47 protein-coding genes and 1 pseudogene (1 of these 48 running past the window's edge) are annotated in these 42,826 nt (G+C 38.2%); 5 read left to right on the top strand and 43 right to left on the bottom strand.

All coding sequences use genetic code 11. The features are described 5' to 3' along the window. Window positions 1-165: pseudogene (locus tag BTR25_RS27035) on the top strand (IS5/IS1182 family transposase); the annotation flags it as partial. A gap of 259 nt (window positions 166-424) precedes the next feature. Here BTR25_RS27035 and BTR25_RS04260 read toward each other — a convergent pair. Further along, window positions 425-1,150 carry a glycerophosphodiester phosphodiesterase gene (locus BTR25_RS04260; protein ID WP_075686445.1) on the bottom strand — a complete coding sequence of 242 codons (726 nt, stop codon included), beginning with the start codon at window positions 1,148-1,150 and terminating at the stop codon, window positions 425-427. Between the two features lie 37 nt (window positions 1,151-1,187). On the opposite strand from BTR25_RS04260, the gene BTR25_RS04255 reads away from it, so the two are divergent. Continuing rightward, window positions 1,188-1,328 (top strand): YycC family protein, encoded by a 141-nt coding sequence (locus tag BTR25_RS04255; protein WP_075686443.1) that lies wholly within the window; start codon window positions 1,188-1,190, stop codon window positions 1,326-1,328. A 49-nt stretch (window positions 1,329-1,377) separates the two neighbouring features. Here the strand turns inward: BTR25_RS04255 and spo0A are convergent, their stop codons facing one another. The 22 genes from spo0A to spoIIIAA all read right to left on the bottom strand — a co-directional run bounded on the left by spo0A (window position 1,378) and on the right by spoIIIAA (window position 20,810). Continuing rightward, the gene (gene spo0A, locus BTR25_RS04250) at window positions 1,378-2,172 is read right to left on the bottom strand and encodes a sporulation transcription factor Spo0A (RefSeq protein WP_075686441.1); all 795 of its coding nucleotides are present in this window, start codon (window positions 2,170-2,172) and stop codon (window positions 1,378-1,380) included. Between the two features lie 297 nt (window positions 2,173-2,469). Then, window positions 2,470-3,759 (bottom strand): SpoIVB peptidase, encoded by a 1,290-nt coding sequence (gene spoIVB, locus BTR25_RS04245; protein ID WP_075686439.1) that lies wholly within the window; start codon window positions 3,757-3,759, stop codon window positions 2,470-2,472. A gap of 150 nt (window positions 3,760-3,909) precedes the next feature. Further along, entirely contained in the window at window positions 3,910-5,610 is a 1,701-nt protein-coding gene (gene recN / locus BTR25_RS04240) for a DNA repair protein RecN (RefSeq protein WP_075686437.1), read from the bottom strand. Between the two features lie 22 nt (window positions 5,611-5,632). After that, window positions 5,633-6,082, bottom strand: a complete 450-nt coding sequence (gene ahrC / locus BTR25_RS04235; protein ID WP_075686435.1) for a transcriptional regulator AhrC/ArgR — start codon at window positions 6,080-6,082, stop codon at window positions 5,633-5,635. A 142-nt stretch (window positions 6,083-6,224) separates the two neighbouring features. Further along, window positions 6,225-7,064 carry a TlyA family RNA methyltransferase gene (locus tag BTR25_RS04230; RefSeq protein ID WP_075686433.1) on the bottom strand — a complete coding sequence of 280 codons (840 nt, stop codon included), beginning with the start codon at window positions 7,062-7,064 and terminating at the stop codon, window positions 6,225-6,227. A gap of 3 nt (window positions 7,065-7,067) precedes the next feature. Continuing rightward, window positions 7,068-8,960, bottom strand: coding sequence for a 1-deoxy-D-xylulose-5-phosphate synthase (gene dxs / locus BTR25_RS04225; protein ID WP_075686431.1), 1,893 nt, complete (start codon window positions 8,958-8,960; stop codon window positions 7,068-7,070). A 181-nt stretch (window positions 8,961-9,141) separates the two neighbouring features. Then, window positions 9,142-10,029, bottom strand: a complete 888-nt coding sequence (locus tag BTR25_RS04220; RefSeq protein WP_075686429.1) for a polyprenyl synthetase family protein — start codon at window positions 10,027-10,029, stop codon at window positions 9,142-9,144. A gap of 3 nt (window positions 10,030-10,032) precedes the next feature. Then, complete coding sequence (locus tag BTR25_RS04215; protein ID WP_075686427.1) at window positions 10,033-10,266, bottom strand: exodeoxyribonuclease VII small subunit; 234 nt, start codon at window positions 10,264-10,266, stop codon at window positions 10,033-10,035. Then, the gene (gene xseA, locus BTR25_RS04210; protein WP_075686425.1) at window positions 10,256-11,614 is read right to left on the bottom strand and encodes an exodeoxyribonuclease VII large subunit; all 1,359 of its coding nucleotides are present in this window, start codon (window positions 11,612-11,614) and stop codon (window positions 10,256-10,258) included. Before xseA ends, BTR25_RS04215 begins: the two co-directional genes overlap by 11 nt. A gap of 68 nt (window positions 11,615-11,682) precedes the next feature. Further along, window positions 11,683-12,537, bottom strand: a complete 855-nt coding sequence (folD, locus tag BTR25_RS04205; RefSeq protein WP_075686423.1) for a bifunctional methylenetetrahydrofolate dehydrogenase/methenyltetrahydrofolate cyclohydrolase FolD — start codon at window positions 12,535-12,537, stop codon at window positions 11,683-11,685. A 41-nt stretch (window positions 12,538-12,578) separates the two neighbouring features. Beyond that, entirely contained in the window at window positions 12,579-12,977 is a 399-nt protein-coding gene (gene nusB / locus BTR25_RS04200) for a transcription antitermination factor NusB (protein WP_075686421.1), read from the bottom strand. Between the two features lie 180 nt (window positions 12,978-13,157). Next, on the bottom strand, window positions 13,158-13,565 hold the full coding sequence (locus BTR25_RS04195; RefSeq protein ID WP_075686419.1) for an Asp23/Gls24 family envelope stress response protein: 408 nt from the start codon (window positions 13,563-13,565) through the stop codon (window positions 13,158-13,160). Between the two features lie 20 nt (window positions 13,566-13,585). Further along, on the bottom strand, window positions 13,586-14,941 hold the full coding sequence (gene accC, locus BTR25_RS04190; protein ID WP_075686417.1) for an acetyl-CoA carboxylase biotin carboxylase subunit: 1,356 nt from the start codon (window positions 14,939-14,941) through the stop codon (window positions 13,586-13,588). A gap of 14 nt (window positions 14,942-14,955) precedes the next feature. Further along, on the bottom strand, window positions 14,956-15,459 hold the full coding sequence (gene accB / locus BTR25_RS04185; RefSeq protein ID WP_075686415.1) for an acetyl-CoA carboxylase biotin carboxyl carrier protein: 504 nt from the start codon (window positions 15,457-15,459) through the stop codon (window positions 14,956-14,958). Between the two features lie 202 nt (window positions 15,460-15,661). Then, window positions 15,662-16,213, bottom strand: a complete 552-nt coding sequence (locus BTR25_RS04180; RefSeq protein WP_075686413.1) for a SpoIIIAH-like family protein — start codon at window positions 16,211-16,213, stop codon at window positions 15,662-15,664. A 14-nt stretch (window positions 16,214-16,227) separates the two neighbouring features. Further along, the gene (gene spoIIIAG, locus BTR25_RS04175) at window positions 16,228-16,878 is read right to left on the bottom strand and encodes a stage III sporulation protein AG (RefSeq protein ID WP_075686411.1); all 651 of its coding nucleotides are present in this window, start codon (window positions 16,876-16,878) and stop codon (window positions 16,228-16,230) included. Then, window positions 16,871-17,500: a stage III sporulation protein AF gene (gene spoIIIAF / locus BTR25_RS04170; protein ID WP_075686409.1), complete on the bottom strand. Its 630-nt coding sequence runs from the start codon at window positions 17,498-17,500 to the stop codon at window positions 16,871-16,873. Before spoIIIAF ends, spoIIIAG begins: the two co-directional genes overlap by 8 nt. Before the next feature lie 11 nt (window positions 17,501-17,511). After that, entirely contained in the window at window positions 17,512-18,711 is a 1,200-nt protein-coding gene (gene spoIIIAE / locus BTR25_RS04165) for a stage III sporulation protein AE (RefSeq protein ID WP_075686407.1), read from the bottom strand. 37 nt (window positions 18,712-18,748) lie between these two features. After that, entirely contained in the window at window positions 18,749-19,138 is a 390-nt protein-coding gene (gene spoIIIAD, locus BTR25_RS04160) for a stage III sporulation protein AD (RefSeq protein ID WP_175596697.1), read from the bottom strand. 17 nt (window positions 19,139-19,155) lie between these two features. Next, complete coding sequence (gene spoIIIAC, locus BTR25_RS04155; RefSeq protein WP_007084610.1) at window positions 19,156-19,359, bottom strand: stage III sporulation protein AC; 204 nt, start codon at window positions 19,357-19,359, stop codon at window positions 19,156-19,158. 11 nt (window positions 19,360-19,370) lie between these two features. Further along, window positions 19,371-19,886 carry a stage III sporulation protein SpoIIIAB gene (gene spoIIIAB, locus BTR25_RS04150; RefSeq protein ID WP_075686403.1) on the bottom strand — a complete coding sequence of 172 codons (516 nt, stop codon included), beginning with the start codon at window positions 19,884-19,886 and terminating at the stop codon, window positions 19,371-19,373. After that, window positions 19,887-20,810, bottom strand: coding sequence for a stage III sporulation protein AA (spoIIIAA, locus tag BTR25_RS04145; protein ID WP_075686401.1), 924 nt, complete (start codon window positions 20,808-20,810; stop codon window positions 19,887-19,889). Window positions 20,811-21,030: 220 nt separating this feature from the next. On the opposite strand from spoIIIAA, the gene BTR25_RS04140 reads away from it, so the two are divergent. After that, complete coding sequence (locus tag BTR25_RS04140) at window positions 21,031-21,702, top strand: SIMPL domain-containing protein (protein WP_075686399.1); 672 nt, start codon at window positions 21,031-21,033, stop codon at window positions 21,700-21,702. Between the two features lie 46 nt (window positions 21,703-21,748). Here BTR25_RS04140 and BTR25_RS04135 read toward each other — a convergent pair whose 3' ends face one another. From BTR25_RS04135 to BTR25_RS04060, 15 genes are all read right to left on the bottom strand, one after another. Next, a complete protein-coding gene (locus BTR25_RS04135; protein ID WP_075686397.1) occupies window positions 21,749-22,258 on the bottom strand; it encodes a TlpA family protein disulfide reductase in 510 nt (169 codons plus the stop codon). A gap of 68 nt (window positions 22,259-22,326) precedes the next feature. Further along, a complete protein-coding gene (locus tag BTR25_RS04130; protein ID WP_075686395.1) occupies window positions 22,327-22,452 on the bottom strand; it encodes a CcmD family protein in 126 nt (41 codons plus the stop codon). Window positions 22,453-22,464: 12 nt separating this feature from the next. Then, window positions 22,465-23,226, bottom strand: a complete 762-nt coding sequence (locus tag BTR25_RS04125) for a cytochrome c biogenesis protein (RefSeq protein ID WP_083652231.1) — start codon at window positions 23,224-23,226, stop codon at window positions 22,465-22,467. Between the two features lie 3 nt (window positions 23,227-23,229). Next, entirely contained in the window at window positions 23,230-23,907 is a 678-nt protein-coding gene (locus BTR25_RS04120; protein ID WP_075686393.1) for a heme exporter protein CcmB, read from the bottom strand. Next, window positions 23,904-24,608, bottom strand: a complete 705-nt coding sequence (locus tag BTR25_RS04115) for an ABC transporter ATP-binding protein (protein ID WP_075686392.1) — start codon at window positions 24,606-24,608, stop codon at window positions 23,904-23,906. Before BTR25_RS04115 ends, BTR25_RS04120 begins: the two co-directional genes overlap by 4 nt. Window positions 24,609-24,631: 23 nt before the next feature. Continuing rightward, window positions 24,632-25,627 carry a hypothetical protein gene (locus BTR25_RS04110; protein WP_075686390.1) on the bottom strand — a complete coding sequence of 332 codons (996 nt, stop codon included), beginning with the start codon at window positions 25,625-25,627 and terminating at the stop codon, window positions 24,632-24,634. Then, the gene (locus tag BTR25_RS04105; RefSeq protein WP_075686388.1) at window positions 25,624-26,001 is read right to left on the bottom strand and encodes a hypothetical protein; all 378 of its coding nucleotides are present in this window, start codon (window positions 25,999-26,001) and stop codon (window positions 25,624-25,626) included. Before BTR25_RS04105 ends, BTR25_RS04110 begins: the two co-directional genes overlap by 4 nt. A gap of 39 nt (window positions 26,002-26,040) precedes the next feature. After that, complete coding sequence (locus BTR25_RS04100; protein ID WP_075686387.1) at window positions 26,041-28,023, bottom strand: heme lyase CcmF/NrfE family subunit; 1,983 nt, start codon at window positions 28,021-28,023, stop codon at window positions 26,041-26,043. A gap of 15 nt (window positions 28,024-28,038) precedes the next feature. Beyond that, a complete protein-coding gene (locus tag BTR25_RS04095) occupies window positions 28,039-28,503 on the bottom strand; it encodes a cytochrome c maturation protein CcmE (protein WP_075686385.1) in 465 nt (154 codons plus the stop codon). A gap of 14 nt (window positions 28,504-28,517) precedes the next feature. After that, a complete protein-coding gene (locus tag BTR25_RS04090; protein WP_075686383.1) occupies window positions 28,518-29,573 on the bottom strand; it encodes a hypothetical protein in 1,056 nt (351 codons plus the stop codon). A 237-nt stretch (window positions 29,574-29,810) separates the two neighbouring features. After that, the gene (locus BTR25_RS04085) at window positions 29,811-30,464 is read right to left on the bottom strand and encodes a c-type cytochrome (RefSeq protein ID WP_075686381.1); all 654 of its coding nucleotides are present in this window, start codon (window positions 30,462-30,464) and stop codon (window positions 29,811-29,813) included. Window positions 30,465-30,473: 9 nt separating this feature from the next. Then, window positions 30,474-30,923 carry a PCYCGC motif-containing (lipo)protein gene (locus tag BTR25_RS28595; RefSeq protein WP_368482963.1) on the bottom strand — a complete coding sequence of 150 codons (450 nt, stop codon included), beginning with the start codon at window positions 30,921-30,923 and terminating at the stop codon, window positions 30,474-30,476. 172 nt (window positions 30,924-31,095) lie between these two features. Continuing rightward, a complete protein-coding gene (efp, locus tag BTR25_RS04070) occupies window positions 31,096-31,653 on the bottom strand; it encodes an elongation factor P (protein ID WP_075686377.1) in 558 nt (185 codons plus the stop codon). A gap of 19 nt (window positions 31,654-31,672) precedes the next feature. Further along, a complete protein-coding gene (locus BTR25_RS04065; protein WP_075686375.1) occupies window positions 31,673-32,734 on the bottom strand; it encodes a M24 family metallopeptidase in 1,062 nt (353 codons plus the stop codon). A gap of 110 nt (window positions 32,735-32,844) precedes the next feature. Further along, a complete protein-coding gene (locus BTR25_RS04060) occupies window positions 32,845-33,339 on the bottom strand; it encodes a YqhR family membrane protein (protein ID WP_075686373.1) in 495 nt (164 codons plus the stop codon). 278 nt (window positions 33,340-33,617) lie between these two features. On the opposite strand from BTR25_RS04060, the gene BTR25_RS04055 reads away from it, so the two are divergent. Next, entirely contained in the window at window positions 33,618-34,013 is a 396-nt protein-coding gene (locus tag BTR25_RS04055; protein ID WP_254842621.1) for an SA1362 family protein, read from the top strand. Window positions 34,014-34,034: 21 nt separating this feature from the next. On the opposite strand, the gene BTR25_RS04050 is transcribed toward BTR25_RS04055, so the two are convergent. Both BTR25_RS04050 and splB read right to left on the bottom strand, forming a co-directional pair. Further along, the gene (locus BTR25_RS04050) at window positions 34,035-34,919 is read right to left on the bottom strand and encodes a patatin-like phospholipase family protein (RefSeq protein ID WP_075686369.1); all 885 of its coding nucleotides are present in this window, start codon (window positions 34,917-34,919) and stop codon (window positions 34,035-34,037) included. Between the two features lie 81 nt (window positions 34,920-35,000). Beyond that, window positions 35,001-36,026: a spore photoproduct lyase gene (splB, locus tag BTR25_RS04045; protein ID WP_075686367.1), complete on the bottom strand. Its 1,026-nt coding sequence runs from the start codon at window positions 36,024-36,026 to the stop codon at window positions 35,001-35,003. 228 nt (window positions 36,027-36,254) lie between these two features. Here splB and BTR25_RS04040 point away from each other — a divergent pair, with 228 nt between their 5' ends. Next, a complete protein-coding gene (locus BTR25_RS04040; RefSeq protein WP_075686365.1) occupies window positions 36,255-38,051 on the top strand; it encodes an urease accessory protein UreH domain-containing protein in 1,797 nt (598 codons plus the stop codon). Between the two features lie 92 nt (window positions 38,052-38,143). On the opposite strand, the gene BTR25_RS04035 is transcribed toward BTR25_RS04040, so the two are convergent. The 3 genes from BTR25_RS04035 to BTR25_RS04025 form a co-directional block, all read right to left on the bottom strand. Further along, a complete protein-coding gene (locus BTR25_RS04035) occupies window positions 38,144-40,600 on the bottom strand; it encodes a heavy metal translocating P-type ATPase (protein ID WP_075686363.1) in 2,457 nt (818 codons plus the stop codon). Window positions 40,601-40,668: 68 nt separating this feature from the next. Further along, a complete protein-coding gene (locus BTR25_RS04030) occupies window positions 40,669-41,382 on the bottom strand; it encodes a hypothetical protein (protein ID WP_075686361.1) in 714 nt (237 codons plus the stop codon). A 99-nt stretch (window positions 41,383-41,481) separates the two neighbouring features. After that, window positions 41,482-42,826, bottom strand: partial view of a sensor histidine kinase gene (locus BTR25_RS04025; protein WP_075686359.1) — the 3' portion only. It continues 38 nt past the right edge of the window; only the last 1,345 of its 1,383 coding nucleotides appear in the window; its start codon lies off the right edge, out of view; its stop codon occupies window positions 41,482-41,484.

Raw genomic sequence — 42,826 nt, 5'->3', positions numbered from 1 at the left:
AAAAACCGCTATAAAATTGAAGCAAAAAATAGTGAACTCAAGCATGGGCACGGTTTTGAAACAGCCAAATCCTCGGGTTTATTTGGTATGGAAATTCAAGGAGCCACAACCATATTCGCTGTCAATCTCAAACGGATAATAAAACTTCTTAATGAAAAAGAATAGGAAATAGGCAGAGGTATAAGCAACTTTCCTTCGAATTTCGGTAGGAAGTTGCTTTTTTTGTCTTTTTTCATCCATAATGTCTTTTCCTTATTTATAAAATATAAAAAACGGAAGTTCTTCAGTGCCCTCCGCGAAGCGTCGAGGAGGCTCGACTTCCTCCCCGCGGAAAGCAAGCACCTGTAGCAGAAGGGAACGGTCATTGTATATCAGCAAAACAACTTTCTATATGAAAGAGCCAAAAATTAAGAAAGAGACCCAGTTAGGTCTCTCTATATTGTTTCTTTATTCTTAATGCTTTAACAGGGTCGTCTGTTATAATTGCTGTACAGTTAATTTTAAATAGCCGATGCATATCTGCTTCTTTATTTACAGTATAGGGCCTTACTGCAATTCCATTTTCCATTGTACTTTTAATAATCTCATCAGAAATAAGACTATATTTAGGGTGGATTCCTTTTGCACGAATCGATTGAGCGTAGATCCAAGGCATATAAATGGTCTCATAGAACAATGGTGCAGTCTCAATTTCCGGAGCCATTCGGTAACTATAAACAATGCTATAATGATTAAACGAGGAGATGATAATACGGTCTGTTAAACCATATTGACGAGTAAGATCGATCACTTTCTCTTCCATCCCTTTATATGGAATAAGAGTATTTTTAAGTTCAATATTACAGACCATATTATTCGTCTGCATCCATTCAAGAACCTCAATTAAAGAGGGGATAGGTTCTTTTTTCACTCCCTTTTTATTAGCATTAAATTTTCTAATTTCTTTAAAAAGGAGATTTTTCACAAACCCATTTCCGTCTGTAGTCCTATTAACTTTCTCATCATGAATGACAACAACTTCACCATCTTTGGTCAATTGAACATCTAATTCCAACCCGTCGGCACCAGCCTTCTCTGCCTCAATAAAAGCAGTCATCGTATTTTCAGCAAAATTAGCAGAATAACCACGATGAGCAAAAATTTGTGTCATATTTTCACTTCCTAATTACTATATGGAGGAACCTTTAATGAGACCATTACATTTATCACCTGAAACAGCGATTAAATTAGCCGAAAAGTTAAACGTTCCGATTGAACAGTTAATGCACATGCCTCAGCATATTCTTATTCAAAAACTAATGGAACTTGAAAAGGAAAAAAATAATTAAAATAAGAAAAGCCTCAAAATCTTTGAGGCTTTTTTTAATCCTTAGACGTTCAAGAAGCTTTATGCTCTAAACGTAATTTATCAGCTACCATTGCAATAAATTCTGAATTAGTTGGCTTTGCCTTTGTCATGCTGACCGTATAGCCAAATAAGGATGAAATCGAGTCAATATTGCCTCTGCTCCAGGCAACTTCGATTGCATGCCGAATTGCTCTTTCAACTCTGCTTGCCGTTGTATTATATTTCTTTGCAATATCAGGATACAAAACTTTCGTAATAGAGCCTAAAAGTTCTATATCATTAAAAACCATTGAAATTGCTTCGCGTAAATATAAATAGCCTTTAATATGGGCTGGTACACCAATTTCGTGGATAATACTCGTAATACTTGCATCAAGGTTTTTAGGCTTTTGTTCTGTGTGAGAACGATAGTTGGTTGATGATGACAATTTACGACTGAGCTGACTCGTTTTGCCGCTTACCTGGCGAATGTGACTACCGAGATTCTCCATATCAAACGGTTTTAAAATAAAATAAGATGCTCCAAGTTCAACAGCCTTTTTAGTCACATCTTCTTGGCCGAAAGCTGTAAGCATAATGACATTAGGAAGTGTTCCTTTTTTTAATTCTCTTATACGCTCTAGTACCGCTAAGCCATCAAGATGCGGCATAATAATGTCTAATACTAAGACATCCGGATCTACATTTGCTAACATCTCTAAACAATCTTGGCCATTATGTGCGATTCCCGCTATTTCCATATCATCCTGTGATGAAACATAATCCTCTAAAAGTCCTACCAGTTCCCTATTGTCGTCAACTACACAAACTTTAATCTTATTCAATTTCTGTATCCTCCTCAGAATCCAATTAATATCTCTATTCATCACTAATCGTTATTCTCTCTTAATTCTATTCTAAATTAGAAATTCGACAATGCAACAAAAATTCCTCTGATTTTTTTAATATTTCTTAAAATAGTGAGAAAATCTTATCTTTTCTTTGTTTTTCTCTATCTTTCGACTAAATTCGATTTATTATATGGCCGATACTGTCTTTTGTCGAAAAATCTTTATGTATGATAAAAATAAAATAGGCAATTTCGCCTATTTTATTTTTATCCGTACATTTGAATTGTTAAATCAACTTGCTTTTTCTTTTTCCTTTTCATATATGTTAATTCCTGCTTCACTTAACATCCATTCTATATGAACTCCATAGCCCGATGTAGGATCATTGACAAATACATGTGTAACAGCGCCAATTAGCTTCCCGTCCTGTATAATTGGGCTACCGCTCATTCCTTGAACAATTCCTCCGGTTTTTTCAAGAAGCTTGGGATCTACAACTTTAATGACCATCCCTTTTGTTGCCGGAAATTTTTGCGGAATTGTACTAACAATTTCGATATCAAATTCCTCGACCTTATCATCATTGACCACTGTCAAAATTTTTGCTGGCCCTTCCTTCACCTGATGGGATAACGAAATCGGCAGTGGCTTATCATTAATTCCATTCTTTAATTCTTTATTTAAAACCCCAAATATGCCAAAGGGACTATTTTTCTGTATATTGCCGACAACTTCCCTGTCTGAAGAAAAACGAGCAAGCTTTTCTCCAGGATCTCCATTACTACCTTTTTCGATGGAAGTTACGGTAGAACGTACAATCTGCCCATCTTCGACTACAATTGGCTTTTTCGTGTCCATGTCTGAAATGACGTGCCCTAGGGCACCATATTTTTTAGATTGAGGATGAACGAAAGTCATGGTTCCAATACCTGCTGCTGAATCTCTTATATAGAGACCTAATTTATAGGTATCTTCGCTCTTATCTTTTAATGGAGTAAGCTTAGTTGTAATTTTTCCAGTTTCCCGGCTAATAACCATGTTTAATGGTTCATTATTCTGTCCTGCTGTTTGAACAAAAGGAGAAACATCTGTCATTTTTTCAATTTTTTTACCATTAATCTCTGTTATGATATCTCCAACCTTAATTCCTGCTAATTCGCCTGGAGACTTTTTTCCGTCATCAGTATTCACTAAATGATGACCAACTACTAAGACACCTACCGTATTTAATTTCACTCCTATTGACTGACCACCTGGTGTTACACGAAAATCCTTTAAAACATGTACATCGACCTTTTTAACAGGGATACCAGCAAATTCTAATAGCATTTCATTCTTGCCATATTCATTTGCTTTTACTGAGACCATGTTTTCATCTTGCTCAAGTGTGATATTCTTATTGTGAGTAGCTAAAGTGGCTGATACCGGTGCAGCCTTTTGAAATTGAAAATCTTGTCCTTCAAAAACCGTAATGGTTTTTGGTATGTGAAGGTACTGCTTAAGTGGCTGATAAAATAAAACGCCGATTAATGAAACAAGGAGAATTCCACCAATGATTTTTCTAAATATGTCTAATTTCAAAACTTTCACTCTCCTCGCTTCTATTTCACTGTAGAAATGGCTACATCTTTAATTTTGCCTCGTTCACGTGCATTTATAACTTAAGACAACATAAAAAAGCTACCCTAATTGGATAGCTTTGCATTTTTTTTCTCAAAATATAAGGTATAGCTACCTTACACTCCCGCTTTTCTTATTTTCAGAAGCTAAAAATAATAATTCCTCTGCGTGTTTTTTAGTGATATCTGTAATTTCAGTTCCTGAAATCATCCTGCCAATTTCCTTCACTTTTTCGTCTTTACTTAATGGAGTCAAGGCTGTTTTGGTTCTCCCGCCTTTTGTTACCTTGGAAATAAACAAATGTGTGTCGGCCATTGCAGCAACCTGCGGCAGATGCGAAATACATAAAACCTGTGAATCAACTGCGACCCTATAAATTTTTTCTGCAATTGCTTGTGCTACTCTTCCACTAACTCCCGTATCTACTTCATCAAAAATGATGGAAGTAACACCTTGGTGCTTTGAAAAGATGCTTTTCAAAGCTAACATAATACGTGACAGTTCACCCCCAGAGGCGATTTTCGATAACGGTTTTAACGGCTCTCCAGGGTTAGTGCTCATATAAAATTCAACATGGTCAACCCCTGATTTGGTGAAATGAGGTAAAATAGATTCAAACCTAATTTCAAAAATTGTTTTTGCCATATATAATTCTTTAAGTTCATTATGTATTAAGGAAGTAAGCTTTTTCGCCCATTTTTTCCGCAGTTCTGTTAATTGCTTAGCCTCTAAAAGCAAATCCTGTTTCACAGAAGCTAGCTCTTTTTCCAATTGGGTAATATGTGTTTCTTTATTGAGTAATGTTTCAATTTCTTCTTCGATTTTCGCTGCATATTCAACGATCTCTTCAATTGTCTTTCCATATTTGCGCTTTAATTGATTGATCTCATTCAAACGTTCTTCAATCTCATTCAATCGCTGAGGGTCAAATTCTAACAGGTCTAGCTCATTTCTCAAAGATCGAGCAGCGTCTTCTAATTGATAAAAACTAGTCATGATTAATTCGTAAACCTCTTTATAGGAGGTGTCAATGGTAGCCGCATCTTCTAAGTGCCCCATCACCATCCCAATCCAATCAAGACCTTTTTGATCACCATTTAGAGCATTATAACCTGCTTGAATTGCTCCATAAATGCGCTCATAATTTGATAGCCTTCGTTTTTCTTCAAGCAACGCTTCATCTTCATTAAGCTTTAAGTTTGCCTTTTGGATTTCGTCAAATTGAAATTGAATTAAATCTAATCGATGCGCTGTTTGCTGTTCATTCTCACTTAATGACTTTAATCTTTGATATGTCGTATCATATTGGCGGAAAACATTCTGATATTCTGTAAAAGATGGCAATATTTCATCGATGCCAAACTGATCTAGGAGGTTTAAATGTCTAGTTTCGTCCATTAAATCTTGATGCTCATGCTGACCATGAATATCAACCAATGTTGAACCAATTTCGCGCAAAGTAGCAATTGTAACAAGTTTGCCATTTACCCGGCAGACACTTTTTCCAGTTCGAGATATATCTCTTCGGAGTACAACCATCCCATCTTCAATTTCAATTCCAAATTCCATTACTTTTGAGTAACAAGGGTTTTTTATGTCATCGAGCTGGAATAATCCCTCAATTTCTGCCTTTTCCTCTCCGTGACGAACAAATTCGGCTGATCCTCTTCCACCAACTAATAGATGGATCGCATCAATGATAATAGACTTACCCGCACCAGTTTCCCCCGTCAAGACTGTTAAGCCCTTGTTAAAAGAAACCGTTAGTGCTTCAATGATCGCGAAATTTTTTATTGATAATTCGGATAACAAGGTTCATTCCCCCATTTAACATTTAAAGCATATCTAGAAAGCGATTAGTAATGATTTCGGTATCTTCTGGTGTCCTGCAGATGATTAGGATGGTATCGTCACCACAGATGGTTCCTAGAATTTCATCCCAATCAAGGTTATCCAGAAGTGCTCCAATAGCCATTGCATTACCAGGTAAGCACTTCATCACCAGTAAGTGACCAGCTGAATCGATACGTACAAACGCATCCATCATTGCTCTTTTCAGTTTTTGTAAAGGATTAAACCGCTGGTCTGCCGGGAGGCTGTACTTATATCTGCCGTCTAATAATGGAACCTTAACAAGATGAAGTTCTTTAATATCTCTTGAAACAGTTGCCTGGGTAACATTGAAACCGGCATTTTTCAGTTCATCAACAAGCTCATCTTGTGTTTCAATATCATTCGATGTAATAATTTCTCTAATTTTTATATGACGCTGTCCCTTATTCATGAAAAAACACCTCTTTTAGATTCGCCATTATATTTTTAACCAATTTGTCGCTTCTACACTTATGTTAGCGGATTTTGCTGAAGATGTACATTGTTCTTTAGATATGTTGAATAAATATTAAAAAAGAAGAATAAGCTTTAGCCTATCCTTCTACGCTTTGTTTTGATTTGAACTCCCCGTGAGCAGCAGCGACGATGTCAGAAGGTTCTACTGGCAAGAGGTTAACACCACTTTCCAGTTCAGCTTTCCACTTCAAATGGAGGAGGAATTCTATATTTCCATCTCCGCCAGTAATTGGTGAATACGACAGATTAATTGCATGAAAACCCTGTTCGACGGAAAAATCGACAATCTTATTTATTACTTGCAAGTGAACTTTCGGTTCCCTTACAATCCCTTTTTTACCAACCTGTTCTCTTCCAGCCTCAAATTGCGGCTTAACAAGAGCAACAATATCACTATCAGGAACAAGTAAGGTTTTTAACACAGGTAAAATTAGTTTTAAAGAAATAAACGACACATCAATAGAGGAAAAATCAGGCATCCCTAATTCAAAATCCACAGGTGTTACGTAGCGAAAATTGGTTCTTTCCATTACAACAACACGTTCATCCTGACGGAGCTTCCATGCTAGCTGATTATAGCCAACGTCCACTGCATAGGACATCTTCGCACCATTTTGCAAGGCACAATCTGTAAATCCTCCTGTAGAGGCTCCAATATCAAGTAAAATCTTATCCCTAGCGGTCAAATCAAAAACTTTTAAGGCCTTTTCTAATTTAAGTCCACCGCGGCTTACATAAGGTATCAAATTTCCTTTAACCGTCAAAGGAATATCAATCTTTACTTTTTCACCAGGTTTATCTAATCGCTCTTCATTAGTATAGACAAGGCCTGCCATGATTGACCTCTTGGCTTTTTCTCGTGTTTCAGCTAAGCCTCTTTCTACTAACAAAACATCTAATCGTTCTTTATTTTTCATTTGTCATGCCCTTTGTTGTTTTTTCCGTGCAAGAATGGTCATCCTTTTGACTACCTCTGCCGTCGTCATCCCTATCTCCTCGAGGAGGGAAGCTACATCACCATGCTCAATAAATTGGTCTGGTATACCCATTCGATCAATGGCTTGATGATAATAGCCGCGGTCATGGGCATACTCTAGAACAGAACTCCCAAAACCACCCTGCAATACAGCTTCCTCAATCGTAAGAGTTGGTGTATTAGATGAAAATAATTTATCAAGCATCTTTTCGTCTAAAGGCTTAATGAATCTGGCATTTATTACCTTTACAAAAATACCTTGTTTTTCTAAGATGGTTGCTGCTTCCATCGCCATTGGAATGGTTGTTCCAAAGGTTAGAATAGCTCCGTCTTCCCCTTCTTTTAAGATCTCCCAAGTGCCAATCGGTATGTTTTTATATTGTGTATCCATCGGTACCCCAATACCATTACCACGTGGAAATCTCATAGCAATTGGACCATTATCGTAATTAATAGCCGTATAGACCATATGCTGCCCTTCGTTTTCGTCTTTTGGCATCATTAGTACTAGGTTCGGAACATGTCTTAAAAAAGCAATATCAAATACACCCTGATGGGTTTCACCATCAGCACCGACCAATCCAGCGCGATCTATTCCAATAAAGACATTTAAATTTTGGCGGCAAATGTCATGCACGACCTGGTCATATGCTCGCTGTAAGAAGGTAGAATAGATGGCTAGAAACGGCTTCATGTCCTGAGCGGCTAAACCAGCTGCAACCGTGGCGGCATGTTGTTCAGCAATCCCTACATCATACATCCTGTCAGGAAATTCACTGGCAAACCCTTCTAGCTTAGATCCCACTGGCATAGCCGGGGTAATCGCAACAATCCGCTCATCCTTACGTGCAAGATCTCGGACCGTTTCACTAACCAAACTGCTCCAGGCAGGAGGGGATTGGTTAGGTTTTACAAAGGCACCCGTATCCATTTTATAAGGCCCTGTACCATGCCATGCTCCCAGCTTATCACTTTCTGCAGGATGATATCCCTTCCCCTTCTTTGTAATAACATGAAGAAGAACAGGTCCCTCAGTTTTTTTAGCATAACTAAAATGTTCAAACAATTCTTCAAAATCATGTCCATTTACTGGACCTAAGTAGGTAAATCCTAATTCCTCGAAAAACATTCCAGATACAAAAAGGTATTTGAGGCTGTCTTTAATTCGTTCAGCTGTGGCTGCAAGTTTTCCTCCAACTGCAGGCACCTTCTTTAAAAGAACCTCTAATTCATCCTTCACCCATTGGTATTTTCCAGCAGTTCTCAATTGGCCAAGGATGGTATGAAGAGCACCAACATTTGGAGCAATTGACATTTCATTATCATTCAAAATAACAATCATGTTCTTCTTTTCATGACCGATATGGTTCAAGGCTTCTAATGCCATCCCACCTGTTAGGGCACCATCGCCGATTACAGGTAAAACATAAGATTTTTCACCTTTTAAATCCCTCGCTATTGCCATACCCATCGCAGCGGACAAAGAGGTCGAGCTATGCCCAGTTTCCCAAACATCGTGCTCACTTTCTACCCTTTTAGGAAAACCACATAATCCTTTATATTGTCTTAACGTATCAAATTCACAGGCTCTTCCGGTTAAGATCTTATGAACATAAGATTGATGTCCTACATCCCAAATGATTTTATCCGTCGGGCTGTCGAAACATTTATGTAATGCTAATGTTAGCTCGACAACACCCAGATTGGGACCAATATGTCCTCCTGTAACGGAAAGCTTTTCGATCAAAAATCGGCGGATTTCGTGGCTTAGAGTTTCAAGTTCTTGATTAGACATTCCTTTTAAAAAGGAAGGGTCTTTTATTGATAACAGATCCATTTTCGGACCACTCACTTTCATACTTTTTCTTACGATATCCTTTTGGATACTGCTTTATCTTACCTTCTTACCGTCCATTAAAAAAGAGCCGCTAACACAAAAGTGATAACGGCATTGGCAACGTTTCTTCATTGCAGACAATTATAACATAGTTACATTATTGTCTCAAATACCTCTTCAATTAGTGGTCTCTCGATGCAACTAGGTTTAAAATCTCAATAAGAAGATTTGTTTTCAAATCTGTTTTAAAGAGCGATTCCTTTGCCAGTTTAATTTCATCCTCTAAAGCCTTCTTTGCTCCTTTCATTGTTAGTAATTGTGGGTACGTACTCTTTTGATTTTCCGTATCACTCCCGACAGGTTTACCAATCAATTCCGGATTCCCTTCCAAATCAAGTATATCGTCCTGAATTTGAAAAGCGAGGCCAAGATGATGGGCAAATTCAGCTAAATGATCCAACTGGGTTTCGTTAGCATCAGCAATAAGGGCCCCTGCTATGACACTAAACTTTAGCAGCTTTCCTGTTTTATGAATATGGATATATTCAAGTTCTTTAAGAGATAAGGATTTTCCTTCTCCCTCCATATCGGCAACCTGACCGCCAACCATCCCTTCAGCTCCGGCTGCTTTGGCCATTTCGAGGATTAATTTCAACTTTATATCATTAGAAAGGTCTGGAATTTTTCCAATAACCTCAAAACTGTAGGTCAGTAAAGCATCGCCAGCTAAAATAGCTATTGCTTCCCCAAAGATTTTATGATTAGTTGGCTTCCCTCGTCTGAGATCGTCGTCATCCATACTAGGCAGATCATCATGAATCAGGGAATAGGTATGAATCATTTCAATAGCAGATGCGGCTAGCAATCCTGTAATAGGGTTGACACGGAATGCATCTATTGTTGCAAAGGTCAATAGTGGACGGATTCTTTTCCCCCCCGCTTTGAGGGAATAATGCATCGCCTCTTTAATGATGGGGGGGGCATTAAGCAAGTCAATCTGAGTTTGAAGTTCTAATTCTAGCAGGTGTCTGTATGGTTGTGAAAAAACTTCTAGTAATTTTGTCTCCAAACCCTAATCCCCCTCTGCGATTGAGAAATTCTCTTTACGTCCATCCTCCGTGATAATTTGTGTCAATTGTTCCTCAACACTCTTTAATTTATCATGGCAAAATTTTGATAATTCCATCCCCTCTTTATAGAAAGCAATGGCCTTCTCTAAGGGAACATCTCCCTCTTCGAGCTTATCTACGATTTGTTCAAGCTTATTCATCGCTTCTTCAAAGGATATTTTTTGTTCATTTGTCACGGCTTTCGCTCTCCTTTATCTTCTGTACATTACAATAAAGGTTTCCATCGGTTAATTGTATTTGTATAGAATCATTTTCTCTTACCTGCTTGATACTCTTTATAAGCTCATGATTATCTTTGTATATAAGACTATATCCACGATCCATTATTTTTAATGGACTTAACGCTTGTAGAGTTGAAATCATCCGGTCAAACTCAGTCTGTTTTTTAGAAAAAATCTGCATGATTGCTCGATTAATATCCTTTTGTGTGCGTTCAAGTCTATTTTGTGAATCACGAATGGCAACACTTGGGTGATTGCGGAATAGTCGTTTTGAGATCGTTTCATGCTCTGCTTTTTTAACCTCTGTTAGCCTTGCTGCACCTCGAACTAGCTGCTCAGTTAATTTATCTACTTGCTCCAACTTCTGTTCATACAGTCTTTGTGGATAGCGGAAGGCATATGACTTATCAATACGGTCGAGCCGCTGTTTCTCAAAGCGAAATCTTCCATTCATAGCCTGAAGCAATCTCGTTTTCCTCTGTAATACACGTTCCAACAATTCTTCAATATGTGGAACTGCCAGTTCTGCTGCCCCAGTGGGGGTTGGGGCGCGAAGATCAGCAACAAAATCTGCAATGGTAAAATCTGTCTCATGTCCGACTGCAGAAATAATGGGGACCTTTGAGTTATAAATAGCTTGTGCTACTATCTCTTCATTGAAGGCCCACAATTCCTCAATTGAACCGCCGCCGCGCCCCACAATTAAAACATCGATCCCCTTCATTTCATTCGCCTGTTCAATCGCTTTCGCAATGGAGCGAGAAGCATTTTCGCCTTGAACCAGTGCCGGAAAAATAAGAATCGTCAACATTGGATAGCGCCGCCTGATGGTTGTAATTATATCTCTAATTGCGGCACCTGTTGGAGAAGTAATGACTCCAACCGTTTGTGGGTAAGAAGGAATGGTTTTTTTATGCTCTAAAGCAAAATAACCTTCGGCTTCAAGACGCTTTTTTAATTGTTCATAGGCTAAAAACAACTCACCTATACCATCGGGCTGCATTTGGTTGATATACATTTGATACTGGCCGCTTGGTTCATACACGGTGATATCACCTTTAACAATTACCTTCATTCCGTTTTCAGGTGAAAATTTCATAAACCTTGATTGGCTAGAAAACATAACCGCGAGAATGCGTGCCTTATCGTCCTTTAGGGTAAAATACATATGACCGCTGGAATGTTGCTTAAAATTTGAAATTTCGCCCCTCACATGAACATCATGCAGGTGAGGGTCGGCATCAAACTTTCTTTTTATGTATTTCGTTAGTGCACTAACAGACAGATACTTTTTATCCTGCATTTTATACTCCTTTTTTTATATTTTTCCTTAAGAAAAATTCTGATCTTCTTCTAGAGGAGGAACAGGTTTTAAAGGAGCAAGGTGTTTTTTGCAGATTTCAAAGTATTATACATCAACATCGTAATCGTCATTGGGCCCACTCCCTTTGGAACAGGGGTAATGAAGCCAGCTTTTTCACTTACATCCTCAAAGTCGACATCCCCGCATAGCTTACCAGCCTCGTTACGATTCATGCCAACATCTATAACTACTGCACCTTCTTTAACATGTTCGGCTTTTATAAAATTTGCAATACCGACAGCTGAAACAAGGATATCAGCCTGGGTTGTATGTGCCTGTAAATTGTCAGTTCTTGAGTGACAATAGGTCACGGTTGCATGGTTATTAAGGAATAACTGTCCTGCTGGTTTTCCAACAATATTACTTCTTCCTACGACAACCACGTGTTTGCCCGCCACTGATATACCGGTTTCTTCAAGTAAAACCATAATTCCAAACGGTGTACATGGTAGAAAAGCATCTTGACCAGTCATCATTCTTCCGATGTTGATAGGGTGAAAACCGTCTACATCCTTTAATGGGGAAATCGCCTCAATCACCCTTTTTTCGTTAATATGATTTGGTATTGGTAGCTGAACCAAGATACCATGGATTTGATCGTTGCCATTTAGTTCCTCTATTTTAAAAAGCAGCTCATCTTGTGAAACTGTTTCAGGAAGTTCAATCAAAACCGAATGCATACCAAGTTCATGGCAAGCCTTTTCTTTATTTGTTACATATGTTCGTGATGCATGGTTATTTCCGACCAGAATAACTGCTAGTCCCGGGATAACCCCTTTACCTTTTAGTTTCTCGACTTCTTTAGCTATTTCTACTCTCTTTTTCTCTGCAATTTCTTTACCGTTAATAATCTTCGCACTCATTTTCGTTCATTTCCCCCTTGTTAGAGCAGACTCTGGCCCAATTATTCGTTAAGAAGTTTATGTTTCACTTTTGATAGTAATCCATTAATAAATCGGCTAGATTGGTCATCTCCATAGATTTTTGCTATTTCAATTGCCTCATCTAAAACAACATTTTCTGGAACTTCGTTTTTTGCAAACTTTAACTCATAAATGGCAATTCTTARTAAATTTCTATCAACTGTAGCTAGACGGTCAATCGTCCACTTTTCTAAATGTTCTTTTATAAGTGGATCAATCTCTTCTTTGTGTTCAACAACACCTAAAACCAATTTTACTAAATAATCATCACCTGACTCACCTTCCAAAACGTGCTCGATTGCAGAAGCTGGCTCTGTATTACTCACGTCGATTTGAAATAGAGCTTGTAATGCTTTTTCCCTTGCTGTTCTTCTTTTCATTATACCGTTAACTCCTTTAGAGATAGTGATTAATTTTTGTCAAAATTCATACATCCATGATCGTGTAGTCTTGTACATAAAAAGATAATAGCACAACTAAAATTGATTCGCACTGTAAGAACTTATTTTTTCCTAAGTGAAACAAAAAACCAAAGGATTTTGTCCTTTGGTTTTTCCTTTTTACATTTCTTGGTCTACTTCTGGTTCGTGCTTTTGATTCTCAAATTGAATTCCGACAACGTGAATATTAACTGCTTCGGCATCCAGTGCTGTCATATTCAGTAATGCTTGGCGAATGTTATCTTGGATTTGTCCAGCGACATTAGGGATGCTGACGCCAAACTTCATTAAGCAGTATACGTCAACCTTAATACCCTTTTCAGACAACTCTACTTTAACGCCCTTGCCGTGGTTTTTCTTACCTAAGCGTTCTACAACTCCTGCTGCAAAATTCCCGCGCATTCCTGCGACACCTTCAACCTCGGATGCCGCAATACCAGCGATCACTTCAATAACCTCAGGGGCAATTTCCACTTTACCATGACCGTTATTTCCTTGTTCCATTTCTAAAACATTAAATTCACTCACTTAAGAACACCTCCAAGATATTAGATAGACTTCATCACATCATGTAATTCAAGAAACTTCGTATTAAACTGACCTTCTACGAACTTTTCATGGTCTAGCAGCTTCAAATGAAAAGGAATGGTGGTGTGAATACCCTCGATCACAAATTCGCTTAACGCCCGTTTCATTTTTGAGATAGCCTCTTCTCTGCTATTCCCATATGTGATGACTTTCGCAATCATGGAATCGTAATAAGGCGGAATGGTATAGCCAGGGTATGCTGCAGAGTCAATTCGAACCCCAAGCCCGCCTGGCGGAAGATACATATTAATTTTCCCGGCTGATGGCATAAAGTTCTTTTCTGGGTTTTCCGCATTAATACGGCATTCAATGGCCCAGCCAGTGAAGGTAACTTCTTCCTGCTTGATGCTTAGCTTCTCCCCTGAAGCAACTCGTATTTGTTCTTTTATTAGATCAATACCCGTGACCATTTCCGTTACAGGGTGTTCCACCTGTATTCTTGTGTTCATTTCCATAAAATAAAATTTACGATTGCGGTAGTCATATATAAATTCTACCGTGCCAGCACCTGAATAATCAACTGCCAATGCAGCTTTTACCGCTGCAATTCCCATTTCCTCACGGATTTCCCCGTCTAAGGCCGGTGAAGGAGTCTCTTCAAGCAGTTTTTGCAGCCTTCGCTGTATTGAGCAGTCTCTTTCACCTAAATGAATAGTGTTACCAAACGAATCTGCAAGCACTTGAATCTCAACGTGACGGAAATCCTCAATATACTTCTCTATGTATACACCTGGATTGCCAAAAGCGGTCAACGCCTCTTGCTGAGTGATACTGATTCCCTTAATTAACTCTTGTTCAGTCTTTGCTACACGGATTCCTTTACCGCCACCGCCTGCTGTAGCCTTGATAATGACTGGGTACTTGATATTTCTTACTAACTCTAAAGCTTCATCAATATTATTGATGATCCCAGTTGATCCTGGGACAATTGGAACTCCAGCTTCTCGCATTGTTTCTCTTGCGATATCCTTTGTTCCCATCTTTGTAATGGCTTCAGGACTTGGCCCTACAAAGATGATATTGCACTCGCGGCATAACTCTGCAAAATCTGCGTTCTCTGCCAGGAAACCATAGCCTGGGTGAATCGCATCACAGGAAGTCAATTTTGCCACGCTAATCAAATTAGTAACATTTAAATAACTATCTTTTGAAAGTATTGGCCCTATGCAATAGGCTTCATCTGCAAGCTGGACATGCAGTGCTTCACGGTCTGCTTCAGAAAAGACAGCAACGGACTCAATCCCCATTTCCCGGCATGCACGAATGATCCTAACTGCAATTTCACCTCTGTTTGCAATTAACAGTTTCTTTATCACCTGTTATCCGCTCCTTATTCAGGCTTCACTAAAAATAAAGGTTGCCCGTATTCTACTAATTGGCCACTTTTAACAAGTACTTCAACGATTTCACCATTAACTTCTGCTTCAATCTCGTTGAATAACTTCATAGCCTCGACAATGCAAACAATTGAATCCTTTGTTACGGTAGATCCTGCTTTTACATACGCATCAGCATCCGGGGTTGGTGATGCATAAAAAGTTCCAACCATTGGTGATGTGATTTTGTGTAAATTAGCTGTTTCTTGCTCATTGCTTTGTGCAGCTTTTGGTGCTTCCTGTACTTGTTCTTGAACTGGTGCAGCTTCAACTGCAGCAGCTTGGCTTACTGGTGCCACTTGTAATGCTGCTTGAGGGACCTGTTGTACTGTGGTGACAGTTGCAGCCGTATTCTTTTTCATTTTAATTTTTGACCCGTCATTTTCGTAAACAAACTCATCAATACTGGATTGATCAACCAATTTAATCAATTCTCTAATTTCTTGGACTTTTAACACACTAAACACTCCTTGTTCAAATGTATTATGACTAGCTACTAATACTATACGATAATACCTTGTAAAAGTTCAATCGTCTATTTTTTTTAGCAACTAACCATTTTATCCTGCTACTTTCATTTTAAACCATTTAGAATAATTTGTGAATTTTGAACATTGGTTTAAATTAAAAAGGGAAGCCGACCCGGCCTCCCATTAAGTATTATTTCGCTGGCTGAAATTCTACTGCTACGTAGTTTGTTTCACCAATTTCTTTTTTAACCATCTTAATAATGTTGTTGGCTTCTGTGCGGGATGATTCTTTCTTAGATTTTACTGTAATCTTAACAGTTGGACCATCTGCTCTTACTAGGGCATCCTCATATCCCATGGTTTTAATTAAAGTTTCGAGCATTTCTTCCTTCTTCGCAATCTCGTTTAATTTTTGCATTTGATCAATTGCCTTGCTTCTTTCATCAGCAGGCAAATCAGTCGATGCCACTACTGTATTTAAATCTTCCTTCAACTCGCTGCGTTCATCTTGCAGCCTTAATCGAAGTGCCTCGAATTCCTCGTCTCCAGCAACTTGTGAAATAATCGTATCCTGATCGTTAGCTTCTGTGTCTTCACCCGATTTAGCCTCATCCTTCACGTCCTCTTGTACTGCAGCTAAATCATTGCCTTTTTGCTCTGGAGAGGTGATGTAGTACACAGATAATACAACCACCAAACTTAACATTGTTAATAGCCAAACTGTTTGTTTTTTCAAAAGCATAATAAATCCCCCTTTTATTTTTTAGGTGTAACGGCAACGCGATGACTTGGTACACCCAGCGCCCTCGTAACAGCTTCCACAATCCATTTTTTCACCTGGATATTTTCAGCTCCGCGGGCAACCACTAGGACACCTCGTATTTCCGGTTTTTTTGTTTCTACAACGATTGGAACCTCTTTTTCCCCATCGCGAATGATAACAAGCTGTTCATCATTCGATGAATCGACTACTTTCCTTTGTCCGCCTTCACGGTCAGATTCCTCTGTTGTTTGGGTCTTTGTATTCTTATTTTTCTCAAAAACTTTTTTGTCTGTTGCATCAATCGTTACAACTACCGTAACATCATCAACACCCAGCATTTCTTCAAGAGCCTTTTTTAGCTCTTTCTCATATGTCTCTTCATAATCAGCCATTGATTGATTAGTAGAATTATTTTTCGAACCAAAAGCCGGGACATCTTCCGTTTGATCTTCTATGTTTTTTATGGCAGGGCTATCTAATGGCTTCGTATTATTTGCAAATAACACGTTACCCACAATCATAAAGGCTGCCCCGATACAAAGTACTAGAAGCAGGTATTGATACTTACCAGGCTTTTTATCGGATTCTTCATTGTTGTTTAGCAGCCTTTTTAGCCATGACAATGGTCCTTTATTATTATCCATCCTCTTTGGTTATCCCCCCTTCAACCTGGACTTCAATGGTTTCTTCAGATACATTCCATTTTTGCGATAAAAATGCAGCGATTTTTCCTGATTCTTCTGTTGACCCTTCAGATGAAAGAGGTGTACCAGTACTAATACTTACTGGTTGAATTGCTTCGACAGCCTTCACTACGTTGTCGGGATGTTTGAGTATAACCGTTACGCTATGGAGGTTATCAGGGAATGTCTGATTTGTATCATCTGTGATATTAATATTTAATTTTTCAATCTCTAATCCAAATTGATCCATCAACTCCTCTTCTACTCCCTGTTCCAACTGGACAGCCATCGTTTCTAAAATATATGCATGGTTAGAGGCTTGTATTTCTTTTTTCTTTAAATCTATTAAATTTTCTATGTTTTTTTCTCCAGGTGCCTGAAATAGTGGAATTTGGGCCATTGTTGTTTCAAAATCCTGAGAGATTAATTTAAAGATGGGCGTTAGGATAATGGCAATCAACAACAGACCCGTAACCATTTTTGTATATTTCTGCAAACTCGAGTTCGGAAGCAGCATATCAATTACAGTTGCTAACAGGATAAATAAAATGATATTTGTAACCCATTCTATTAAAAAACTCATTATGCTCTCTCCTATCTCATCATCATCGTCAAGTTCCCTGCGGCAATAATCACGGTAATACTTAAAAAGAACATTAGAGATACGATACCCAATGCGGCAAATACATAGATGACACTTTTACTAATAATGTCTAAGCATTTAATCACTGGGCCTCCTCCTAATGGCTGTAGTACCGCTGCAGCAAATTTATAGATAAAGGAGATCATCAAGATTTTAAAAGCCGGAAAAGCTACGATAATTAACAGGATCGCCACTCCAGCAATACCCATTGTATTTTTTAATAAACCAGTGGCACTAACCACGGTATCAGCAGCATCTGTAAAGATTCTTCCAACAACGGGGATGAAATTTCCTGTTACAAATTTTGCAGTACGAATGGCTACTCCATCCGTTATTGCTGCTGATGCTCCCTGTACAGAAATAACGCCGAGAAAAATGGTCAAGAACAGCCCCATTAAACCAATGCTCCAGTTCCTAAGTAACTGTGCTAGCTGTGTCACTTTATACTGATCTGACATTGTACTAACAATACTTAACAATGTAGCTAAAAACAGAAGCGGAAGAATAATATACTGCATAAAAATACCACTGATGTTCATTAAAAATAATATGACGGGGTGGAAGAAAGCAGCTGATATAATCCCTCCTGATGAAGCGATTAAAGCTAAGAGAAGCGGTATTAATGCTAAGACAAATGAAATCATTGTACCTATTGCCTCATTTGTATACTGTATGACAATATGAAAACTATTTAGGGCTAAGATGACGAGAACCATGTATACAATCGCATATGCTACTTTACTAATTGTGCTGTTTTCAAATGCGTTCTGGATGGATTGAAGAAACATACTAAAAATTGTTAACAGAATTAAGGAGCCTAGAAGTTTTCCATTTGCAATAAATTCATGGAACAAAAATTTCAGGACCCCACTTCCCCATTCCTTTAGAGTGAACTTCTGCTCACCCTTTACAAAATCATAAAGACTTCCCTTTTGACTTTCTGGAAGAAATCCGCCGTATTTACTCTGAATATCCTCCCAATACTGTCTTAATTCTGTTAAATCTAAGGTCTGCAGCTGGGCATCGACCAGCTCCTGTGGGGAAAGAGGTGTTGATTTGTCAGAATCACCTTCGGTAGCTTGTACACTAGAAGAAGTGGCAAATAAAAATAAAAGAATGATAATGGGAATAAACTGCAGCCTGTGCTTCATTTTTTCACCTCTTGTTTTAAAGGAAATAATATCCTTTCTAGCTAGGAATAAGCTTGATAATCGTTTCAATCATAACGGTTAAGATGGGGATCGCCATTGCAAGTATTAAGATTTTCCCAGCTAATTCTATTTTTGAGGCTATTGCACCCTGCCCTGCATCTTTTGTAATTTGCGCGGCAAATTCAGCAATATAAGCAATCCCAATAATCTTTAATATGGTTTCAACATAGACTAAATTTACCTGGGCATTAACAGCTAACTTTTCAAGCATATGAATAATTTCATAAATTTTATCCACTAAAAACAGAAAAATAGTACAACCAACAAACACGATCAGTAGAAAGGCAAAATTAGGTTTTTGCTCTTTTATAATTAGTGCAAGAAAAGTGGCAACGAGGGCGACCCCAACTATTTTTATGATCTCGATCGCAAAGCCCCCCTTTCTTATTGAAACAAAAAGACAGATTTAATTTTCTGAAAGAGGTCATCAACAATGGAGGCAACTTGAAACAGAATATAGATAAACCCAAATAACGTGACCCACTGGGCATATTCTTTTTTTCCTACCTGATCAAGAACGGTATGCAAAAATGCGACGACAATTCCCACCCCAGCTATTTTAAAAATAATGTCCACTTCTAAACCCATTGCTTTTCCCCCTAAATTAATAAAATAATCAATAACAATCCTGACAAAAATCCTAAACTCTTAACCATTTTTTCATATTTTGCTTGTCTATCAATCGCATCAGCCTCTTCCCTTTCTAGGTGGGACAGCGTCAGCATGATTTGTTTTTGCTGGGAAAAGCGATCGTGGCGACCAAGGGTTTCACCAAACTGCTTCATAATCTCATATTCCCCTTGTTTAAAGGCTGTCTGCTTCCAAACCTCTTTTAAACTGGCTTCCCACGCGTCCTTTACAGTTGTTTCCGTATCTGTTAACTTCTTGGCAAACCCTTCAAAAAAAAGTGACAACGGCCTCGGTAATTGGGCAGATAATCTCCTTGCGGCTTCATGAAGAGGCGTATGACCATACATAATTTCGGCTTCTAATGACTGAAGTGCTGATTTTAATTGTCGGAGTTGTCTAGGACGCTCACTAAAGTTTCTCGAGGCTTCAAAACCTGTCCAAGTGGCAGCGATTAGAATAATAATTGCACCGATCACTTTCACCATCTAGGTCACGCTCACTTTTTGATTCATTTCTTTGCCGTTCCCATCTAGGATAGCGGTAACTGTCCCTGGTCCTGAAGATCTGCTCAATACAATGAACCGTTGGAATATATTTTGTTCGATAATTTCTTTCAATGTGGGCCTATTCCGAATCTCCTGGAAACTAGCTCCATGTGTAGTCATAATCAGTTTTATTCCGGCGTGGACTGCTTCCTGAATCGCCTCAGCATCCTCACCACGGCCAATTTCATCGACCACTAAAACTTCAGGACTCATCGACCTGATCATCATCATCATGCCCTCAGCTTTTGGACATGCATCTAGTACATCTATGCGGTGTCCAAAGGACATTTGCGGTATTCCGTTCACACACCCCGCGATTTCGGAGCGTTCATCAACAATCCCTACCTTATAAGCTGGGAATGCATTCCTTTTGTCACCTGATGAGATAATCCTTGCTATATCACGCAGCAAAGTGGTCTTACCTGTTTGAGGGGGGCCAATAATCATTGTGTGCATCCAGTCACCCTTAAATATAAAGGGAATCAGCCACTCAGAGGCCCCTATTTTCTCTCTTGCAATCCGGATATTAAATGATGCTATATCTCTTATTGCCTTAACCTTTCCCTCTTCAAGAATCACCTTACCTGCAAGTCCAATTCGATGACCTCCAGAAACGGTTATATACCCTCGTTTTAATTCTTCTTCAAGTGTATAGATGGAGAATTGACTAATTTTATTCATTAAGTGGAAGGCATCCTCTGGTTGAATAATGTACGATAAAAATTTTGGTGAACCTTTTAACGTTATTTCAATTGGACGTTTAATACGAATTCGTATTTCTTCTAACTCATCTTTTTGGCTAGGAGGGATTTGGCTGATGATTTCGGCGATTTTTTTTGGCAAAAATGGAAGGATTGTTTCCACAGTGTTACCTCCTTGTTGCTTGTCTCATTAATTAAAATGTATGCCCATCTTAATGCAATATGACTTTCAATCTTTCAATTCTTTCAAAATACAGATTTATTCTATCTTTCTATTACTAGGGAACGACCTAAAAAAGTAGTTTTCCTCTGTTTATGTCTAGGAATACTTTCACAAATCAAACGTATTTTTATGGTAAGATATTACAAGGAGGGATGCTGGTGTGTACCATTATTACCCGATTGATAGCCAGGTTAGGAAGCAGAAGAGTAATAGATTAAAGGTATCCGGTGAGGGGGAAGTGGCTGTACCACCCGATTTAGTGTCGGTACACTTAGGTGTCATTACCGAGAGTAAGGAATTACTATCGGCACAGCAGCAGAATGCAGCAATTGCAGAGAAGGTCATTAATACTCTAGTTTCACTTGGAGTTGACAAACAACAAATCCAAACCTTTGATTATCGAATCGACTCTGAATATGACTTCGACCAAGGAAAACAAACCTTTAGAGCGTACAAAATTTCTCACATTTTCCAGGTAAAGCTAAATGACCTCACCTTAATTGGAAAGGTCGTCGATACTGCAGTCCAAAATGGAGTGAACTACGTTTCTAACATCGTGTTTACTTCAAGCAAGAATGAGCTATATTACCAGCAAGCATTGGCAGCAGCGATTCAAAATGCCATCGTCAAGGCAAATACGATTACAGGTACGCTCCAGGTCACACTAGTACCAACACCCATTCATATTGAAGAAAATAGCATCAGCTCGATCCGACCATTTGAAAGTGTTCAGGTTTCTTACGCAAAAGGGATGACCCCCACTCAGATCGAACCAGGTCAGCTAACGATAAGAGCAAACATTACCGCAGAGTTTAAATATGAAAATATCTAAAAAAAGGATTGAACCATTTTATACGTGGTTCAATCCTTTTTCTTTTTTACTTATCGTGTTTTTTAACCATCTCAAATAGCTGCCTTGCACTGACCGGACCATTGTAATGCTCTCTTACTACTCCCTGACGGTCAATTATTATCGTTTCAGGCTGGCCTGTTACGTTATATTGCTTCGAAACTTTATTATCCGGATCAAATAGGTAAATAGCCGGAGTTGGATACTTCTCGATAATCTTCTTTACTCTAGCTTTTGTTTCTCCTCTATTGATCATAATTAATTTGTAATCATCACCATAATTTTCAACGAACGCTTCAAGCTCAGGCGCTTCATCTACACATGGTGCACACCAGGTGGCAAAGAAATTAATAATCACCATTTCCCCTTCAAAATCAGAGAATTTCGTATTGGTGCCGTCCAGGTTAGACATATCAAAATCTACTGCTTGATCCCCAACTCCTATATTGTCACCTTTGCTGGCTAAACTATAGCCAAAAAAGCCAAACATTCCTATTAAAACCAACAACACGAGAATGTTAATAACTCGTCTGCTCATCCCGCTTCCTCCAGTACGCTGAGTATTAAGGAATAGGCCTGTTCCTTCAAACAGGCCTATAACACTTTTTACTTTTCTAATTGCTTCAAGAACTCAATTTCTTTTCTCAGGTCATTATGACGTTTTCCTAGAATTAATAAATAACCAAAGATCACTACCCAAACAACTGAATATGCTGCATACATGAATCCCATTTTACATTCCTCCTATTTTTCTAAGCTCTCACGTAATTTTTCTTTATAATGGCTTACCTTAATCCTCATATTCTCAAACGATGCACCTTTGTGAAGAAGATATCCGTAGAGGAAGGTAAAAGCTGTAATCGTAACTAGTAAAGCTACTAGCATATTATCTGAGATTCCTCCCCCAGATTGTGAAGCTCCTTCACCAAATACGACTGGATGGAATTTTGACTGCCACCAACGAATCGCAAAAAATACGATTGGTACGTCAGCGAAGCCAATGATCCCAAATACAGCTGCAAGTCTAGCTTTCTTTTCCCAAACACCATCCATCTGACGAACCATTAAGTAAGCCATGTAAATGAAGAAAAGGATTAGGGTTGTTGTTAAGCGTGGTTCCCATGCCCACCATGTATTCCATGAAGAGCGTGCCCAAATTGGTCCTGTCGTTAATACAATAATCGTGAAGACTACACCGATTTCAGCAGACACATAAGCATACGTGTCATAAATTCTTTTACGTTTAATTAAAAACATAATACTAAATATAAATGTTACAAAAAATGCTAAGAATGCTACCCAAGCAGATGGGACGTGCATATAGAAAATCTTTTGAACAACACCCATGACCTTCTCAATCTCAGCATACATAAATATAAAATAGAAAGCAGCTAGAAACGAAACAACTGTTCCGCCATATAAAACTTTTGTCAACAAAGAGCTCTTAATGGGAGCAGATTCAATAACAGGAAGGGCCGCTCGCTCTTTTTCGAGATTCATACTCATCTCTTAAACCTCCAGCACATATTCGATTAGTAAAAAGCAAAGTACAAAGAATATAACATCATACGCCGCTACCATCTGCATCCAAGCAATTGCACTTGGCAGCTGATCCATATTCGTCAAGATAATTTTTGTTGCTTGAGTAACACCAATTAAGACAGGAGTTGTGATTGGGAAGAGCAAAAGTGGTAACAGCATCTCACTGCTCTTTGAATTAGAGGCAAGTGCAGCTAGAAATGTCCCAATCGCAATAAACCCAAAGCTGCCAATAAATAAAACTAAGATAAAATAAGGAATGCTTCCAGTAATTTTAAAATCAAATAATAGAAACAGAAATGGTATGGAGACAATTTCTACAATCATGATCATGGCAAAATTGGCGAGAAACTTTCCTAAATAGATGCTTGATGCCTCCATAGGAGCAATCAATAAGCCATGCATCGTATCGTTTCGCTGCTCCGATATTAACGAGCGATTTAAACCTAAAATTCCAGAGAATACGATAATAATCCAAACTGCTCCAGGAATTACCGCTCTAGTAGTACTATTTGCTGGATCAAATGCAAAGCTTAGAACTAATATCACAAGGCCGGCAAAGATCACCATTGTTCCTAATACTTGCTTTGTTTTGAATTCTGAATATAAATCTTTTTTTGCAATGGTGAGGGCTGTTCTTAGCATCATGAAACCCCCTCCACTAGTTGCTGATACTTATCAGTAACAAAGCCTAATGCCTTACCTTTTAACTTAAAGTCTTCAGCAATTTTGCCATTTTTCACAATAATAATCCGATCACAAATCTCAGCAGCCTGCTTAAAATCATGTGTGACCATTAAGGTAGTACAGCCCTTTTCCTTCATCGTAAGTACAACATTATTTAAAATCGATATAGCCCCCTGGTCTAAACCCGTATGTGGTTCATCCAGCAGCATAATTTGCGGGTCATGAATAATTGCTCTTGCAATCGCAATTCTTTGAATCATCCCGCGGGAAAAATTCTTTACCGGCTCATTGATAAAAAACGAAAGCCCTACTTCTTTTACTAGCTCTCTTGCTCTATTTTCTACATCTTTTACACCATATAAATCCCCAAAGAAAACAAGGTTTTCAAGTGGAGTATAGTGATCATACAGCAAACTAGAATGAGGAAGGTATCCAAACAGCTTTTTCACTTCAATATGGTCTTTCTTAAGATCCAGGCCTTTTATTTTCACAAGGCCGGATGATGGCTTTATTAAGGTCGCAAGAACTTTTAAAAGTGTACTTTTACCAGCACCGTTAGGGCCAAGAATGGCGACCGTTTCTCCTGGGTTTACGTTTAGGTCGATACCTTTAAGTATTAATTTATTGTCGGCTTGCTTTGTTAACTTTTTTATTTCAATCATTAGTAGCCCTCCGCATCCGACTGTTACTCTACAAAGTTTCGTAAATTCATTTTCACTTGCATTAAATGCTGTTTATAGGCATTAAGTTTGTTGGTATAATCAGCTTCAGACATATTTCCTTCGCCGAAGTTTTCTTCTAATTCTAGTATTTTATCCATAATGGCTTTCTGCTTGTTCATTAGGTGCTTAAACGCTTTTTCGTCTTTGTCGGCGAAAAGTCTTTCTTCCTCTGCTCTAGCTTTTACTCTAAAGTAAGTATAGTAGGATATTCCGGCAATAATGATAGCACCCATTACAATTAGGAAAACATGTGGGTCCCAAGTGCGGAGCGGGGATTGTGCCCACATTCTTAAGTGACCAGGATTATGAAAGGCTGGCGCAGTTTTGGTAACGTTTCCTGATTTCACTGTCTCCCCTTGCCCGGCTGAGCCTTTAACATCGCTTGATGCCTGCTGTCTATCCTTTTCGTAGTTCATGGTGAAGCTTTTGCCCGCTTCAAGCTCCTCCACACTATATCCCCAGTAACTCTGTTCATCTAGTTTAAATAGACCTTGATTTGTTGCTTGAACATCTGTAAATTCTATACTTCCCATCCCTTCAGGTACGAGAATTTGCATCATTTGAACAGGGTAGTCAGTAGTGATTACAATATCTACACCTTTTTCCATCCGATAACTATAAGGCAATACCTGTGTCTGATTGGCTGGTACGGGGGTTTTAGTAATAAATCCACTATCTACTTGTTCCGCAGCAATTTTGTTATCTAAAAAAGTAAAACCTGTTGCTCCTGCTGGAATTGTTACTGATAAAACAGCTTCACCTGTACCATTACCAGTAAACTCTTCAGAAGTGGTGTTCGTGTAGTTAACCATATTCATTAAATTGGTGGAACCGTCTGTTGCCGGACTAACAACAAGATAGTGTAGATCAACCGATATAGCTGAGTCTGATGCTGCCATCCCACTCAAGGGGGTTAGCAGCATCAGTCCAAGGAAGAAGACTGTGATTTTCTTGATCACTTTCCTTCCCCCTTTTTCTTTTTATAGCTCTTCATTGTAGCCTCAATTTCACTTTCTACTTCAGCCAGTAAATCATGATCCACTTTTTGGTTGCTCATTTGGTTTTCTTCTTCTTTAATAATCAGCGCAACCTGCACTTCATATTCCTTTTTCAACTTCATGTAATCCGTATGAGCAATCTTATCCATTTTGTACTCGAATTCCAATTCGTTCAATGTTGTTAATAGTGACTCCTTAACTGAAGCTTCGTCTTGTGCTTTTGAAGCAAAGCTTAGATAAGAATCCCAAGTGAAGAATGGAGCTAAAACTAAGAATAGACAGATCAGCACCAACGCAGAAGTAAAAATCATTGATATGATAGAGATTTCTTGCATTATGTTCACATCCTAAAGATAAAAATCGTAATCAACTAATTAAGCAATCTCTTTGCGCACTCCTGTGTATCTAGGAGTCACATTCTGATATTTTCCATTCCATACTGCAAAAATAGAACCAATAACAATCATGAAGGAACCAATCCAAAGCCAAGCAATCATTGGATTTACTCTCACAATAAAAGTTGCCTTTCCATCTTGCTGCCAATCACTTAGGACTATATATAAGTCTTCTCTTAAAGTAGATATGAGTCCTACTTCAGAAGAAGGCTGTTCCCAGTTTCCATAAAACACTTTTTCAGGTTGAATCGTACCAATACGTTTTCCATTTTTGAAGACTGTCAATTCAGCGTAGACAATGTCATTGATACCTTCTCTTTTTTGATCAAGACGCTCATAATTAATACGATAGTCTTTTACTTCAATCGAATCGCCTAAGTTTACAGTTTTCATTGTTTCGATATCATAGTTTTGTGATCCAATAATCCCCATTGCGATAAAGGCAATACCAATGTGGACAATGTAACCGCCGTATCGACGACGATTTTTGATCATTAAACGATATAGTGCTACTGGAATCTTTTCCTTCGTCATTTTTCTTCTAGCCTTGACGCCACGATAAAACTCAAGATAGTGTGTGATAAATAACAGAACGATTACACCAAATCCGATTACTGCCCAAGCCTTCTGCATACCCAGAACAATCATCAGGCCCATTGCTAATACCGCTAAAATTGCTGGAATGAAAAAGTTTTTCTTTAAATTCTTAACTGATGATTTTTGCCAAGCAAGTAACGGACAAACAGCCATCACAAACATCATCGATAATAGAATTGGTGCTTGAACTGAATTAAAGAAAGGAATACCAACCGTTACTTTTGTGCCTTTAATCGCTTCAGATACAAGAGGGAAAATAGTTCCCCAAAACACCGCAAATGCTGAACCAACTAATAATAGATTATTAATTAAGAAGCTGCTTTCTTTTGAAACAAAGGAAGTAAACTCTCCCGCACTTCTTTTTAATAAGCTATAGCGGCTCATTAACACGTATAGGCCACCAATAACAGCAACCCCCATGAAAATTAAGAAGTATAATCCTAGATTTGAATTTGCAAATGCATGAACAGATGTCAGTACTCCGCTTCGGACTAAAAAAGTACCGAATAGTGTTAGTGCGTATGAAGTAATAATTAAGCTGATATTCCAAACCTTAAGCATATTTTTCCGTTCCTGAATCATAACGGAATGTAGAAAGGCAGTAGCTGTTAACCAAGGCATAAAGGATGCATTTTCAACTGGATCCCAAGCCCAATAGCCTCCCCAGCCAAGCTCTACGTATGCCCATTGGCCGCCAAAGATATTACCGAGGCTTAAGAACAACCAGGCAATAATCGTCCAGCGTCTAGTCATCTTAATCCAGAAGTCATCCATATTTTTCAAGATCAAGGCCGCCATCGCAAATGCAAATGGGACAGCAAGACCAACATAACCAAGATAGAGGGTTACTGGATGAATTATCATTCCTGGGTTTTGCAGCATCGGATTTAATCCATGTCCTTCAATAGGGACTTGGTCTAGTAATGTAAATGGCTTTGCTACGAATCCTAGGACTAAAAAGAAGAAAACGATATTTCCTAGTAAAATAGCAGAAATATAAGGAACCATTGGATTTCCTCTCATTTTTCTAGAGAAGGCAATCATTACTGTATATAGGACTAGGAAGAATGTCCAAAGCAGCAAGGAACCTGAGTTACCAGCCCAAAGTGCAGTTAGTTTATAAATGACTGGAAGTTCACTACTTGTATAATCATTTACATACTCATATTGAAATTGTGAGGTAGCCAGCAGGTAAAACATCGACAGCATTGCCATTGTTACAGAGACAAATACTCCGATCATTGCACCTTTACCACTATTAACAAATCGTTGATTCTTCGTACTGATCCCCAAAGTGATAATGAGGAGTGCATAAATTGCTAGTGCTAAGCCTAGATAGATTGTTGTGTTTGCAAATAAGTACATTTCGTCACCTTCTTATCATTTTGCGTCATCAGTTTCTGTTGGTGGAGTATCTAATAATTTTTCATGTGCTTCTGGATCATAATTCTTCATATCTTCTCCTTCGTATTTGGAAGGACATCTAGTTTTAACTGTTTCAGCAACAAATGTATCCTTTTTTGTAGGTGAACCTTGGAGTATAACAATAACACCCTCTGTAAAGTTATCAGGTCTTGTACCATTATTAATCACATGCATGACGTTTCCTTCGTTGTCTTTCAAGTCAAACCTTAGCTCAATATTATCTGCATCCCATTTAATAGATTCTTCTATTAAGAGTCCCTCAACTGTTACAAAATCATCTTTATGGTTTTCCTGGTTAGCTAGTAGATCCTTCATTTTCAGTTCAATACCACTTGAACCTGGTGTAGCAGCCATTAATAAGAATAAAATGGCACCGGCAATAATAAAACCACCGATCATCACTACTGTGTTCTTCTTCATCCCATACACCTCAATTAAACTAGTTTTTTCATTTCTTCTTCATACGTTTCTTGGTCAATCTTTCCTGTCAATAATTTTTTACGCAGTTCTTTTTTATCTTCTATGTGATTAACCTTTGTTTCTTTACGTGCAGGCTGTTTTTTCGGCTGTTGCTTTGATTTCTGTGTTGATGAACTTTGCGGAGCTGTCTGTGCTCTACCCTTTAATCCCAGATAAACAAAGACACCTGCAATGATGATAGCAATCCCAATTACTGAAGCACCGCCTATTCCAATAATTGGTCTGTCAGCATTACTTGAACCGCCATTGTTAAGTTGCTCTGTTGCAGTTGACCCGTTTACACCTGAGTGGTTTTCATCTTTTGGCGGCTGCTGTTTATTAATTGCATCTAGAGTTGATTCAAAACCTTCCTTTTTATAAGAGAAGGAATAGTTATAATTATCTCCAGCCTTCACTTCTTTGTATTGATAGTAGAAAAGTTCTTCTCCATAATCACTTTTGGTTTTATTAGGTGCTTCTGGTTCAAGCGTGATTTCTTCCGCATTTATTGGTGCGTAAAAGATTACATCCAAGGCTTCGACATCAGCAGCGGTGCTAAATTCATATGTAAAGCTTCGATTATCCCTTACTTCAATAGAACCTGTATAATATTCAACCACAAATCTGTAAGATTCATCGTTTTTAATTGCCTTTGATGGTTTCCATGAAATTACTCCCTTTTCAGTATTCACTTCGAAAGGTCTCTGTACCTCTGGTTTATTTTCATCTGGAAATTCTGCAACTAAATATGCCTCAAAGCCCTTATCATTGGTAGGAACAGCGATTTCAATGGTACCTTCAAAATCTTGGCCGCTTCTATTTGTAAAAGTTCCATACTTACCAATTAATAGAGAGGGAGTATTTTCCGGCCATTCCTCTGGATAATCAAACTCAGGCATTACTTGGATTTGTAATTCTGAATACGGAAACTGTTCCGCATTGAATACAAATTCAGCATCTGCTTTTGAAATCATAAAACTTGATAAAATTAACGTGATGACAAATAGAGATAACAATTTTCGCTTAAGCATAATAATCCTCCTTGAGTTAGAAAACGAACTTGTGAAATTCGTTTTTCACTATAGCCCTCTTTGAAATAAATATAATCCTAATCAGTACCCTATTGTTGATTCACATTTGAACATTTTGTAAAAGCCGAAAAATCGTTACGTTTTCGACAAAAAACCACCACAAATTGTTCACATTTTCCTTAGCAGTATAAGAAAACCCCTAAATTCATGTGAATTTAGGGGTTTCTCCTTGCAGAGTCATTTAACTTCTAACGAACGAATATAGGTAACAATATCAGAAATATCATCCTCTGTTAATTGTCGAATTCCGTCAAGGCCTTTTAGTGAAGGGCCCATTCTGGTATCTTCTCGTCCGTACGCTGTACCAATCCAAATTTGCTGATCGGTTGTATATTCCAAATACTGTGGGTTTGAAAGAGCTGTTCCCATCTTTAGTTTGCCAGCACCATTCTCTCCGTGGCAGGTTAAACAATATAAATTGTAAAGCTTTAGACCATTTTCTGCGTTTCCAGCAATTGTTGGCGGAACATCAAATTCGATTTCTTTAGTCTGCCAATCTCTTACAAAGGCAACTAAATGATTTAATTCCTTTTCAGTAAGCCTTGGACCGTAGGCAGGCATGCCTGTGCCTTCTCTTCCATATTTGATGCTGTTATAGATATCTTGATCCAAGACAGAATTCAAATAGTGTTGATTGTTAATGCTGGTACCAGCATTTTTGCCTTCTCCCTTACCTGTTTCACCGTGACAAATTAAGCATTGCTGGTTATATATTTTTTCCCCCGAAGCGATTGCCTCGGATTTTTCACTAGCAAATATATCACTATTTACTATGCAGACTATACTTCCAATAATAATAATTAGATATAAACTATATAATATCTTCTTCATAGGCATCCCTTACTTAGGTTCAGGTGTTGGAGTCGGTTCTCCAAAATCTGCATACTTCTTAGTAATTAAGTCATAGATTTTCTTAGGTTCTTTACCGTCAAGATGCATTTCTACCGCCTCCCGGGCGATATCGATACAGACGTCTCAGGCTATACTCATCGAGTCATAGGCGATTACTGCATTATCTTCACCAAATTGGTCAATATAGCAATCAAGATTACTCATATGACCATCCTCCAGATAACAGCCACAATAACATGGAACACCTGCTACTACCTCTGGGTAGTTAGTAACCATAATATAGGTTTCCTGAATTAGTTCCGATGAATTCAGTACATAATCTGGTAGAGGAGCATGCTTTTTGTCTAAAGCAACATTTGCCTCCTTAGAATTGTTACAAGCAGCTAGTATAAAAATAACAGCGGTGAAAAGCATTACGAGAGCTGGAATTTTTTTCACTTTTATGTCACCCCTTTGCTAGAGTAATATATTTCATTTCTATTTTAACAAATTACTTTCTCTCAAGATGGTTCCAATTCTTACTATTTAGTGAAGTTTTCACAATAGATAGAGTATAAATATAATGAAGCACGAAAAAGCCCTAATCCCGATATAGGACTAAGGCTATTTACTATGCACGTGATACGTAAGATGCTTCTGTTGTGTTGATGATTAATTTGTCACCTTGGTTAATGAAGAAAGGTACTTGAACAGTAAGACCCGTTTCAAGTGTTGCTGATTTTGTTCCGCCAGAAGATGTGTCGCCTTTAATTCCTGGCTCTGTTTCCGTTACTTCTAGGACAACAGTGTTTGGCAGTTCAACACCAAGTGTTTCATAGCCGAACATCATGATGTGAACTTCCATGTTTTCTTTTAGGAATTTTAATTCATACTCGATATTGTCACCAGGAAGCTCCACTTGTTCGTAAGATTCCATATCCATGAATACATGCTGTTCACCACTAGCATAAAGATATTGCATTTTACGGTTATCAATTTGAGCTTTTTCTACTTTCTCACCAGCACGGAACGTCTTCTCCTGAATCGCTCCATTACGGAGGTTACGAAGCTTTGATCGAACGAATGCGGCACCTTTTCCTGGTTTTACGTGTTGGAAATCCAATACGCGCCAAAGGCCGCCATCCACTTCAATCGTTAGCCCTGTTTTAAAATCGTTAACAGAAATCATTGTTTATCCTCCTAGTAAATCACAAAATGATAAGTTCTTTGGTAGAATGAGTTAAGGCTTCGTTGTGTTCCTTCGTAATAAGAGTGTCATCCTCGATTCGAACTCCGCCAAGACCCGGGATGTAAATACCTGGCTCAACAGTCACGAGCATACCTGGTTCTAAAACTAAATCCGAGCGGAAAGATAAAGCAGGACCTTCATGAACTTCCAGCCCAATTCCATGACCTGTCGAGTGTCCAAAGTATTCTCCATAACCCTTTTCTGTTATGTAATCTCTCGTTAGTGAATCTGCCTCTTTACCTGTGATTCCTGGCTTTATTCCAGCCATACCTCTTAATTGAGCCTCTAGAACAATAGCATAGATTTCCTTTAGTTTTTCCTCAGGTTCACCTACTGCCACCGTTCTTGTAATATCTGACACATACCCCTGATAGTAAGCTCCGAAATCAAGCGTTACAAAGTCACCTTTTTCGATTACTTTACCACTAGCTACCCCATGTGGAAGGGCTGAACGATATCCTGATGCTACAATAATATCAAATGAAGAGGACACTGCCCCAGCCTTTCTCATAAAGAACTCAAGCTCATTCGATACTTCAAGTTCAGTTCTACCTGGACGTAGAAAATCCAAAATATGTTTAAATGCTGCATCCGCAATGTCAGCAGCCACCTTTAATATCTTAATCTCTGCATCCGTCTTAATCAAGCGTAATTTTTCAATTACACCTGAAACGGGTACAAGCTCGCAATTTACTGCTTTCTTATAAACATTATAGGAAGAAAAAGTTAGATGCTCTTCTTCAAAACCGAGTTTTTGAATACCAAGCTCTTTTGCTTGTTTTGCTACCTCTTCAGGTATGGTACCAGTGTGTTTAACAATTTCAAATCCCTGGCACTCTTTTGCCGCCTGTTCTATGTAACGAAAATCTGTAATAAATTGTGCTCGGTCCGCACTAATTAGAACAACTCCTGATGAACCGCTAAAGCCGCTTAAATAGCGACGATTAAATTGACTTGTAATTAACATCCCATCAATGCCAAGTGTAGAGAAACTCGCCCTTAATTTTTCTATTTTCTCCATTTGATCTCACTCCCCCTTTTTGAAAATGGCGACCTGCTCCATTAACCTTTTTAGCATGACACCAATATATATTTTAACACAGCGCTATCCCACCTACTACTAATAAAACGTTATGATACTGGTTCTTCTTCCACCTTATTATTTTGATACTCATAATTAATGGAATATCCGATGAATAACCCATATATCATATATAAACAGACCGTGGTAACAAGAGTATTCAATCCTAACTCAAGAAATGGTTTCATACTTGGAAAGATTGGATTCAATACGACAAAGACTAGCAGGAATAGGACAATACCATATCCTAAACCAAACAATATCCCATTAAACTTTTTTAAAGCTAGATAATAAGCAAACGCCATTGCAACAGAAAATACCCCAAGCAATATAAGTGAGATTAACGTACCAAGCCATTGGAATTTCCATTTTCCTAATGCCCATGGCTCCAAAATGATATTGGGCCGAATTTCTGTAAAATTGAAATAATATGCTAATAAGCCTATTGTCCCCCAGAAAAGCCCTCCAAATAATCCTGTCCAAAAAACCATTGCCACAAATGACATTGGTTTCGGATAATTTTTCTTTTTTTGTACAGTTGTCATGGAAGCATCCTCCCTTTAACGATAATGTTGAAACTTCACTATATTATGCCCTTAGATAACCGTAACCTTTCATAAAATAATTATTTAAATGGAAATAGTATGTCATTCTAGAGGTTTTYTCTAATTTGAAGTAGAATAAAAGTAAGTACATACAGTTTTAAGGTCAATCATCATTTCCATGCTTGTATGCTCGAAAAAAGGAATTTCCTTAATTAATCAAAATCTCTATTTCTTAATGTTTAAAATTGGTAAAAAATGCTTATGATGCTCTTAGGGAGGTGGCTTTCTTGAAAAATCGGATATCCGTTCCTTTTTTGGTTGGCAGTCTAATTATTTTAGGATTAATTGGTATTATCGGTAGTTTTACAAAAGATCCATTAGGTTTCCTGAAAAATGTAGTAATCATTGCACTAGTTGGTTTGGTGGTTTACTTTATTTACCGGCAAATTACAAAAGCAAATCCTCAGAAAAAAGAGCAGCAGGCATTTATTAAAGCCGCTAAAAAGTCAAAAAAACGCTTGCATAATAAAAGTGCTGAACCTCACGCCAAAAGTGCTTCACTAGGTTCGTTATCATCCTTAAGGAAAAATAAAAAAACAAAAAAGAAATCTCCAGTCCATTTAACGGTAATAGACGGAAAAAAAGGCAAAAAGAAAAATCGAGCATCATTATAGAGCTCGATTTTCTTTTTCTACCTAATAACTCCAAGATTTGAAAAACTTTTGAGCTGACTCTTTCCCTACATTCAGCAACATCTGCTTTTTCTCATCTGTTAAGTTAAACTCGGTTGCTACCACACCTTCAGTTGGAACAAATATGATGTTTTTAGCATGTTTTCTTGAAATATACCGCGAATCATGTGCATCCATCATCGTTTCAAACAATGCTGTAAATAAATTTATTCCATTTTTGATTTTGTGTCTCTCATGTTCATATTCATGTGGACTCAGCTGTATTCCAATTACCGGTCTAACTTTCTTTATGTTCTCTTTATCAAAAAGCCACATTGGAAAATTACTTAAGACAGCGCCATCCACTAATACATTTAATCCATCAGCAGATTTTAATTTAACTGGTTCAAAGAAGTAAGGGATGCTGCAACTCATCCTAATGGCTTTAGCGATTGAGAAAGAGCCTGGGGAAATCCCATACTTAACTAAGTCATCGGGAAGTACAACCAACCGGCCATTTGATAGATCTGATGCAATGACTCTAAGTGATTGTGGCGGCAGTTGGGAAAAAGTCTTCAGTCCCTTAGCAGCTAATTTCTCCTCAAGCCATTTCTCCAATTCAACCCCTTTATACAAACCCAGCCTCCAAAAAACAAATAACCATTTAGCAAATGGAAAGGGTATAACAGATTTACGAGGGTCCATTAACAAGTTCATGTCTAATTCTTCAAATAGCTGATAGATTTCCTTACTTGTATAACCTGCAGCAATTAACGCTGCAATAATTGACCCAGCACTGGTTCCTGCAACCCTAACAAAACGAAATCCTCTTTTCTCCAATTCTTCAAAAGCACCTATTAGTGCCAAACCTTTGATTCCCCCACCAGAAAAAACACCATCTATTTTCATGGAAGCCCCCTAAAGGTTAACTTATTGTTATATCTTTAAGCGGCTATTGTGAAAAATAGTACGATGTACAAGTTAAAATTTTTACGTGAAATATTGGACAATTGCATTTGGAAAATACTCATTTATATATTGACGAATGGTACTCTCCAAATCTTTAGCCGCTTCATCAGGATACACATACTTCCCAATTCCATAGCGACCCCATTTATATTTGCGCTTTTCTTCATCCATTTCAAGCTTTGTTTTCGGATATCTTTTTGCGATAACATTCTTTGCTGGCTTTGTAAAACGATGCTGGATTAATTCAAAGGTTAAATTTGGGATATGAACTCCGGCTAATTCATCACTTAATCGCTCAAATAGCTCTCGATACCCCTCTTGCCACTCATCATGCATATATATGGGAGCAACAATAAAGCCCAGTGGATAATTAGCTTTAGCCACTTTCCTGGCTGCATGTAACCGGTCCTCAAAAGAAGACGTCCCTGGCTCAAAATTTTTGATGACATAACGCGAATTAACGCTAAAGCGGAATCGTGTTTTTCCATTGTGCTTAGCATCTAGGAGATGGTCAACATGATGAAATTTTGTTACAAATCGAAGTTCGCCAAAATCTGACTCACCTATGAATTCAATGGTCTTTTTTAAAGAATGGGTAAGATGGTCAATTCCTACAATATCAGAGGTACAGGCTGCCTCAAATCGTGTGAGCTCTGGCTTTCGCTCATCCATATATTTCTGAGCCTGCTCAAAGATATCTTCTAAGTTCACATAGGTTCGAATATAAGGCTTACTGCCAAGTGTTGTTTGTAAATAACAGTAATGACAATGTCCCATACACCCAGTGGCTAACGGAATGGCATATTCAGCAGATGGTTTAGATGTATCAAATTTCAGTGTTTTTCTTATGCCTACAACTAAAGTAGATTTTGCATTTCGATATTTCTGGAGTTCATTATCACCAGGCAGGTCTCTGATTTGATTATGGGAAGTCGTTTCTCGAATTTCTAGACCCAGCTTTTCAAATTTCTCTTTCAGTTCCCTCCCTAATGGATAATCCAATGATTTCGGTTCAAAGTAAACGAGCTGGGGCATAAAAGGCTCCATATCATCACAACTTTCACATTTTTTTTGTAGTATGGTTCCAAATACTTACCTTAAATAGATAAAGTTTTTTCCATATTGCTTTATTTGGAACTCTATTTCACGATTTGTCCCTATTTTGTCTACATATTGTTCACCTATATGTAACGTTTCTTCATATCATCAACACATTAATTCTCTATACTTTATCTATCATTTGATTGTAATAAACATGTAAAGGCAGGGAACTTTATGGGTATAAGAAGAGAAACCATTAAGGTGTATGATATGACCTGTACATCTTGTGAAAGGCGAGTAGAAAGGACGGTAAAAAAAGTAAATGGCATCCTCGATGTAAAGGCAAGTTTTAGTGGTCAATTTGCCGATATTGAATTTGATGATGAACTATGTAGTCTGAAAGAAATCAAAGCTGCCATTCAGAGTGTAGGATATGGAACAGAGAATCCAAAGAGCTACAAATTAATGGGCATTATGATTGTTGTAGCCGCTGTTGTACTTTTAGGCATGAATACTGGCAGTTATAATATGGAAGAAATCCTAAATAATGCTTCCTATGCAGTCTTATTTGTGGTTGGTCTTATAACCTCTGTGCATTGTGTTGGTATGTGTGGTGGGATCATGCTTTCACAAAGTATTAGAAAGGAGAGTAAGAATAAACTAGAGGCCCTGCGTCCAGCTATCCTTTATAACCTTGGAAGAGTGGCAGCCTATACAATTCTTGGAGGAGTAATCGGAGCAGTCGGTTCCGTTTTTGCTCTTTCACTAACGGCTAAAGCTGGTTTGCAATTATTTGCTGGTATTTTTATGATTATGATGGGCTTTAATATGGCAGGTTTTAAGTTCTTCCGGAAGATTCAAATTCCGTTGCCAAAAGCCGCTTGTAATGTGATGAACAAAAGAGCTCCGTTTGTTGTTGGACTTCTTAATGGATTTATGCCTTGCGGACCCCTTCAAACCATGCAAATCTTCGCACTAGGAACGGGCAGTGTGGCTGCCGGTGCTTTATCAATGTTTATGTTTTCCATTGGTACGGTACCATTAATGCTTACCTTTGGAGCACTATCAGGTTTATTAAGTAAAGGATATACAAAGCAGATCCTAAAATTTAGCGGTGTATTGATTATTATGCTTGGCCTGATCATGAGTAATAGAGGTCTTGCTCTCGCAGGGATGAATATGAGTCCCCTCGCTCTTATGGATCGAGTTGGAGCTTTTGGCGAACCGGCTTCCTCTACTGGATCTGCTAATAATGTTATAAAAGCTACGATCCAAGATGGAATACAGGTTTTAAATATGTCTGCCACCTTAAGAGGATATACACCAAATACACTCTATGTACAAAAGGGCATTCCTGTTAAATGGGTAATTGATGGTGAGGAGATTACGGGCTGTAATAATGCCATCGTTGTCCCTGATATGAATATTGAGAAGAAGCTCCAAAGCGGAGATAATTTAATTGAATTCACACCCGGAGAAAGTGATGTAAACTTCAGCTGTTGGATGGGAATGAAACGAGGAGTTATTAAGGTTGTTGATGATCTCAATTCTATTTCAGTTACGAGCAGTGATGGATCAGGAGTAGATACGGCCGTTGCCGCTGAGGAAAATTCATCAGTTCAATCACAGCCAAGTATTTATGGTGATGATATGAGTAAAGTAGCTACTGAACGTTTAATTAAAAAAGCTCAGCTAGTAGATGATATGCAAACAATAGGGATAAAAGGTATTGGTTACGAATTAGATCCACTTGTAATGGTGGCAAACCTGGGAATGAAAACAAAGGTAACCTTTGATTTATCTGCCTTTGATTCTGCTGATGGATACTTCCTCATCATGAATTCAAATACAAGACAAATTGTTACTAGTTTTAACGGAACAAATGGAATCGTTGAAGTTGAATTTACGATCGACAAAGCTGCTCCGTATGCGATTTATCTGAATGAAGAAGAATTAATTGGTCTAATTGAAGTAGTCGATGACCTTAATTCGGTTGACTTAGAGGCTGTTAGAGGTAAGTACCTTAAATAATTTCTAAAACGGGATGGGCTGCCATCCCGTTTTTTTTCACATCAAGAAAAAAGTTTAGGTGCAATGTATCTGCTACCTAAACTCTTTTTGTTTTATCTTACTGGTTTAAAACCTTTTAGACGCAGCGCATTTAGTAGAACGGAAACTGAGCTGAAGCTCATGGCGGCGGCTGCAATGATTGGATTTAATAGTGGTCCTCCAAATAGGTAGAGAATCCCCATTGCTACTGGGATGCCAAGAGTGTTATAACCGAATGCCCAAAATAGGTTTTGCTTGATGTTAGAAATAGTCTTTTTGCTCAACTGGATGGCTGTAGGTACATCCATTAAATCACTTCGCATTAGGACAATGTCAGCTGATTCCATCGCCACATCTGTTCCAGAACCAATTGCTATACCAATATCTGCTTGTGCTAATGCCGGTGCATCATTAATACCATCACCGACCATTGCTACTTTCCTGCCCTCTGCTTGAATCTTTTTTACCTCATTTGCTTTATCTTCTGGAAGGACCTCTGCTAAAACCCGATCGATTCCGACCTGCTTAGCGATTGCCTCTGCGGTGCGTTTATTATCACCAGTGATCATTGCAACTTCAATTCCCATTTTATGAAGCTGCTGTATTGCTTTTTTACTATTATCCTTCACTGTATCTGCGACAGCGATAATACCAGCTATCTGATTGTCTATCGCAACATACATAGGGGTTTTCCCTTCACCAGCCAGCTGGTTAGAGGTTTCTTCTAGATCACCTAGCGAGATGTTTCTTTCAACCATCAACTTTCTATTTCCTAGCAGTAGATTGAGCTCATCTATCTTAACTTCTATACCGTGACCAGGAATTGCATTAAAGTAGTCTAATTTCTTAAAAATAAGACCCTTATCTTCTGCACCCTTGACAATCGCTTCTCCAAGAGGATGTTCTGAACCTTTTTCAGCTGAAGCTGCTAATTGCAGCAGGTACTCTTTAGATATACTATTTAAAGTAATAATATCTGTTACCTTTGGTTTTCCCTCTGTAATCGTACCTGTTTTATCAAATACAACTGTTTTAATTTTATGAGCTGTTTCTAACGCAACACCACTCTTAATCAATACTCCATGTTCCGCACCCTTACCCGTTCCAACCATAATTGCCGTTGGAGTCGCAAGCCCCAAGGCACAGGGACAGGCAATGACAAGGACAGAGATAAAGATAGTTAGAGAGAAAACACCTGTTTCACCTGCTAAGAAATACCATGCCAAGGAAGATACAATTGAAATAGCAATAACCACCGGTACAAAATAACCAGAAATGATATCAGCCATTTTCGCAATAGGAGCCTTTGAGCCTTGGGCATCCTCTACTAGTTTAATAATTTGAGCAAGGGCAGTATCGTTACCTACTTTAGTTGCTTTGTATTGAATTGCACCATTTTTATTAATACTTGCACCAATTATTTTATCCCCGATATTCTTTTCAACCGGCATGCTCTCACCTGTAAGCATCGATTCATCTACCGATGTCACACCTAGAATGACTTCACCATCAACAGGCATTTTTTCACCTGGCTTAACAACAATGACGTCTCCTACTTCAACTTCGTCAATTGGTATCTCAACTTCTTGACCGTTTCGAATAATGACTGCCGTTTTAGGTGCTAGTCCCATTAGTGTTTTGATGGCTTCAGAGGTTTTCCCCTTCGTAACCGCTTCTAAATATTTTCCTAATAGGATCAATGTAATAATAACCCCGGCTGCTTCAAAATAAAGATCGTAAGCATAATCAATATTTCCGCCATAAATCTGAAAGATCGCAAATATCCCATATAGGAATGCTGCTGATGTTCCAATAGCAATTAACGAATCCATATTAGGACTGCCTTTAAATAAGGAACTGAAGCCGATTGTAAAGAATTTGTTTCCGGCTATTAGAACCGGCAGAACTAATATAAGCTGTACAATTGCGAATGTTAAAGGATTCACCATTGGATCGATAAACTCTGGAAGTGTAAACCCGATTGGAGCGCCAAACATATGCCCCATAGTGATCACAAGAAGTGGTGCCGTGAAAATTAAAGAGGTAATAAACTGTTTCCAAAGGAGCTTGATTTCCTTCTCCTTTCTCTCCTTATCACTATCAATAGTGGTTTCTTCTTCAATGGCTTTGTATCCCGCCTTTTCTACTGCATTCTTGATATCTGATAGTCTCACTTTAGAAGGTTCAAAACTGATTGATAATTTTTCAGTTGCGTAGTTCACATTAGCTTCTAACACACCATCCAACTTGCCTGTTACCTTCTCGATTCGTTTTGCACAGGCAACACAGGTCATACCTTCAATTTTCAACTGTCTTTTTCTAGACTCAACCATCGCCTCATAACCAGCTTTTTCAATTGCTGCCTGGATGGATGGGATCGTTACAATTGATTCATCGAATTGAATGGTCAGTTTTTCGGTTGCATAATTCACACTAGATTCTTGTACACCGGCTAGCTTACTAGTAACTTTTTCAACTCTTTTGGCACAGGCAGCACAGGTCATTCCGCCTATTTTCAAACTCTGTTCCATTCCTCTCACCTCTTTTATCTATGGTTGTTAAACCACCCCTTATAAAGAGGTGGCTATGTTTTTAGTAATTAGTTTTTAATATCATAGATTCTAATAATCTGGTCAGGGGTTGGTCCCATCCCCATATCGTCATCACTTGCTTCTTTAAATACCCAGCCACTGTCCTGAAGCTTGTTAATATCTAAACCCGCGTCAATAAGCGGGGCGGCCTTCAGGGCAAATATCATATCGGCATCATTTAAGCCCAGCTTTTCTGTCCATTGAACTTGATTTCCCTCTCCTAGTATGAGGGCATAATGCTGTTCATTTTCATGATATTTGACACTGTCAGTAGCTTCTTTTAAAAGCCTTCTCATCGAATCCTCGGAGCCATTTGAAGATTGTTTTTTATCGCTGACATTGAACGGCTTGATTAATCTATTAGGTAATTCATTGCCTTTATCATCTTTACCTGCAGGCTCATATAACCATTCATTACGATCAAGCTTGTTAATATCCAGCCCTGCCTCTACTAACGGATCGGCCAGCATTACCATTGCAAAGTCCGCTTTATTCGCCGACATATCTTTACTCCATTCAAACTTTTCACCCGTTGGCAATTCAAAGCCCCAATGCTTCAGTTCTTCATGATACCCTTTTTTATCTGGATATGCTTTGACGATCTCATTAAATGCATTTAGGGCTTTGTCTGCTTGTTCGTCTCCTGTTATGGGCCTGCTGCAGCCTGTAAATACTGTTAAAATTGCGGTTGAAACTAGTAAAGCGGCTATTTTCTTCTTCATTTTTCTACACTCCCTATACCTATTGTTTACATCTTTAGAATAAAGAATTGTTATGTAGACAATATGAAGAAATAGACTATGTCATTTTTTAGCCACAGTTTAGGAATCCATTTGTTTATTAAAATAGATTTTAACCTCTGTGCCGTTTCCTTCTTTACTGTCGATCTCAATTTTTGCATAGTGTAGTTCTAGGATATTTTGGACAATGGTTAAGCCGATTCCAGTTCCTTCTATTTGATGTCTGCTTTTGTCTCCTCGATAAAGACGCTCAAAAATAAACGGCAGATCTTCCTCTTTGATTCCCATCCCATGGTCCTTCACTACAACAATTATGTTTTTTCGATTTTCATAGAGGTGAATCTGCACATTACTTTCACCTTTGGAAAACTTAATCGCATTGGAGATAAGGTTGATAAATACTTGTTTAATCTTGTCTTTATCACCTGTAATTGAGTAATCTTTATTTGGATGGAATTGGTATTCAATCTTAATTCCTTTGTTTTCAGCCGATTGATAAAAATCCATACATACATCCGTAATTAATTGGTCCAGTATAATTGGTTCATAGTTTAGCTTGATACTTTCTGATTCAAATTCTTTCAGGACATTTAAGTCGTTTATTAATTTACCAAACCGAATGACTTCCTCATTTAGTTGAACTAAGCCTTTATTTGTTACCGGAAAAACACCATCAATCATTGCCTCAAGATTGTTTTGGAGAACATTGAGCGGTGTGCGGATTTCATGTGTAATATCTGAAACTAATCGTTTTCTCAATGTATCCTGAAACTTTAGTTTTTCAGCCAAGATATTTACACTTTTTCGTAAATCTTCTAACTCTTCTATGTTACTAATTAGGCTAGACTTGGAATCAAACTTGCCTTTTGATAAGTTAACAGACATCTTTGCTACATCTCTGATTGGAGCTGAAAACTGCTTAGAATAATAGAGACTTAGAAGACTGATAATGATTAAAGTAAGCACACCACTAGCAATAATACTTTTATTGATTGATTTTTTAAAATTAACATCTTCTTTAGATAACAGCACTGATGAATACTGTCCGATATCAACGTAACCTACGATGTTACCTTCCATGCTAATTTCAAAGGTCTTAGTAGTATAGACTCCATGGTCTTGTATGGGCATTTGCATATCACCCACATGAATTTGAGTTTGTAAATCACCTGGATCCATTCCCCATACGGGTTCTTTGTTAGAGTCTAAAAGTGTTAAGCAATAATTGCCCATAATTGCTTCGTGCATTAACTCAATACCAGCCTCTTCCGTCCATTTGCCTCTTTTTTTGTAGGCTTCCTCAAAATAAGAGACAATTCTCTCATACCTTTTCTCCTGATTATCCTCCATATAGTCATTAAATTTATTTGTCACTGTTATATTTACAAACACTGTTACGAGTAGGATTGCAGCAATGGCACACATA

Origin of the sequence: Bacillus sp. MRMR6 (assembly GCF_001940785.1) — a bacterium.
In the GTDB taxonomy this organism is placed as follows: domain Bacteria; phylum Bacillota; class Bacilli; order Bacillales; family Cytobacillaceae; genus Neobacillus.
This window is presented reverse-complemented; position numbering and strand designations above follow the sequence as displayed.

Excerpts from the sequence above, each read along its gene's own strand:
- BTR25_RS04260 (WP_075686445.1), bottom strand. The coding sequence starts at position 1,150 with ATGACACAAATTTTTGCTCATCGTGGTTATTCTGCTAATTTTGCTGAA.
- BTR25_RS04255 (WP_075686443.1), top strand. The coding sequence starts at position 1,188 with ATGAGACCATTACATTTATCACCTGAAACAGCGATTAAATTAGCCGAA.
- ahrC (WP_075686435.1), bottom strand. The coding sequence starts at position 6,082 with ATGAATAAGGGACAGCGTCATATAAAAATTAGAGAAATTATTACATCG.
- BTR25_RS04230 (WP_075686433.1), bottom strand. The coding sequence starts at position 7,064 with ATGAAAAATAAAGAACGATTAGATGTTTTGTTAGTAGAAAGAGGCTTA.
- dxs (WP_075686431.1), bottom strand. The coding sequence starts at position 8,960 with ATGGATCTGTTATCAATAAAAGACCCTTCCTTTTTAAAAGGAATGTCT.
- xseA (WP_075686425.1), bottom strand. The coding sequence starts at position 11,614 with ATGCAGGATAAAAAGTATCTGTCTGTTAGTGCACTAACGAAATACATA.
- folD (WP_075686423.1), bottom strand. The coding sequence starts at position 12,537 with ATGAGTGCGAAGATTATTAACGGTAAAGAAATTGCAGAGAAAAAGAGA.
- BTR25_RS04180 (WP_075686413.1), bottom strand. The coding sequence starts at position 16,213 with ATGCTTTTGAAAAAACAAACAGTTTGGCTATTAACAATGTTAAGTTTG.
- spoIIIAG (WP_075686411.1), bottom strand. The coding sequence starts at position 16,878 with ATGGATAATAATAAAGGACCATTGTCATGGCTAAAAAGGCTGCTAAAC.
- spoIIIAF (WP_075686409.1), bottom strand. The coding sequence starts at position 17,500 with ATGAGTTTTTTAATAGAATGGGTTACAAATATCATTTTATTTATCCTG.
- spoIIIAE (WP_075686407.1), bottom strand. The coding sequence starts at position 18,711 with ATGAAGCACAGGCTGCAGTTTATTCCCATTATCATTCTTTTATTTTTA.
- spoIIIAC (WP_007084610.1), bottom strand. The coding sequence starts at position 19,359 with ATGGGTTTAGAAGTGGACATTATTTTTAAAATAGCTGGGGTGGGAATT.
- spoIIIAB (WP_075686403.1), bottom strand. The coding sequence starts at position 19,886 with ATGGTGAAAGTGATCGGTGCAATTATTATTCTAATCGCTGCCACTTGG.
- BTR25_RS04135 (WP_075686397.1), bottom strand. The coding sequence starts at position 22,258 with ATGAGCAGACGAGTTATTAACATTCTCGTGTTGTTGGTTTTAATAGGA.
- BTR25_RS04130 (WP_075686395.1), bottom strand. The coding sequence starts at position 22,452 with ATGGGATTCATGTATGCAGCATATTCAGTTGTTTGGGTAGTGATCTTT.
- BTR25_RS04125 (WP_083652231.1), bottom strand. The coding sequence starts at position 23,226 with ATGAGTATGAATCTCGAAAAAGAGCGAGCGGCCCTTCCTGTTATTGAA.
- BTR25_RS04120 (WP_075686393.1), bottom strand. The coding sequence starts at position 23,907 with ATGATGCTAAGAACAGCCCTCACCATTGCAAAAAAAGATTTATATTCA.
- BTR25_RS04115 (WP_075686392.1), bottom strand. The coding sequence starts at position 24,608 with ATGATTGAAATAAAAAAGTTAACAAAGCAAGCCGACAATAAATTAATA.
- BTR25_RS04105 (WP_075686388.1), bottom strand. The coding sequence starts at position 26,001 with ATGCAAGAAATCTCTATCATATCAATGATTTTTACTTCTGCGTTGGTG.
- BTR25_RS04100 (WP_075686387.1), bottom strand. The coding sequence starts at position 28,023 with ATGTACTTATTTGCAAACACAACAATCTATCTAGGCTTAGCACTAGCA.
- BTR25_RS04095 (WP_075686385.1), bottom strand. The coding sequence starts at position 28,503 with ATGAAGAAGAACACAGTAGTGATGATCGGTGGTTTTATTATTGCCGGT.
- BTR25_RS04090 (WP_075686383.1), bottom strand. The coding sequence starts at position 29,573 with ATGCTTAAGCGAAAATTGTTATCTCTATTTGTCATCACGTTAATTTTA.
- BTR25_RS04085 (WP_075686381.1), bottom strand. The coding sequence starts at position 30,464 with ATGAAGAAGATATTATATAGTTTATATCTAATTATTATTATTGGAAGT.
- efp (WP_075686377.1), bottom strand. The coding sequence starts at position 31,653 with ATGATTTCTGTTAACGATTTTAAAACAGGGCTAACGATTGAAGTGGAT.
- BTR25_RS04065 (WP_075686375.1), bottom strand. The coding sequence starts at position 32,734 with ATGGAGAAAATAGAAAAATTAAGGGCGAGTTTCTCTACACTTGGCATT.
- BTR25_RS04060 (WP_075686373.1), bottom strand. The coding sequence starts at position 33,339 with ATGACAACTGTACAAAAAAAGAAAAATTATCCGAAACCAATGTCATTT.
- BTR25_RS04050 (WP_075686369.1), bottom strand. The coding sequence starts at position 34,919 with ATGAAAATAGATGGTGTTTTTTCTGGTGGGGGAATCAAAGGTTTGGCA.
- splB (WP_075686367.1), bottom strand. The coding sequence starts at position 36,026 with ATGGAGCCTTTTATGCCCCAGCTCGTTTACTTTGAACCGAAATCATTG.
- BTR25_RS04040 (WP_075686365.1), top strand. The coding sequence starts at position 36,255 with ATGGGTATAAGAAGAGAAACCATTAAGGTGTATGATATGACCTGTACA.
- BTR25_RS04035 (WP_075686363.1), bottom strand. The coding sequence starts at position 40,600 with ATGGAACAGAGTTTGAAAATAGGCGGAATGACCTGTGCTGCCTGTGCC.
- BTR25_RS04030 (WP_075686361.1), bottom strand. The coding sequence starts at position 41,382 with ATGAAGAAGAAAATAGCCGCTTTACTAGTTTCAACCGCAATTTTAACA.